Raw genomic sequence first — 57148 nt, forward strand, 5'->3', positions numbered from 1 at the left:
GGCGTTATCTCCATCAGCTTGTTCCAGAAGCCGAAGTCAACGCAGATATAGGCAAGAACTGCCCATGCAAGGGCCGCGGTGGCCGGAAACAGTGAGGTTCCCTTGACGACGAAGAGAATGGTCAGGAACAGGGCCAGAAGACCCGAAATGCCAAGTAGAATGCCGCGATAAAGCGTGTAGGAGTTAACCGCATCCTTGTAGGCTTCTGGCTCCCACAGATAGAGCTGTGGCAGATTATGCGAGGAAAGCTCTGCAACGAAGGTGACAACCGTACCCGGATTGAGCGTGATGCGGAAAACGTCGGCATCGGCACTTGGCTGACGATCAAGCGCAAAGCCTTCACTGGGCGTAATCGATGAAATGCGCGGCGAACCAAGATCCGGCCAGATGACGCCAGAGCCGACCAGACGGAAGTGTGGTGCAACAATCAGGCGGTCGATCTGCTCGTCTGTCGGGTTGGCAATGGAAAACGCGGCCCAGTCACCGGATGCGTTGGAATTTGGATCAGCCTGCACCTCAATGCGGCGAACAATGCCATCAGCACCGGGAGCTGTAGAGACCTGAACGCTTTCGCCCTGATTACGCAGCAGCTCAACAGCGCGCGAAAGATCAAGGGCAGTATCTTCCTTCGAGATTTTTATAGGTTCAACAGCAGATGCCTGAACGACTGAAAAGGTCACAAAGACGATAAGCGCGAGAAACCGCGCAAGAGTTGAAAATAACTTGTCTGTAAGACCGTTCACGAGCGTTCAACCTTGCCATTGATCATGCGTTTGTCGCTTTCTATCAGAGCAAACAGCAGGTGATCCTGCCAGAAGCCGTTTATCTTGAGATAGGAGCGCAACAGTCCTTCTCTCTGAAATCCGGCTTTTTCGAGAAGCCGTATCGAACGAACATTATGGGGAATACAGGCAGCTTCAATTCGGTGCAACCTCAGTTGACCGAATGCAAAGGGGATAACCAGATTGAGTGCCTCGGTCATATAGCCTTTTCCGGCAAATGAAGCGCCGCTCCAATAGCCGACCATGCCATTCTGACCCACGCCGCGCTTGATGTTGCCGAGCGTTATACCGCCGACAATCTGGTGGTCGTTGTTGCGAAAAATAAAAAACGGATAGCCGGTTCCGTCAGACATTTCGTCCTGAACGCGGCGTATCCGATAGCGAAAAGCACTTTTTGTAAGTTCGTCGTCGGCCCAGGTGGGTTCCCATGGGGTGAGAAAAGCCCGGCTTTGCGCCCGCAGGCTGGTCCAGGCGGCAAAATCGCTCATCATCGGTTCGCGTATGTAAACGCGTGGACCGCGAAGAACTGTCGGATTGCTGCGCCGGAATGGCAGGCCGATCATGCGGGTTCCTGTATTGTTATGAGAACAGGGGGTAGGGGAGTGAGGGCGTGCGTTTTAAAAAATGAACAAACAGTATCGCTCTGTTGATTCAAGCAAGCCCACCCTGGTTCCCCCTATTTCCCTTAGACAGCAATCTTCCTTGTATGCGCGCTCGTCGAAAGCGCATCAGTCAGCCGATCAAAGCTCATCAAGCGTCCGACCGGACCAACACCGGCAATTGTCGGCTTGGTGTCGAGGAACAGTCGGCCTGCAAGATCACTCAGACGTTCAGGGGTGATCTGCGACAGGCGGTCCATCAGCTCACTGTTTGCAACCGGACGGCCATAAAGCAGGAACTGACGCGCAAGCTGACCTGCACGGCTGGCAGCACTTTCCTGTGACATCAGCAGGCTAGCACTATACTGCGCACGAGCACGGTTCACTTCTTCGAGCTGAATGGAGTCTGCAGCCTTATGCAGCTCATCAATGATGACGGGCAGAAGCTCGACAAGCTCATCACGACCGGTTGCTGCATGAATGCCGAACAGGCCGGTGTCAGAGAAGCCCCAATGGAACGCATAGACCGAATAACAAAGGCCACGCTTCTCGCGCACTTCCTGGAACAGGCGTGAGGACATGCCGCCGCCCAGAATCATCGACAGAAGCTGAGAGGCGTAGAAGTCGCGTACATGATAGGCGCGACCTTCAAAGCCGATCAGAACTTGCGCATCCATCAGATCACGATCTTCACGGAAGTCGCCGCCAACATAGGTTGCGAGGTCAAGCGTAGGGGCCGTGTTATGGGCACGGAAACCACCCAGGCGCTGTTCCACTTCTTTCACGAACTGATCGTGATCGATGCCGCCAGCTGCGGTCACAACCATGCGGTCGGCGCTGTATTGCTCGTCCATATACTGACGAAGATCAGCGGACGTAAACGACATCACCGTATCCGGCTCGCCCAGAATGGCGCGGCCGATAGGCTGATGACGATAGGCCGTTTCCGTAAACCGGTCGAAAACGATATCGTCAGGCGTATCATGCGCCGCACCGATCTCCTGCATGATAACCTGCTTCTCGCGTTCAAGCTCGGCTTCATCGAACTTCGAGGCGGTCAGGATATCAGCGAGAATATCGATTGCCAGCGGCACGTCATTGCGCAAGACACGCGCGTAATAGGACGTGGTTTCGACGCTCGTAGCTGCGTTTATCTCGCCACCCACATTTTCAATGTCGGAGGCAATTTGCCAGGCCGTGCGCTTTTCCGTCCCTTTGAACGCCATATGTTCAAGGAGGTGGGCTATGCCATGCCGGTCAGGCGCTTCATTTCGAGCACCAGCTTTGACCCAGATACCCAACGCAACACTTTCCACATGCGGCATGTTATCGGTGGCAATTGTCAGGCCGTTGGAAAGACGCGTTACTTCAACACCCATCAGAAAAATGCTCCCATAGTCCCATTCGGGTTCCCGTTCTTATTCTCGCAAAAGGTTTGAATTCATGCCCGAGAATGACGGCGAACGTATTCTTCCACGATTTTCAGGTCGTTGTGAAGAACCGTGAAACTTTCTTTTCGTTCCATAAGGTCCGAAAGCCATGCCGGAAGCGCTGGAGTAACACCGCTTGCAGCCTTTACAGCATCGGGGAATTTGGCCGGATGTGCGGTTGCCAGAACCACCATTGGAGCTGCTTCAGACACATTTTCGCGAGCGACCTTAACCGCAATCGCCGAGTGTGGGTCCAGCAGATAACCGTCGGTTTCCAGAACAGATTGAATGGTTTGCGCCGTTTCTTCAACCGAAGAGCGACCAGCCGAAAACTCGCTGCGGATAGCAGCAAGCGGCTTTTCGGAAATGGTGAAGCCTCCCGATTGCTTCAGGCCTTCCATCAAACCGCGCACCGCCGCCGCATCACGATCATGTGCTTCAAACAGCAGGCGCTCAAAGTTGGACGAAATTTGAATGTCCATCGATGGCGACGTGGTCTGTTCGACGCCGCGCATTTCATAAGCGCCGGTTTGAAGCGTGCGCGAAAGAATGTCGTTGTCATTGGTCGCAATAATGAGGCGCTCGATTGGCAAGCCCATTTTTTTGGCGACATAACCCGCAAAAATATCGCCGAAATTGCCGGTTGGCACGGTAAACGAGATTGCGCGATCTGGCGCGCCAAGGCTCAATGCTGCGGAGAAATAGTAAACCACCTGGGACATGATGCGTCCCCAGTTGATCGAATTTACGCCGGATAGCGAAATGCTGTCGCGGAATTGAAGGTCGTTGAACATGCCTTTGACGAGGTTCTGGCAGTCGTCGAAATTGCCTTCGATGGAAAGGGCATGAACATTCGAGAAGCCCGAGCTGGTCATCTGGCGCTGCTGCACCGGAGACACACGGCCATTCGGGAAGAGAATGAAGATATCGGTGTTATCGCGACCGCCAAAGGCTTCGATAGCCGCACCACCCGTATCGCCGGATGTCGCGCCAACAATGGTCGCGCGCTCGCCGCGTTGGGCAAGAACGTAGTCCATCATGCGCGCAAGGAGCTGCATGGCGACGTCTTTAAAGGCGAGTGTCGGGCCATGAAACAGCTCAAGTACATATTCGTTCGCGCCGGTCTGAACCAATGGGCAGACAGCATCGTGGCGGAAGGAGCTATAAGCTTCGCGTACCATGCGTTCGAAATCGGCCTGAGGAATCTCGCCGCCAGTGAAGGGTGTCAGCACGGCCAATGCGATATCCACATAGGATTTTCCACGAAGATCGCGGATCTGATCGGCGCTGAACTGCGGATATTCCTGTGGGAGATAAAGACCGCCGTCGCGGGCAAGTCCGGCGAGCAAAGCGTCGCTGAACCCCAGAACAGGTGCTTCGCCGCGGGTACTGATATATTTCATCTCAAAGGCCTTCATTTCGGGTCGAGGCAGATTTTTAGCCGTCAATGCAATAGAGCGTCCCTAAAAAAGCCGCAAGAATTAAAGCAACCTTTGAGGGATGGGGTTGCTCTTGGCGACAAAAAACAGGAAAACACCCTCACGCTATGCATTGCGTAGTGGTATAGAACAGGTCGATCAGTGCAGGGAAGCCCGGTTTATGCAGAAAGCATTACAGAATCGTTCATCGTTGTTTCCAGTCTTTGCAACGGTTTTGCTCGCAGCGCTTGCAGGCTGCACCACAAGCGGCACGCAGAAGTCTGCGGATGGCGCGCTTACGGACGCAAGCCAGCCTCGTGTGAAGGAATCGGAGCTTCGCGCCTTTTGCCCATCCGTCACGTTGCGTGACGGTACAGCCTATTTCAACACTTATGAAAAAGGCGGCGATAAAGATGCAAGCCGGGTGATTTATCAGGCTGCTTTGACCGACACCACTCGCAGCTGCCAATATGGCGAAGGGACTATCACCCTTGATGTAGCAGCGGCTGGTAAGGTCGTACCGGGTCCGAAGTACAAGAGCGGAAATGTCACTATGCCGGTGCGCGTTGCCGTGGTTCAGGGCGACAAGGTGATCTACTCCAAGCTCCACAAACAGGCTGTTAGTGTTACCAGCGGTGGCGGTGCTACGCAGTTCGTCTTTAACGACAAGGGAATTACGGTGCCGTCTGAAAGTGCTCGCAGCGTTCAGATTTTTGTGGGCTTCGACGAAGGTCCGTACAACACCAAATAATTTCTCAATTTAGAACGCCGATCTGATCCAGTCACATGGGCGTTCTAAGAATATGCATCGACATTACTGATGCAGCTGGAAACTGATAATCAAAAGAGGCGTTCACCGTGATTGTGAGCGCCTTTTTTAGACTTGAACTTTGAATTAATTGCTAATTATAGTGCTCCGAAAGTTTTAGTACTGTATTATATATTGCTTTTTTGAAAGTTTGATTTTGATCTTTAGCAAGAATATTTGAGCATTATTCATTTACATTATTTGTTTTTATGCGCCATATAAGTATGGCGGCGCAGTTTTAAACTGGATTGTCGATTGTCGATATTGAAACGGCAGGTTTTCTGATGGGACTTCAACGCAGGTCTGTTATTTTGCCTGTTTATATCCTGGTCGTCGTCATGCTGCTGCTTGGCGCAATAATAGGCAAATGGACCGGAGAACGTTTCCAGCTTCTTGAAGAAGAACGCGACATGGACGCGTATATGACCGTGCTCATGTCTCAGGCAAACCGCATTGTTACTTCCGCCCGGAAAACTCTGGAACAAACGAACCGCTCACCTTACCTGGTCTGCTCAGACGACGATAAACGTTATTTGAGAGAACTGCTGTTCAGTGCCTATCATATCAAAGACATCGGTCGTCTTATCAATGATCGCCTTCAGTGCTCGACCTTGTTAAACGACATTGACACCGATGAGGTACGCTCGACTGAAGATGTGCTTTTGGGAGACGGAACTTATGTTTATGGCGACCATCAGCTGCTCACGCCCGGTAGTCATGGGCCTGTCATGGGGCGGGCTGAAGCCAATGTCGTATTAAGTTCGGTTGCTTTTGATGCTCTGCATGTCTCGCAGTATCATTTCGCAGTTTTTCTCGTGAATTCCGATAAAACAAAATCTGCTCGTCTCTACAGCTTTCCGGATGAATTTCCCGGCAATGTCCAGAATAGTTTTGTACCGACGAGGAATAGTCGATTTTTCGGTGTTGGAGACGATATCCTGCGGGAAAACACCTGCGATCCCGTCACGGGTGTTTGTATTGCTCTGGCGACGTCGGAAAGCTGGCATACGCAGTCGGATGGCATTTTGCCTGTCCTGTTCACAGTTCTTGGCACATGCGTAGGAGCAGGGCTCGGTGTCGGTTGGAATTACTATCGCAATCGCGACCGATCATTGGTTTCACTTTTGAAGAAGGCTCTGGCGGCGAATAGTCTGACACTGGTTTATCAACCCGTTGTCTGCATCGGCAGTGGTAGAATTACCGGTTTTGAGGCGCTAATTCGCTGGGAAATAACGAAAGGCGATTTTGTCCCGCCCGATTTGTTTATAGCGCGTGCGGAAACTGCGGGGATTGCTGACAGGATCACTATCTACGTCGTCGATCATATGCTTGCAGAAATGGGTGAACTGCTTCGTGAGCAGCGCGATTTATGTATCAATATCAATATGACGGCAGGCGATGTGCAGAATCCAACCTTCAGGGCAGCACTTGAACAGCGCTTGCTTGCTGCCGACATTGATCCCCATCAGATTGGGCTGGAGCTGACTGAACGCACTGCTGTTGATTTTTCTAAGGCTTCCGAAGGTATCAAGGACCTGCGTGAGCGGGGCCACCGCATCTATATCGACGACTTCGGTACTGGCTATTCCAGTCTTGCCTATCTGGGAGAGTTGCAGGTCGACGCGATCAAGATCGATAAGACTTTCACCCGAACCGTGGGTGACGAGGATGGCAAGGTTTCGATCGTTCCGCAGATCATTTCCATGGCGCATGGACATAATCTCGATATCGTCGTTGAAGGTATCGAAACCGCTGCTCAGGCGGAATATTTTCGCAGCATTAGTGGCGATATTTCAGGGCAGGGATGGTTTTTCGGAAAGCCGGTTGATGCCAAGTTCGCTCAAGCGCTTGTCGTTGGTTCTAAGATCTCCAAAAAACGCGGACAGGCAAAGACGCCTACTTCGAAATAGATATTTAACTATAGGACAAATCTATAAGATTCTAATTAAATTAAACCGCTTGTGTGAAGTGAATAGCAAGAGGTTTGCGCTAGAACAGTATCAACAGAGATGACTGCATCTGGAGTTCGGGCGCAATCATCTTCGACTGAAACTGCAACGAAACAAGAGGATGGGGCGGCTCACAGAAACCGCTCTGGTCTATGCCCATGAAACAGAAATATGAACGCGTGCTTGAACCGACGGATACCTGGGCTATCTTCGATACGATCTCAGGCGAACCTGCTTCACTGGGTGAACGCGTGCTGATCGGATTGAGCGAAAGCGAATCTGAAGAGCTGCTTGCGACACTAAATGCCGCGTCGAAGGGCAAGAGCAAGCGTAGCGCTGCCTGAGCGCTCTAATCATCTGTTTTAACGCGCATCTTGTTCCGAGAACCGTTTCACACTTTTCGGGATGCGCTTTAAGCGGACAGAATTGCTTCATTTCCATGAACTGATGCAGCGAGAATATGCTGCATCAATTGCACCAGCGGCTATAATTCTCCCGAAAATCCATTCCGGAGAAATGGACGAAAATCAGGCATCCGTCCAAATTGACAGTGCTTCGATCACGCCCGGAAGATCCTTGTGGCGGTGAATAACTGTTTCCGCTCCTGCATCAGTCAGCTTGTCTGCATGTCCGGGATAGGTGTGAGCGCCTCCGGTGAAGCCGATGACGCGCATACCCGCAGCGCGCGCGCCATGAATGCCGTGGGCTGAATCTTCAATAACAATTACATCAGCCGGATCGACGCCGAAGTGCTTCGCTGCATGAAGGAAGACGTCTGGTGCAGGCTTTGGCTTCTTGGAGCCAACTTCACGAGACGAGAAGATGTTCGGTTCAAAAAGATCGTAGAGGCCGACGCGCTTCAGCATGAGTTCAAGGCGAGCGCTGGTCGAGTTCGAGCAGATGCACTTTGGAAGGCCAAGAGCTGAAACGACTTCGACGATATCTTCAATCGCTTGAACTTCGTTCTTAAGGCGTTCATCCAGCAGCTTGTCGGCTTTATCGAGCAGGGACGCCGAAAGCGGAATTCCAGCTTCACGCTCAACGGTGAGAAGGATGTCCTGCCATGTAAGGCCTGCGAAACGCTCACCCACTTCTTCCGCTTCAATTGGATAACCGGCTTCAGTGAGAAGGGCGGCATCCACTTGTGCGGCGATGAATTCCGAGTCCACCAATACGCCATCACAGTCAAAAATAATCAGGGACGGAGCCGCCATTTCAAAAAGCCTTTGTGTGGGAGGTGTGGGGGTAATAGCACCCACCGAACTATCGCCGATGAGCTACACCTTTATGACTTAGGCGTCAAACTCGGCGTCTTCAAGGATGAAGGGATATCAGGAACGATATCAATTGCTGACCGTTTTCTCTTGGTCGGAGCGTGATGCGATCTGACAAACATACTTGGCGTGTATCACCGTGAAGCTTGCTTAGGCTCTCCCTGATGCGCTCTCAAAGGAGAATTCGATGCGTAAATCCGTTGTACTGTTTGTTCTGGCAGTTATCGTCGTTCTAACTTTTATTTTTGCTACCCCGTATTATTACCGTGCAACGCCGGAAAACAACGGAAGCGAACCCACTTCCCAAACAAGCCAGTAAACTTAGACCTCGCCTGAAACCTCACGGCGGCGGCGATCTAGTTCTTCACTATAGCGACGCAATGTATGTGCTTCACTCAAAAGCCCCAGCACTTTGCGGTCCTGTGCATTGTTGATGACTGCGAGTGCTTCAGCTTCCGCACGGTCAAAACGCGCAACAGCTTCTTTGGCATTCATCTGTGGAAGCAGGAACTCATCCTGATAGCGCAACAATTCGGAGATACTGCGTGTCTCATCCGTTGTGTCGAAACTCTCGGAATAGGCAGCAGGAACGGGAATCATGCCGACATATCGGCCATCACTATCGACGGCGATGACGCGCTGTGTCGAACCAAGCGGAAAGTCGTGGCGGAATGTTTCGATATCTGTGTCGATCTGCACCGTACGCACGTCATGACGCATCATCCGGGTGACAGTCAGGTTACGTATCCAGCCAATATCGTGTGCGGAACGTATAGCTTCACCGCGCAAGTGGAAACGCCAGGTTGCGAAGGAGTAGCCGAAGGTTTTGCGAACCATCAGAGATGAAGACACGACGGCACCTAGCACAAGCATCGCAATTGGGAAATCGCCAGTCAATTCGAGAGCCAGAAACGTCATCGTCAATGGGCCGCCAACGATGGCGACGGCCATCGAACTCATGCCGATCACAGCGTAGACCTCTGGTTCAAGCGTAAGTGGTAAGACATAGCCGGTCACGGCTGCAAAGAGCTTTCCAGTAAGCGCGCCAAGAAACAGGGACGCGAAGAACAAGCCGCCGCGAAATCCTGAACCGATTGAGATGGCTGAAGCCAGTGACTTGCTGAAAATTAGCAGCAGCAAAACCGGAATGGTTAGATTGGCATTCAGGTCGAGATGCAGGGCGCCATGGCCGGAAGCCAGAACTTGTGGCGAGACGAAAGCGATCATGCCGACAATTGCGCCACCAATGGCTGGAGCGAGAACTGTTGGGACCACGCTTTTGCGTGCGACACGCTCAACTGTTGTCACACCACGCATGATGAGAATGGCGATGCCAGCAGCAAGAAAGCCGAGAACCAGTGCAGGCACATAGTCGCGTGCCGCAATGCTATCCAAAGGTCCGATGTGAATGACAAAAGGCGGACCACCGATGGCTTGTGTGACCAACATGCCGACGATTGCGGCGACCACCACAGGTGCAAGAGTGGCAATCGAGTAAACGCCGATAATGAGTTCAAACGCGTAGAAAGCGCCGGTCAGCGGTGCGTTAAAGGCGCTTGCAATCGCGGCTGCTGCACCACATCCAACTAAAGTACGCAAATCGGCGCGGCGCAATTTCAGTGCACGTCCGATACGCGATGCGAAACCACTGGCGAGCTGCGTATAAGCTGCTTCAAGCCCGACGGACGCACCAAACCCGTTGGAAATAAGGTTCTGCCCGACGAGGATAAAACTGTCCGTCAGCGAAAGATGGCCGCCGTGCAAAGCATTGGCTTCAATGGGGTCAACGATGGGACGTTTACGCCAGCGCGCCAGTACCCATATGACAATGCCCATGAGGATGCCGCCCGCGAGTGGAGCAATGTAAGCGCTGGAACTCAGTTCCGAGGCGGAGCTGAGCCGCTCCCCTTCCGCAAGACCGAACAGAGCTTGGTGCATCCACTGAGAAATTCCGCCAATTGCTGCAACAGCAAGCGCGGAAATCACGCCGATAACCACGCCCGCGATAGCGAGACCAATTTCACTGCCGCGCACAAGCGCGCGCATACGGAAGGGTACGAAAAGAACCCGCAAATACCGGTTGTGGCGCAGCTCGTTGATATTCATGTCAGACACATAGAACAGGTACGCTTATCAGTCTCGGGTTGCAGTCCAAAATATGAAACGGTTTTCGGACAAGCAGCACGTTGAAGCAAATCACTTGAAGGCAATTATAGGCGCAAAACGAATAACCAAGCCTTATTGATTGCGTCATATTGCATTTCTGCACTGCAATTTGTTGACGGCTTTAATATGGCTGGAAGAAAACTGTTTAAGCCATATCGCTCGCAAAAGTGCCGGAAACGCGGGCCTTTACCGTTCAATTAAGAAAAGGTTTACGATTTCAATCACTTGGCGTTAACCGCATATTTACCCTACTCAGTAACCATAAGGACAAGTTTTTAGCGTTCACAGGTAATCGAGTATCCCATGTCCCTAGTACGTCTTGCACATGAGTTGCCTATTGAGGCCCCACGTACCGCTTGGCTCGACTCTATCATCAAGGGTGATTGCGTTGCCGCTCTGGAACGCCTTCCTGATCACTCGGTGGACGTCATTTTCGCCGATCCTCCATACAATCTTCAGCTTGGTGGTGATCTCCATCGCCCTGATCAGACGATGGTCAGCGCCGTTGATGATCATTGGGACCAGTTTGAAAGCTTTCAGGCCTATGATGCTTTCACTCGCGCATGGCTTCTGGCCTGCCGCCGCGTTCTGAAGCCAAATGGCACTATCTGGGTCATCGGTTCTTACCACAACATCTTCCGCGTCGGCACGCAGTTGCAGGATATCGGTTTCTGGCTGCTCAACGATATCGTCTGGCGCAAGACCAATCCGATGCCGAACTTCCGCGGTCGTCGTTTCCAGAACGCGCATGAAACGCTGATCTGGGCTTCGCGAGATGCAAAGGGCAAAGGTTACACCTTCAATTACGACGCCATGAAGGCTGCTAATGACGACGTACAGATGCGCTCTGATTGGCTGTTCCCAATCTGCACGGGCTCAGAACGCCTGAAAGATGAAAACGGCGACAAAGTTCATCCGACGCAAAAGCCGGAAGCACTGCTTGCCCGTATCATGATGGCCTCGAGCAAGCCGGGCGACGTTATTCTTGATCCGTTCTTCGGTTCCGGCACCACGGGTGCTGTTGCAAAGCGCCTCGGTCGCCACTTCGTTGGTATCGAACGGGAGCAGACCTATATCGATGCGGCAACCGCTCGCATTGATGCGGTCGAACCGCTGGGCAAGGCCGAACTGACGGTTATGACCGGCAAGCGTGCAGAGCCGCGGGTGGCCTTCACCTCGATCATGGAAGCAGGTCTCCTACGTCCGGGCACAGTTCTTTCTGATGCACGCCGTCGTCATGCGGCCATCGTTCGTGCTGATGGCACACTGGCTGCGAATGGTGAAGCGGGTTCGATCCATCGCATTGGGGCCAAGGTACAGGGATTTGATGCCTGCAATGGCTGGACATTCTGGCACTATGAAGAGGCAGGTATGCTGAAGCCTATCGATGATCTGCGCAAGGTGATCCGCGATCAGATGGCTGTCGCAGGCGCTTAATCTTGATCCATTTGTTTTTGCGCACATCTTGTTCCGAAAACCGCATCGCACTTTTCGGAATGCGCTCTAACACTCTATATTTGCAGCATATTTAAGGAATTATGCTGTAGAGCTTACTATCGGACGACCTCCAACAAAGTCTGATGAAAAGACCCCCGAAGTGTTTCGCTTCGGGGGTCTTTTTCTGTTTAGGTGTTTTTTGGATCAGAATGAGAGACCGAGGCTTCTCAGATCGTCTGCCAATTTAGGTGCGCCGGTGAAATGCACAGCCTGCCAACCGGCTGCTTTAGCACCTTCCACATTGGCCGGACTGTCATCGATAAAAAGCGTTGCAGCAGGATCAAGATCGAAGCTTGCAACGTGATGCTCGTAAATTTCGCGGTCTGGTTTCAACATACGGATATCGCCTGAGACCGTGACGCCGCGGCTCTCCGTCAGAAACGGAAACCGTCCTTGCGCTTCACGTAATGTGTCGGAAGCGAAGTTCGTGAGCATGGTTACGTCATTGCCCTCAGCAATAAGTCCGCGCAGTATTGCAACACTGTCATCGTAGGAATGGGGCACCATCAGATTCCAGTTTTGGCGAAATGCGCGAATGTGACTGCTCTTTTTTGGGTGCGCTTCAATCAGCAGCGCTTCAGCATCCTGCCAGCTGCGGCCACGATCCTGTTCGATATTCCAAGCGCCTGTGCAGATATTCTCCAGAAACCAGCGGCGCTCTGCCTCGTCAGGGATCACATCGAGATAGGCAAGCTCTGGGTCATAATGCAACAGCACTTTTCCAATATCGAAAACGACGTGTTTGACTTGATTGGTCAACGGTTTTTCCTCCCCCGTTTGAATGCGTCTGGAATAGCGGCAGTAATTGCCTTTTTCATGACAGTTGGCAGTGCTTCGCCTTCAAGTTCGGAAGGCGAAGACCACCAGCCTTCTGTAATATCGTGCTTGGTGACGTTGGCGGCTGAATAGACGGAAAGGCGCAATTCGAAATGTGTGAAGACATGCGTGATGCTCCCTGAAGCGACCCAGTCGCCAGCAAAAGGAGCGGCATCTACCGTTGCGTCGCCATCAATACGTGCCGTCCAGTGACTGCCCGGCACTTCTGTCATGCCAGCAAGCAGACCTTCACCTTTGCGTTTGCGCAACAAAACGGAACCATCATCGGCGATTGCAACGAAAGCAGCGCCCATTCGGATTGGCTTCGACGCTTTAGGGGCTTTGACGGGAAATTCTTCCGGGTCGCGCTTTGTAAGAGCTTCGCAGCCGTCATTGACAGGACAGATCGCGCAAGCTGGGCGACGCGGTGTGCAGATGGTTGCGCCTAAATCCATGACTGCTTGCGCAAAATCACCAGGCCTGTCTGCAGGTGTCAACTCTCCCATAAGGAGGCGGATTTCTGCTTTAGCTGCAGGAAGAGGAGTGTCGATAGCATAGAGACGTGAAATAACACGCTCGACATTGCCGTCCACTACGGCTGCTGGCTGACCAAACGCAATTGCTGCGATCGCCGCAGACGTATAATCGCCAATGCCCGGTAGCTCTTTTAACTCGGCAGCGGTTGTGGGGAAGCTTCCGGCATACTGAGCTGCAACCAGATCTGCGCATTTTTTGAGATTGCGCGCGCGCGAATAATAGCCAAGTCCTGCCCAGGCTCGCAAAATGTCGTCTTCGCTCGCAGCGGCCATAGCCATGACATCCGGCCAGCGTTCGACAAATTTGGTGAAGTAGGATTTGACCGCTTCAACCGTTGTTTGTTGAAGCATGATCTCCGAAAGCCATATCCGGTAAGGGTCAGCCTTGATGCCGCGCGATTGCTCTGATGGTGATACACGCCATGGTAGAATACGATGGTGCCGATCATACCAGTCAAGAATTCGTCCAGTTCTGTGGCTAACGCAGGTATTAAGCATTTTTCCGGTATGATTTAAGTGTCGGGAGAGGTACTCATCTCTGATTAGAGACCTTTGTTTAGAATTGATAGAAATTAATGCGTGGCATCGCCTCACTGAGCTGCCAAGAGAATAGAAATTAAGGAGAGCCCGTGGTTGGTTCTGTCCCGGTTTACGCCATCAATCTTGCTCGCTCTCAGGACAGATGGGACGCCCTGCGAGCAAGCGCTGATGCATTCTCCATTGATATTCGTCGCGTAGAAGCAGTCGAGGGTAAACTCCTTGCTCCAGAAGAGCTTACCGATTTGGACGAGACTAACTTCCGCCGATGGCATGGAAAAATTCCACTCCCTGCTGAAATCGGATGTTATTTCAGCCATATACGTGCGCTTGAAACAATAATCGCTGAAAACGAGCCTTTTGCAGTCATCGTTGAAGATGACGTGGAATTCACACCGGAGTTTCTTCCGTTTTTAGCCGCAGCCCGTAAGTTGGCAGGCTGGGATATTATAAAACTCGTCAATCATCGCACAAATAGCTACCGCAATTTTCACACTTTAGGTGCGGGATTTACGATTGGTCGGTGTATGCATGGACCTTTGGGCAGCTCTGCTGCCTACATCGTTACACTTGAGGGGGCCAAGCGGCTACTTACGGCGATAAAGCCTATGTATCTTCCATATGATGTTGCATTGGAGCGTGGATGGGCGGGCAGTTATGAAATCTTCACGACCAATAAGCCCGTTGTCGCTCTGTCAGAAATACTAATATCTACTATAGCACAAGGTAGACAAGGCTACGCCAAAACGCGTTTACCTGCATACAAACGGCTGACAACGTTGTTGTTTAGAGCAACTGACTATATCAGGCGAATCGCATACGCTCTAAGGCGAAATAGCCTGAAAGAGGTTTAAGTGGCATTTCTAAAAAAATCTTTTCTTCTTCGCCGGCGGGTGGACCATTGGGTTCTAGGCCTTGCATCTGCAGCGATACCCATCCGATTAGGATTGGGCCCAATCATTCTTTTTGTATTTTCATGCATTGGTATCTATCTCAGTTTTGCTCGTCACGCAGCGACCCGTCTATTTGCTAAGAAATTCTACATATTCGTTCTACTTTATGCTGGTTGGTCTTTAGGCCTCATTCTGTTCCGTGGAGAGCCGTTCGCTAACAACCGACAAATTGGCTACACGCTTTTGATCACGGTATTCGCCTTTGCAGGTCCCGGAATGCTGCTGGTTCGGAACCCCCTTCGGGCCTATGTGCTAGGATCGCGTGTCGGTGTCATTATGGCCGTCCTTGCGGTTATTTACCTTGTATTCGCTGAGGGTGGGCGGATTGGTGTTGGTGGCAATGAGGCGGTCTTTGCCTTTGTCGCAGGCGTGGCAGCTATTTCAGCCGCTATTCCAATTGGTAAAACTCATCGCTATCTTCCAAACGGCCCTCATTGGCTGATTTTGGGTTTGGTTTCTGTTCTGGCGTCGGAAACGCGGGCAGTTATTGTTGTGCTGCCGGTTTTTGCCGCGATCGAAGTCATATTATTCCTCAAACGCTTTAGTATTCGACAACAGGGAGCTGCTTATGCAGCCATGGTGGCCGCTCTCGCGGCTCTTGTCGTTGTAGGACCTGTTGGAGATATCATCTCCAAACGTTTTGCGGGAATGGTTGAATACTACGACAGTGGTGATAGCTCGCAATGGAAAGATAAAATTTCGGCAGATATCCGCGAAGTCATGTGGACGAGTGCTGCAAAGGTTATCGAGCAAAATCCGATAGCGGGGGTTGGTGCTTATACGAAAATGGACGTAGTCCGGGCGCAAGCTGGAGAGCAAGCTGCTCTGTTGGAGGGATTTCGCCACGTCCATAACACTGTGCTCGATGAATTGCTGAACGATGGCATCATCGGATTGTTTTTTATGTTTGCGGCGTTCCTGGCGATTTTTGTGCATCTTTGGCGCAACTCCGATAGTTGGGCTATGCGCCGAGCCTTGATTTACTTTGCGGTGGTTTGTGGCAGCTACGGCATGTTGCATAATCCATTGCTGCATGAGGTTACGATCTCGTCGGTGATGTTCTTCCTCGCAGCGCTGAATGCAGCAGCATCACGCCGCATTATGGCTTTGCGCCGCGCTGGCCTTACAAACTACATTTGCAGGAAATGACATCCATGAAAGCAATCGTGACGGGCGCCGCTGGTTTCATCGGCTTTCACACCGCAGCGCGCCTTCTGGATGAGGGATGGCAGGTCATCGGTATCGATAATCTTAATGATTATTATCAGGTTGACCTCAAGGAAACGCGTCTTGCCAAGCTGAATCCACGCGACGGCTTTCGTTTTGCGCAAGCGGATGTTTCCGATGCGGAAGCTTTCAATACAGCAATTGGTGCTGATCGTGATGTCGATGTCATCGTGCATCTCGCAGCCCAGGCTGGTGTTCGCTATTCTATCGAGAACCCGGCAGCCTATGTGTCGGCCAATGTCATGGGGCAGGTGAGCGTTTTTGAAACGGCTCTTAAGCTCGAAAAGCGTCCGCCAGTCGTTTATGCCAGCTCGTCGTCAGTCTATGGTGCTAACGAAAAAATTCCGTTTTCTGAGAGCGATGCGGTTGACCATCCGGTTTCGGTCTATGCCGCTACAAAGCGCTCAGGCGAACTTTTGGCCGTGTCTTACAAGCATGTTCACGGCCTTCATTCGACGGGTTTGCGCTTCTTTACGGTCTATGGCCCGTTCGGACGCCCGGACATGGCGCCATGGCTGTTCACCTCGGCGATCCTCAAGGGCGAGCCGATCCGTGTTTTCAACAATGGTGAAATGCAGCGAGATTTCACATTTGTTGATGACATCGTGAGTGGCGTTTTAGGCGCCGTGAAACGCATCATTGAACAGCCCGAACAAACTGCGCCTGTCTATAACCTCGGCAATAATCGCCCGGTCATGCTCAGCGATTTCATCTCGGAGATTGAAAAAGCATGTGGCAAGCAAGCGATCCGCAAACTTGAACCGATGCCAGCTGCCGACGTTCCGCGCACCTATGCTGATATTACACTTGCTGCGCGCGATCTTGGTTTCAGCCCTAAAACCACGCTCGATGAAGGTATTCCTTTGTTTGTTGAGTGGTTTCGCGGCTATAATGGAACGCGATGAGCGAACGTAAACCCAAAAGAGGCTTCCGCCCTCTGGCAGATATGGCATCTGGTTTGATGGACCCGATGTTGCAGAAGCGTGCGGGTATCAATCTCTCATTGCTGCAATCCTGGGAAGATATTGTCGGCCCGGCAATAGGTGCTTCATCACGCCCGCTGCGCATTATATGGCCGCGGCGCCTGCATGAAGACGATCCATTCAGTCCCGCTACGCTGATTATCGCCTGCGAAGGTTTTTCTGCTTTGCAGATCCAGCACGAAACGGGTGAAATTATCAGTCGTGTGAATGGCTTCCTTGGCTTCTCGGCTATAGGTCGCATAAAGATTGAGCAGAAGCCGCCTGCGCTTGATTTCAGGCGGAAGCCAAAGCGAATGGCTCCTCTGGCGCCTTCAGAAGAACGGCGTATCGATAAGGCAACGGACGGTATTGAGGACGATGCTCTGCGCGCCGCGCTTGCCCGCCTTGGCAAAAATATACTCGCTGAGAAACGCGCCACGAAGAAGTGAGCGGCTTGCCTTAAATTTGATCCAACAGTCGTGCTGAACTTCATTTGATCAAGTGAGGGCTGGTGATTAGTCATCCGCCACCCTAAATTGCTTCTAAACGTCAACATTTAAACAGGACTGGATGATTCGTATGCCTGCAACGCTTAACCGCAGACATGTTATTTCTCTTGCAGGCGCAGCTGCCGCAGGGTTGGCTCTTGCTGGCAATGCAAGCGCTCAGTCCCGCAGCGCCGAAGCCACCATCGATGCCGCCAAAGTCGCAGAGCCTGGCAAGCTCAAGGACATGGTCTATGGTAAGGCCGATGCTCCAGTCACGATCGTCGAATATGCATCGCTGACCTGTTCGCATTGCGCTGATTTTGCAATCAACACTTTCCCGACCATCAAGGAAAAATACATCGATACCGGCAAGGCAAAGCTGATTTTCCGCGAGTTCCCGTTCGATCCACGCGCAACCGCTGCTTTCATGCTCGCTCGCTGCGCACCGGAAGATCGTTACTTCCCGATGGTTGAAGTCTTCTTCAAGCAGCAGCAGCAATGGGCTGGCGCCGCTGATGGCGAAGCTGCACTGCTCCAGATCGCAAAACTTGCAGGTTTTACACAGGAGTCATTCAAGGCTTGCTTGACGAACCAGCAAGTTCTCGATGATGTGAGAGCAACGATGGAACGCGGTTCGACGGAATTTGGTGTGAACGCCACGCCAACTTTCTTCATCAATGGACAGAAATACGCTGGAGCCCTTTCGGTTGACGAGATGTCGGCAATCATTGACAAGCTGCTCTAAGCCGCCTTTCGGCAAGAAAAGCGGACGCTTCGTTGCGTCCGCTTTTTGTGTTTATACGCAAGCGCCGGGCGAAAAAGTGGAAGCCGGTTTTTCGCATAACCGGCGCATTGAAACAGTTTCGGGGAGGGCTCACTGATGCGCTTCTCCAAGCTGCGTCTTGTTGGTTTTAAGTCCTTTGTCGAACCGATGGAGTTCGTCATTGAAGGTGGGCTGACCGGTGTTGTCGGGCCAAATGGTTGCGGCAAGTCCAATCTCGTTGAAGCTCTGCGCTGGGTGATGGGTGAAAACTCATACAAAAACATGCGCGCTTCCGGCATGGACGATGTGATCTTTTCCGGCTCCGCTACGCGACCCGCGCGTAATACGGCGGAAGTGACGCTTTTCCTCGATAATTCTGACCGTACAGCACCTGCTGCCTATAATGATCAGGACGAGTTGCAGGTTTCGCGCCGTATTGAGCGCGAAGCTGGCTCGGTTTATCGCATCAACGGCAAGGAAGCGCGCGCCAAGGATGTGCAGCTGCTCTTTGCCGATCAATCAACTGGCGCCCGCTCGCCATCCATGGTGGGGCAGGGACGGATTGGCGAACTTATTCAGGCTAAACCCCAGGCGCGTCGCGCGCTTCTGGAAGAAGCCGCAGGCATTTCCGGATTGCATACCCGTCGCCACGAGGCGGAATTGCGCCTTCGAGCAGCCGAAGGCAATCTTGAACGCCTCGAAGATGTCGTTGGCGAGCTTGGCAGCCAGATTGAAAGTCTGAAACGTCAGGCGCGTCAGGCCAATCGCTTTAAAGCGCTTTCGGCTGATATTCGTCGCGCCGAAGCGGCCCTGCTTCATTTGCGCTGGTCGCAAGCCAAAACGCAGGAAGGCGAGGCACAAAGCGCACTGGCACAGGCAACCTCTGTTGTCGGCGATATGGCGCAGGCACAGATGAATGCCGCGCGCGAACAGGGCGTTGGCGCGCATAAATTGCCTGAAATGCGTGAGGCAGAAGCCAAAGCCGCTGCCGCTTTGCAGCGTCTTTCAATCGCTCGCACACAGCTCGACGAAGAAGACGGTCGTATTCGTGCCCGCCGTGCCGAGCTTATGAAGCGGCTCGAACAGTTGACTGCCGACATTGCACGCGAAGAGCAAATGGTGCGCGAGAATGCCGACATTCTGGCACGGCTTGACGAGGAAGAGCAGGAGCTGCTCGCATCCAATGAAGCATCTGGCGAACGCGATGAAGAGTTGCGTGCGATTTTCGAGGAATCGGAAATCCGGCTGCAGGATAGCGAAAACGCGCTTGCTCGCGTGACCGCGGAACGCGCAGAGGCCGCTGCCGAACGAACGCAGATCGAGCGGGCCTTGCAGGAAACGCAAAGCCGTCGTGACCGTCTGGCGAACCAGATGGAAACAATCGAGCGCGATATTGCGGCGGTCACTGAGCAGATCGGTGGACTGTTTGATCCGGCTGAGAAGCGCATTGCAGTTGAAGCTGCAACTGACGCACTGGCAGCATCCGAAGACGCGGTGACTGCCGCTGAAGAACTCGTGGGTGCTGCGCGTGAGCAGGAGGCAGCAGGCCGTCAGCCGCTCAGCGAAGCGCGCACTGAGCTTAATCGGATCGATACCGAAGCGCAGACATTGGCGCGCATTCTCAATGCTGGGGAGACAGGACAGTTTCCGCCGGTCGTCGAAGAGTTACGAGTCGAAAAGGGCTATGAAATTGCCTTGGGTGCCGCTCTGGGTGAAGACCTTGATGCAGCAAGCGACACCGATGCGCCGGTCTTTTGGGCCTATAATCCGGCAGTTGAAACCGATCCGGCTCTGCCTGAAGGCAGTGTATCGCTTGATCGTCTGGTGCAAGGCCCACAGCAATTGCGCCGCAGACTGGCGCAGGTCGGCGTGGTTTCCGACAATGATGGTCCGCGTTTGCAGGCTTCTCTGCGTCCCGGCCAGCGACTGGTCAGCAAGGCTGGTGCTCTGTGGCGCTGGGATGGCTATACTGCAAGCGCCGATGCGCCGACACCAGCTGCTCAGCGGCTTGCGCAAAAGAACCGTCTGGCGGAGCTTGAGCAGGAAGCAATCAGTGCTGACGCCCGCGTAAAGAGTGCCGAACAGGCAGTGCAACGTTTTGAAATGGCTGTTCGCGAAGCGGTGGAACAGGAACGCGTTGCCCGCGATGCCTGGCGTGCCAATCAGCGCAAGCTAGATGATGCGCGTGAGGCTCTGGCTGCTGTTGAACGTGCTGCGGGTCAGCTGGCGACCAAACGTGCAGGTCTCGAAGAAGCCAAATCGCGCCTTGAGGAAAACCTTGAGGAAGCACAGATCCGCGTTGTTGAAGCCGAAGACCGTCTCAACGAAATGCCCGATATGGATTCTATCGGCGAACGCCATTCGGCCATGACTACCGAAGTGCAAGCTGACCGCGTTCAGCTTGCGGAAGCTCGCGCTGCCTATGAAGGTCAGCGTCGCGAAGCCGACAACCGTTCGCGCCGTTTGGCGATGATTGGGCTTGAACGCCGCAACTGGGCGTCTCGTGCAGAAAACGCCGCGCAGCAGATTGCTGCACTAAATGATCGTCGTTCTGAGACTGCTGATGAAGCTGAAGCCCTGGCGGAGGCACCTGAAGAGATCGAAAGCCGCCGCCGCGCTCTGCTTAATGAGCTTTCGGGAGCTGATGAGCGTCGCAAGCAGGCTGCCGACATTCTTGCTGAAGCAGAGGCTGCACAGGCAGAGCTCGACAAGGCCGCAACGCTTGCCATTCAGCAGCTTGCGACCAGCCGCGAACAGCGTGCGCGTGCGGAAGAGCGCCTGACAGCTGCCGAGGAACGTCGCAAGGATACGGAAGCGCGTATTGTCGATGCACTTAATTGTGCGCCGCACGAAGCGATCCGCCACACAGGTTTGAAGCCTGAAGACCGTATGCCTGATCCTGATCAGCTCGAGCGCCAGCTTGAACGTTTGCGGATCGAACGCGAGCGTCTTGGTGCAGTCAACTTGCGCGCGGAAGAGGAAAGTCAGGAGCTTTCGGCGCGTCTTGAGGCGATTATCTCCGAGCGCGAAGACGTCATTGAAGCGATCAAGAAACTGCGTCAGGCGATTCAGAGCCTCAACCGCGAGGGCCGTGAACGCTTGCTGGCCGCATTTGATGTTGTGAATGCGCAATTCCAGCGTCTGTTCACGCATCTTTTTGGTGGTGGTACTGCGGAATTGCAGCTCATTGAGAGCGATGATCCACTGGATGCAGGGCTGGAAATTCTGGCACGCCCACCCGGCAAGAAGCCGCAGACCATGACGCTGCTTTCAGGTGGCGAACAGGCACTGACTGCAATGGCGCTGATCTTTGCCGTGTTCCTGACGAACCCGGCACCGATCTGCGTACTGGACGAAGTGGACGCGCCGCTCGACGACCATAATGTCGAGCGCTATTGCAATCTGATGGACGAAATGGCGGCTTCAACCGAAACGCGTTTCGTAGTCATCACGCATAATCCGATCACCATGGCGCGCATGAACCGCCTGTTTGGCGTGACCATGGGTGAGCAAGGCGTGAGCCAGCTTGTCTCGGTTGATCTTCAAACCGCAGAGCAGCTGCGCGAAGCAAGCTGATTTTAGAGCGCGTCTCGAGAAGTGTTAAATGGCTCTGCGTCGGATGATGCGCAAAAGCAAATATTCAGATCGACGCGCTCATTTCTGAGTCAGAGTTCACTCTTCATTCCCGCTTTCGTTTTCGTCATCATCATCGGCTTCAATGACTTGCCAAATAAACGCATGAAGACGTTCTTCAATGCTTGCTCTGGATGCACCTGATGCTTCCATTTCACGCTTGATTTTGAAAAACTGATCTTTGTCGGATTGCGACAGATATTTAGCGGCGGTTTCAAGTGATGATAGAGATGTGGACATGGCGGTTGATACTGCTTTGTTTCGCAAGATGCGCTTAGAGCACGTTTCGAGCTGATTGTATCAGATCGGCACCCTAAGCCTTTTTATTTGAAGCATAATCTTATCGATCCTCGTTTCACTACGATAGGACTTATGCTCTAAAACAGATAGACAGAGCATTTCCAACAGTTACAGCGGTTCCAGTTAAGAATGAATCGTTGGAACCGCTGTAACTGTTTGTTTTTACGCATTATCCGACGCAAAACCGCTTCGCACTTTTGCTGGAAATGCTATAAATCGAAATTGGAAAAGCTCTGGCTTCAGGTTTTATCTGATTAGCGAGCTTTATAGGTTACGCTGATCTTTGCGCCTGTCAGAGCGTGTTGTGCAAGTTTGCCCGGCTCCAGATCCTTGAGACCGATTGGCAACGGCTTGTCGAAATGCACATCCATTGTGAAAAAGCCCGTCGGATTTGGCATGTCCTGAACAAAACGAGCCAGCGCTTTTCTGGAAGCTGCATCGATCTCGCTGTCGGGCATAGCTTCAATGCCTTTGCTTGCAATATCGCGTAGACGCGCAATGTCGACTTCCGGGTCGCTTTCGCCGGTCTCAGATGGCAGTGCAGCGAAATTGACGAGTGTCGGCAAAGCGACACTTTCCAACAGGCCCTGATTATCGAGGCGCAAACGCAGATGCGAAAGTGTGGCGGTCGGATTAACGGTCAGGGAAGCAACCGATGAATCGATCGGCAGGTTGATTTCCGCAGAAATTGAAGCTTTGCCCAGCTTTATGCTGCTGATTTCTGCGTTCTGAATGTGCAGATAACCACTCTCCGGATTGAAGCGGTAGGAGGCCGTAAAATCCATCGGCCATTGCTGAATTGAGGTGATGTAATCCGAGATTTTGCTGCCGCTTTGCAGCGTGAAGCGCACACCATCGACCGCAATGCGTCCCCATTGCGGTGCAGTTTTGCTCAAATCAGGCGCTTCGGACAGATAGTCCTGCAAGCGATCCACTTCGATGATGGCCCTGTCTACTGTCCAGCCCATCATGCTCGTGGCTTGATACAAACCGTTCAAAACAACGCAGCCATCGGGGATGTCTCTGACTGCATAATCCTTACCGGGCTTGAGAACGCTCATACCTTTGAGAAACTCTTCGCACCGGCTGAGCGGTGCGTTTTCGGACGCAGGTGCCGCTGTCTGAGCGGATGCTGACGAGGCGGCGAGAGAAAGCAGAACGGCTGGGAGAATGAAGCGCATGTCACCAATTCTATGTTGAACTAAATAAGACATGGCGCATCATTTCCATGTGGTCGCTGCTGTCAACTAGCAACTATGATGCTGTTACTTCTCGCTCCAGACAGCAAGCTCATTGCCGGCAGGGTCGGTGAAGTGAAAACGACGACCGCCGGGAAATGCAAAAATCGGTTTCACAACCGTTCCACCAGCTTCTGTCACAGCCTTCAAGGTTTCTTCGAGCTGCGCGGAATAAAGCACAGGCAACGGCTTGCGCGTCGCTTCCGGATCGGCATCAAAACCGCCATCCAGGCCTTCCGCGAAGGCGGAATAGGTCGGCCCATAATCGACGAACGACCAACCAAAAGCGCGCGAATAGAAACTCTTCGCAGCGTCCAGTGATCCATTGCCCGCTGGCATTTCAAGATAATCAAGCTTGCCGGTGATACGCATAATCAACTCCAAATGTTCTATGTTTGTTCTTATATTGGGAGTTAATCTGCATCTTTGTCAAGAGTCATCAAGTTTCGTTCACAGGGCATTCAATCAGCTAGAATCGCAGGCGTGCCATCATGAGTGAGTCCACATAGTGCCCGTCTCTGAATGAATCTGATCGCAAAACGCCTTCGCGTTCAAAGCCGAACTTTTCATAAAGCTGGATGGCAGGAACATTGTCCGCGTAAACAAGCAAATCCAGCCGCTTCAGATTAAGCCAGTTGTCTGCCACATCAATAATCTGGCCCATCATGCCCGTGCCGATGCCTTGGCCCTGATAGTCGTCATGTACACCAATACCGATTGTTCCTGCGTGGGATCGTCGACCTTCTGCACAACGGACATCGCAACTACCAACGATCTTGTCATTAAGTAATGCCAGTATGACGATGTGCCGATCTTTGAGGGACGATAACCACTTTCGTGTATTTTCAACGCGCGTGAATGGCAGGCGTGCGGTACCGGCTCGAAATTTCGGCATGTTTGTAATTGCACATATTTCTTCGGCATCTTCGATGCGTGGAGCGCGAAATGTGATCGAATTCAATTTCTCAGTCATCAGTCCTCCGAGTAATAGCAATTGTCAAAGCTTAGCTCTTCGAAACCCTGCTCACCATCACAACAAACAGTTGCTTCTTTCTCAAGCCGCCATTCGGCTTGAAGGACGGTTCGGGGTCTAATCGATTCTATTACGGTGCTTTGTCTTTTTTGATTGGCAGACAACGACTTGATCGCATAAGCACGAAGATAGTTTCTGCAGTTCTGTGGAAAAGCACAGACATTGCGGACCGTTACCTGCGCAAGGGAGGCCGGCATGGCGAAGTGGGTGTACGCATTCGGTGATGGTAAGGCAGAGGGCGCTGCGAGCGATCGCAACCTTCTCGGCGGTAAAGGCGCGAATCTGGCTGAAATGAGCAGCCTTGGTCTGCCAGTGCCGCCCGGTTTTACGATCACGACGGAAGTGTGCACTTCCTATTACGACCATGAGCGGTCCTATCCCGATGAACTTGATCAGCAGGTGCAGAAAGCGCTTGATCAGGTGGCCGAGCGGACTGGACGCGTGTTCGGTGGTGCTGAAAAGCCATTGCTCGTGTCGGTGCGATCGGGTGCGCGTGCATCCATGCCGGGCATGATGGATACGGTTCTGAACCTCGGTCTCAATGATGAGACAGTGCAGGCAATTGCGCGTGAGGCTGGCGACGAGCGTTTCGCCTATGACAGCTATCGCCGATTCATCCAGATGTATTCCGACGTCGTGCTGGGTGTTGACCATGGTTTCTTTGAAGAAATCCTCGAAGACAAGAAGGCCGATCTGGGCGTTGAAGTCGATACGGCTCTAAGTGCGGACGATTGGAAAGATGTGATCGCGCTCTACAAGGCGAAGGTCGAGGAAGAGCTCGGCGAGCCTTTTCCGCAAGATCCGCGCGAACAGCTTTGGGGAGCAATCAGTGCTGTTTTCTCCAGCTGGATGAACGCCCGTGCCATCACTTATCGCCGTCTGCATAACATTCCGGCTCAATGGGGTACGGCGGTGAATGTTCAGGCCATGGTGTTCGGCAATATGGGCGAAACGTCTGCGACCGGCGTTGCCTTCACCCGCAATCCATCGACCGGCGAAAAGAAGCTTTATGGCGAGTTTCTCGTCAATGCGCAGGGTGAAGATGTCGTGGCAGGCATTCGCACACCACAGAACATCACCGAAGAAGCGCGTATTGCTGCAGGTTCTGATAAGCCTTCGCTTGAAAAGGTCATGCCGGAAGCTTTTGCCGACTTTCTGAAAGTGGCAGATCGGCTTGAGCAGCATTACCGCGATATGCAGGATCTGGAATTCACCATCGAACGCGGCAAGCTCTGGATGCTGCAAACCCGCTCCGGCAAGCGCACGGCAAAGGCCGCACTCAAGATGGCTGTTGAAATGGCCGCAGAAGGGCTGATTACTGAGGAAGAAGCCGTGCTGCGCATTGATCCGGCCGCACTCGACCAGCTTCTGCATCCGACCATCGATCCGCGAGCCGAGCGCATTGTTATAGGCCAAGGCTTACCTGCTTCTCCCGGCGCTGCGACAGGCGAAATCGTGTTCTCGTCTGAAGATGCAGAACAGGCAAAAGCCGAAGGCCGCAATGTCATTCTGGTGCGTGTTGAGACGAGCCCTGAAGACATTCACGGTATGCACGCGGCTGAGGGCATTTTGACCACGCGCGGTGGCATGACCAGTCACGCGGCGGTGGTCGCACGCGGCATGGGCAAGCCCTGCGTGTCGGGTGCAGGTTCTCTCCGTGTTGATTATCGCAATGGAATTATGCTGGCCGCGGGTCAGACCTTCAAAAAAGGCGATGTAATCACTGTTGATGGCGGCAACGGGCAAGTGCTGAAAGGCAAGGTTGCCATGCTGCAGCCCGAACTGTCGGGTGATTTCGGTAAACTCATGGAGTGGGCAGATAAGACGCGCCGCATGAAGGTTCGTGCCAATGCCGAAACGCCTGCCGATGCCCGCACTGCACGCTCGTTCGGGGCAGAAGGCATCGGCCTTTGCCGCACCGAGCATATGTTCTTTGAAGGCGAACGCATTATCGCGATGCGCGAGATGATCCTTGCCGACAAGGAGGATGGTCGCCGTGCGGCTCTAGCAAAGCTTCTGCCGATGCAGCGCTCGGATTTTGTCGAGCTGTTCGAGATCATGAAAGGCTTGCCTGTCACAATCCGGTTGCTCGATCCGCCTTTGCACGAATTCCTGCCACGCACTGATGAAGAAGTAGCAGAAGTGGCAAGCGCCATGGGCGTTGACGCCGATAGACTGCGCGAGCGTGCCGATAGTCTTCATGAGTTCAATCCGATGCTCGGCCATCGCGGTTGCCGTCTGGCGGTATCCTATCCAGAAATCGCCGAAATGCAGGCGCGTGCGATCTTTGAAGCTGCGATTGAAGCAGGCAAGAAGACCGGTGAGCATGTCGTGCCGGAAGTCATGGTGCCGCTGGTCGGCCTCAAGGCAGAACTTGATTTTGTCAAAGCGCGCATCGATGCGGTGGCAAAAGAAGTGATCGGCGAGTCCGGTGTCCAGATCGACTACATGGTCGGCACGATGATCGAATTGCCGCGTGCCGCTCTTCGTGCTGCTGAAATCGCTGAAACGGCAGAGTTCTTCTCTTTTGGCACGAACGACCTCACGCAGACCACTTTCGGTATTTCGCGTGATGATGCAGCGCCATTCCTTTCGACCTATCAGAGCCGTGGTGTAATCGAACAGGACCCGTTCGTTTCATTGGATTTTGATGGCGTGGGAGAGCTGATCCAGATCGCAGCCGAGCGTGGACGCAAAACACGCGACAAGCTCAAACTGGGTATTTGTGGCGAGCATGGCGGCGATCCGGCATCGATCAGCTTCTGCGAGCAAACAGGTCTTGATTACGTGTCCTGCTCGCCATTCCGGGTGCCGATTGCCCGACTGGCGGCAGCCCAAGCTGCAGCCCGCAATGGTAAAGCATCCTGAAAAGTGTAAAACGGTTTTAGGGTAATATGCGCCTGAAACGAAAATTTAGAGCGGTGATCTCAATCAATCGGATCGCTGCTCTAAATCATTGCCATAATTCGGCTTTGGTTCAGGCGCTGTAAACAGTAAATTTCAAAGCCAGAACTTTAATTAATCGGGGCAGCTATGTTTCGTCAGTTGTTAGCGGCGGGGGCCGCGCTTGTTTGCTTGAGCTCTGTGGCCAGCGCCTATGACGCGCTGCCACAGCCGGAAAAGCACGAAAAAATCAGCATTGTTGAACCGCAATTGCGCATCGCCAAAGGTGGTCCTGCTTCGCCACAGGTCGCGCTGACGCTTGATGCCTGCATGGGCAAAACGGATCACCGTATTCTCGATGTGCTGGTAGAAAACCGCATTCCGGCGACAATTTTTGTCACCGCGCGCTGGTTGAAACAGAATGCCGAAGCTTTCGCGGTGATGAAGGCCCATCCCGACCTTTTCGATATCGAGAACCACGGCAATATGCATGTGCCAGCCATTACCAATGCGCCGACCATGTATAATATCAAAACGGCAGGTTCGCTTGATGCGGTCCGCTCCGAAATCGATGGTGGCGCTGATGCGATCGCTAAATCCGGCGCATCAAAGCCGCAATGGTATCGGGATGCCACGGCCCGTTATTCGACTGACGCTATTAAACTTGCGCAGAGCATGGGCTATGAGATCGGCGGCTACTCGCTCAATGGCGATCAGGGCGCATCCCTCCTTGCACCTGTCGTGGCCCGCCGTATTTCAGCGGCGCGCGATGGCGATGTCATCATTTCCCATATCAACCAGCCGACACGTTCGGCAGGTGAAGGTGTTGCCAAAGGCATTCTTGCGCTTCAGGCAAAAGGCATGAAATTCGTGAAGCTACGCGATGTTCAGACGACGATGACGCTCAATCCGGTGCCAGCACACAATCTTCATGCAATAGCACCAGCTGCAGCTGTGAAGCCGCAGGCCGAGAAATAGTGCTTTAGAGAGCATCCCGAAAAGTGCGAAGCGATCTTTGTGCGCCCAGGAGGGCGCACGGCGCTCTAGGTTCCGTTGGTTGTCTTACCATTCGGTGTCAGGCTTTTCATGACAGCGGCATAATTGCGGCCAAGGCTTTCAAACAGCGCATTGTTGCCGGTTGGCGGAGCGACTGAAAGTGTTGTACCATCGTGTCCAAGCGTAACGAAGACGACCTGATCTTGCGGCTGTCCGGGAATGGCAATTGCACCGATACGTTGTGCCTCGGTGGTGTCCAGCGCTGGCATATTGAAAAGTACTTCGCCGCCCACACGCTCAGCTGCCTTGGCAAGAGCCGTGTCAAATCCTTCGATGAGAACGTCTATGGCACCGAGCGCAAATTCGAGCTCGACTGCTTCCAGCGTCATGACATCCTGCTCCGCTTCAGCGGTGCTGGATGTGGCTGGCATTTGGCCATTATGAAGGGTTCGATCCATGTCGTCCTCTCCGACGAATCCGAAAAAAGCCCCCATATACGCGATCATGCCCTTCGTTAGAAGTTGCTGCAATAGCTTTTATATTGATTTCACTCTATTTTTCCCGCTGTTTTTTCATAGCTGGTTAAATTGCCAGCGAGTGTTGAGCGTTTTTCTTTTGCGCCAGAGCAGTCTCTGTTATGCATGATTGCGCTCTAAAGGCAGTTGGGACCCCGCATGAGAAAACTTCGCTATCAGCGCCGACAGTCGCGCTCCGCAATCTGGGCATTGCGGTTTGGCGTTTTTGCGGCTGTCCTGTCGGCGCTTGGTCTTGTCCTGCACAGGTTCGGTAAAATCGAGACACCCGATTTTGTTCTGGTTGCAACTGCGGGTGGGATATACGCGATTTTAGCACTGCTTTGTGCCGCAAAGGGGCTACGCAATCTATGGGTGAATGGTGACAAAGGCGGTGCGCGTTCGTTCTGGGCCAGCTTTCTGGCATGTGCTGTTCTGCTGCCCCTCTGTTTCGTCGCCTCGCTTTGGTATGGCTCGCCTCCGCTCTATGATCTGACGACCGACTTTGAGACGCCGCCGCAGTTTCCCTCGACCATGCCTGCACGCTTAACGCGTATGAATTCGCTGCCTGTTGAGGTCCAGAGCGATATGCTGAGGCAGATGTCCGCCTATCCTGATGTGATGGGGCGCCGCTATGAAGCTGCACCCGACCGGGTTGCACAAGGCGTGGAAAACACGTTGAAAGCATTTGGCTGGAAACAAATCAGCCGTGATACGCCGCTGCCAACGCAGAATGCGACACGCTTTGCAGCAACTGCGCACAGCACCATTCTTGGTTTGAAAAGCGATGTGGTCATCCGCCTGCTTGATGAAGGCGAAACAACCTATGTCGATATGCGATCCGTTTCGCGTTACGGCAATCGGGATATGGGCCTGAACGCTGCCTTTATCACCGAGTTTCTGTCCGCGCTTGAAGGCGAAGTGAACAAGGCTCCTGCTGATGTGGAGTAATCACCGCGGCTGATAAATGCCGTTGAGCGACGGGTTGCCATCCGTAATGACTTCACCGCGCCCGACAAGATCTTCAAGGTGGGCGAGAACTGAGAGAGCTGCAGCACCATGCAGGCGCGGGTCGGTATCGCGGTAGATAGTCTTGACCATGTCGGGAATGGTGCGGTCGCCTTGCACGATCCGCTCCAATATCGCACGCTCCCGCATTTTCCGATGTGCGCGTAAACCACGCACAAATGCAGCTGGCTTGGTGACGGCTCCACCATGACCGGGCAGATAGATGCGATCATCGCGCTCCAGCAGCTTTTCAAGCGAAGTCATGTAATCGCTCATCGATCCATCGGGCGGTGCGACGATGGATGTGGCCCATGCCATCACATGATCGGCTGAAAAAAGAATGCCGGTGCCTTCAAGGCCAAAAGCCATATGATTGGCGGCGTGTCCGGGTGTGTGTATTCCGCGAAGGCTCCAGCCATCGCCATCGATTTTCGCACCATCGGCGAGGGCCAGATCGGGCGCAAAATCAATATCGGCGCTCGCCTCCAGCATATTGATCTCGCCGCTGTAATAGGGGCGGGCAGGGCGATGTGGACCTTCGGCGACAACGAGTGCGCCCGTCTGTTCTTTCAATCGCTGTGCGAGAGGGGAGTGGTCGCGATGCGTGTGGCTCACGAAGATATGACTGACAGGGCGACCGGCAATTGCTGCAAGCAGCGTCTGATAATGCGCTTCATCTTCCGGTCCAGGATCGATTACCGCCAGTGTATCGGTGCCTACAATGTAACTATTGGTGCCATGAAAGGTAAAAGCGCTGGGATTATTCGCGGTCAGCCGCAGCAGGCCTTTATTCAGGGCAACCGGAGTCCCATATTCAGGGGCAAAGCTGCCGTCAAAATCAAGCGCCATGGACTAACCCGTTCTTCTTTGGTTTTATTGATTAAGCGGCTTATGACGAATATAGTCCGGTTTCAAATGATAATCTGGTGGAACGGTACTCACAGCGCCCAAATTGGGTCGATATAAGGAGTGCGATGAACATGCGTCAGAGAAACAAATCAAAGGTTGCCGTTGCTTCTCTTCCTGCTGGCTACTTGCAAACCAGGCAATTGGCTCGTGCTTTCCGGTTTGTTTTGCTCGCGCTTATCGGTACCGCTGTTCTTACCATTTCCGCCAATATCAAAGTCGATCTTCTCTACGTCAACGTGACAATGCAGACAGCAGCGCTGTTTGCAATCTCTGCGTTTTATGGCTCGCGTCTGGCGGTTGCCACGGTTGCCCTCTATTTGCTTGAAGGCGCACTCGGCTTGCCGGTTTTTACCGGGACGCCGGAAAAGGGGCTTGGCCTTGCTTACATGGTTGGTCCGACAGGGGGCTATCTGCTGTCCTATCTCATTGCGGCCTGGATGGTCGGTCGCGCTGCCGATAAGGGGCTGGCGCGCAAACCGCTTGTTCTCGGCGGTGTCATGCTTGCTGCAGAGGTTGTCATCCTTGTGATGGGAGCAGGTTGGATGGCCTACCTGTTCGGTTTAGAAAAAGGTTTCGCATTCGGCTTTGGCGTGTTCATCATTGGTGATCTCGTCAAGCTCGCACTTGCTGCTTGTGGGGTTCCCGCAATCATGTCGCTTCTCAAGCGATAAACAGCGCAAGTCTTTGATAATTTAGACAGGCCGGGCGACGACCCCGGCTTTTTTCATGTGTTTGTTGAAACTGCTTCGCGATTGACAATTTGCTGGCGGCAAAGCTTTGTTAGGTGTCATAAAATCAGGTTTGTGGGGAGGACAGTGTGAAATTTGAAGTGCTTGAAGTTGAGCCGCTGACAAAGGCGGCTTTTGCGCCATTTGGGGATGTAATCGAGATTGAAGGCGCCGAACGTCGCCTTATCAACAATGGCACGACGGAGCGCTTCCACGATCTGGCCCATGTTGAAGCAGCAGGCACCGACGCCCGCGTCCTCATCAATATTTTTAGAGGCCAGTCCTTCACAGCGCCTGTCGATGTCGTCATGCTGGAGCGGCATCCGTTCGGCTCGCAGGCTTTTGTGCCGCTGAATGGCAGGCCGTTTCTTGTTGTTGTTGCAGAAGATGCGGATGGCAAACCCGGCAGACCGAGAGCGTTTCTGGCGCGGGGCGACCAGGGCGTCAATTACTGGTGCAATATCTGGCATCATCCGCTTGTGTCGCTGGAGCAGACATCGGATTTTCTTATTGTTGACCGGGCGGGAAGTGAGAATAATCTGGAGGAATATTTCCTGCCGGATGTCACTTATCGCATTGAGACAATTCCGGCTCTCAAAACACAAATCTGAGGTGAACCATGGGCAAGCTATCAACACATGTTCTCGACACTGCACATGGTAGTCCAGCCGCAGCAATGCGGATTGAACTCTATCGGCTTGGCGCTTTAGGCAAAACCGAACTGATCAAGCGTACCGTAACCAATCTCGATGGTCGCACCGACGAACCATTGCTCAGCGGAAGTGAAATGCAGGAAGGCACCTATGAGCTTCAGTTTCATGTTGCTGAATATTTCGAAGGTCGTAGCGCCGATGTTGCCAATCCGCCGTTCCTTGATTTGATCCCGATCCGTTTTGCGATTGCAGATGAAGACGGCAATTATCATGTGCCGTTGCTGGTCAGCCCCTGGTCCTACTCGACCTATCGCGGCAGCTGACTTATCCCCACCAGCATAAGTGCGGTTAAGCTCCTCGCATTATCACAGCGAGGAGCTATTTATGGACCAGACACCCAATCTCAAACTTCCCTATATCATGCCCAGTCAGGCGCAGAAGCACGTCACACACAATGAGGCTTTGCGCTATCTCGATGCAGTTGTGCATCTGAGTGTAAAATCCAGAACGCAAACGGGCGCTCCGGAAACACCCGCTGCAGGTGATCGTTATATCGTTGCTGCACCTGCTACCGGCCAATGGGCTGGAAAAGAGGGCAAGGTTGCCTTCTTTATCGATGGGGGATGGTCATTCGCGACCATCGCAAAAGGCTGGCTGGCCTACGTCGAAGAAGAGACCAAGCTATTTGTTTACAATGGCACAGAATGGCAGGTGACAGGCTCGGTGCCGGATAGTCTTTCGTTGTCCATGCTGGGCGTTCAGGCGACGGCTGATGCGAGCAACCGTTTCGCCATTTCTTCGGAAGCGAGCCTTTTCAACAATGCCGGTGCCGGGCATCAGGTGAAGATAAATAAACAGGCTGCAACCAATACGGCCAGCCTTCTGTTTCAGTCGGGCTGGACCGGATATGCTGAAATGGGCCTGAACGGGGACAATAATTTCAGCATTAAAGTCGGCGACGATAGCGGAAACTGGCGAGAGGCCATGAAGGTCGATCGAGCAACCGGCAATGTGGCCGTTGGTCAGATTTGGCCGGAAACACGGCTGCATGTCGATGGCCCGATACGCCCGGCCGCCTATGCGGTTGCCGCTTTGCCATCGCCGTCCCAGCACGGGGCTGGCGCAATGGCTTTTGTGAGTAACGCCAGCGGCGGCGCGCAAATGGCCTATTCGGACGGATCGGTCTGGCGAAGCGTGCGCACGGGCGCTGTTATTGTCTGATACGCTTTTGATGGAATGCAGCGGTGTTGCAGCATTCTCAATGATTGTATGTTCTCGCCAATTCAGATGACAACGACCTTTTTTGCCTGTGACGATAGATGTTCGTGAATAACCAGCGTGCCGCCTTCCGATTGTAACGGCAGCGGGGCTTTGGCTTCTCGTGCTTCCTTCGGCGTAATACCGAAGCGCCCTTTGAAAGCCTTGGTCAGTTGTGTGCTGTCATTAAAACCGCAGCGATAGGCGATTTCTTTAAGTGAAACAGGCTTGCCTTTTTGTTCGATCAGAATCCGGTAAGCCATATCGAGCCTCTTGTCGCGGATAACCTTTGCCACGCCGCCGTCCGGTTCAAATGCGCGATAAATATGTGAGCGCGACATGCGGAAATATTGTTGTATCGAATGGGGACCAAGAAGCGGGTTCGTTATGTTCTTGTCGATATAGGCAAGAATGCGATTGCGTATCGGCAGATTGATTGTTGCACTCTCAGCAGCGCCTGTGTCCACCCTCTTAATACATGCAGCAAGTAGCGCCATCATTGCATCTTTGGCGGCGATGGCCTCCACGGCGGAGAGTTCCTGAACCACATCATTGAGCCCGCGCAGAAACTCGAAGAGGAGCTGGGTTGTCGCAGCTTCCGTTTTGAACACCATGCCATGAAGATTTCGCCATCCGATAAGCTTTTCCAGCTCTTGCCGCGGCATGATAACCGTCAGACGTGCGCCCGCTTCTGCATGACTGGTTATGACCTGTGACATGTCGAGGATGAAAATGTCGCCGGGTTTCGCAGCAACAGAGACTCCGTTGAAATCTCCACTCAGGGTGCCGGAAAGTAGGGCTTGAAGAACATAGTGATCGAGACCAGTCTGAGCGATCAGGTTCTTTGTGCGCTCATAATGCTGGGTGTTAAAGGTGGTGGATCCAACCAGCATGTTGCCGAATGGATAAGAGCGCAAAGTACCGATAAAGCCTTCTTCGTTTTCTTCATCGAGGGCAGATACTTCGTAAAATAGCTTGATAGCGTCGCGCCAAAAATCGTCGCGCGCTTTGGCATCGACCATATCTGTCGATAAAAACAGCTCTTTTGTCATTCCAACCCCATTGTGGGAGGTAATTATTATTTCCCGCAAAAGGTTATTGCGACAAAAGCAATCAATTAGACGTTAAAATTCAATATAATAAGAAAGATGTGATCAATCTTTTGGGAAGTCGAAGTTTACTGGTCGCTTTTATGACGTAAATATTGTGCTTTACCATAAATGACAAAGCCCCAATCAATATTAGTAGTTTCTAATATTGATTGGGGCTTTGTGTTGTTTGTTAAGTGGGATTAGTAGGGGCTGTCGACCTTGCCCATTTCCACATAGACAGTCTTGATCTGGCTATAGTGCGTCAGCGCGGCAATACCGTTTTCTCGGCCAATGCCGGACTGTTTATAGCCGCCAAATGGCACTTCAACAGGCGTCAGGTTATAGGCATTGATCCAGCAGGTTCCTGCCTTGATCTGTCCGATGACGCGATGGCCGCGGGCGATGTCGGCGGTGAATACACCGGCAGCCAGACCGAACTCGGTATCGTTGGCGCGCGCAATCACTTCATCCTCGTCCGAGAATTCGAGAATGCTCATGACCGGGCCGAAGATTTCCTCGCGGGCAATCGTCATGTCGTCAGTCACATCGCTAAAGACGGTTGGCTCGATGAAATAGCCTTTGTCGAAACCCTGCAACTTTGGAATGCCGCCGCCGCATACAAGCTTCGCGCCTTCTTGCTTGCCCTTTTCAATATAGGACAAAACCTTGTCGCGCTGCGCGCTGTTGACGAGCGGTCCCATCTGGGTGGCTTCATCCAGGGGATCACCAATGCGGATTTTGCGGGTGCGTTCAACCAGACGCTCGACAAATGTTTCGCGAACATCCTTATGAACGAAAACGCGCGTACCGTTGGAGCAGACCTGACCGGTCGAATAGAAGTTGCCGAGCATCGCACCGCCAATAGCGCTGTCGAGATCTGCATCATCAAAAACGATGATCGGAGATTTGCCACCAAGTTCCATCGTGACATGCTTCAGATGCTCACCAGCCTGTGACATGATCCGCTTGCCGGTTGGAACTGAACCGGTGAGCGAAACCTTCGCTGTCATGCGGTGATTGACGAGTGCCGCACCAACATCGCCAAAGCCTTGTACAACATTGAACAGACCGTCAGGAAGACCAGCTTCCTTATAGGCCTCTGCCAGCGCGAGTGCCGAAAGAGGGGTGTTCTCGGACGGCTTGAAGATGAAAGCGTTGCCCATAGCCAGTGCTGGCGCAGATTTCCATGCGGCGATCTGGATCGGGTAATTCCACGCACCGATGCCGACACAGATGCCGAGTGCTTCGCGGCGCGTGTAAGCAAACGACCCGCCAAGCTCTACGAACTCACCATTAAAGCCGGAAATGATGCCGCCGAAAAACTCGAGCGCATCGGCAGCCGATGCCGCATCCGCTACCAGTGTCTCCTGCAATGCCTTGCCGGTATCAAGCGTTTCGAGCTTGGAGAGCTTCTTGTTTTTCTCGCGTAGGATTTCCGCCGTGCGGCGCAGAATACGGCCGCGTTCCACCGGCTTGAGCGCTGCCCATTCACCTTGTGCTTTCAATGCAGCAGCATAGGCGCTCTCGATCACATCCGGTGTTGCTGAATAAAGCTTGGCGATTTCTTCGCTTGTCGCCGGATAGATGACGGGAAGCGGCTTGCCAGCTTTGTCTTCCACGAATGCGCCGCCGATGAAATGCGAGGCTTTGGGTTGAGCTTTCATTTTATTCTCCTCGAGTTTCATTAGCGATCAGATACTTCCCAGCGTGGGTTGATCCATGGTTCCTGATTGGATCGCGCCAGCGGAGTACGACCCAGAATATGATCCGATGCCTTTTCGCCAGTCATGATCGACGGGCCGTTGAGGTTGCCGTTGGTGATGCGCGGGAAGATGGATGAATCCGCAACCCGCAACCCCTCAACGCCAATAACCCGGCATTCTGGATCAACCACTGCCATTGGATCGTCAACTGATCCCATTTTGCAAGTTCCGCAAGGGTGGAATGCACTTTCCACATGCTCGCGAATGAAATTGTCGATCTCGTCATCAGACTGCACATTCGCGCCGGGCTGGATTTCCGCGCCGCGATAAGGGGCAAATGCGTCCTGTCCGAAAACTTCGCGTGTCAGTCGCACGCAATGACGGAAATCGGCCCAATCATCCTCATGCGACATATAGTTGAACTTTATGACAGGCTTTTCGCGTGGATTAGCCGAGCGCAGTGTAACACTGCCGCGCGACTTGGAGCGCATCGGTCCGACATGCGCCTGAAAGCCGTGCGATTCTGCAGCCGCTTTGCCGTCATAGCGGATCGCGACCGGCAGGAAGTGGTATTGGATATCCGGATATTCCACGCCCGCTTTAGAACGCACAAAGGCTGCGGATTCGAAATGGTTTGTCGCGCCGTCGCCGGTTTTGAAGAACAGCCATTCCGCACCAATCTTGGCTTTGGAAAACAGGTTGAGCTTGGAATAAAGCGTGATCGGCTGCGTGCATTCCTGTTGGATATAGACTTCCAGATGATCCTGCAGATTTTGCCCAACGCCGGGGCGATCAGCCACGACCTCAATGCCGTGCTCTTTAAGCTGCACAGCAGGGCCAATGCCTGAAAGCATAAGCAGCTTTGGCGAATTGATGGACGATGCAGCGATGATAACTTCGCGGCGTGCGCGGATAGTCGAGAAAGTACGGCCCGCTTCGATTTCAACCCCGACCGCGCGCTTTCCTTCCATCACGATTTTTCGCGCTAAGCCTTTGACGAGCTTCACATTGGGGCGCTTGAGGGCAGGTTTCAGATAGGCATTGGCCGCAGACCAGCGACGTCCATTATGGATCGTCTGCTCCATCGGGCCAAAGCCTTCCTGCTTCTCGCCATTATAATCGTCAGTGACTTCAAAGCCCGCCTGATGCCCTGCATCCACGAAGGCCTTGAATAGCGGGTTATCGCGACGACCGCGCTGAACATGCAGCGGACCATTGGTGCCGCGCCAGCCTTCCTGTCCGCCGTGGGAATTTTCCATCCGCTTGAAGTAGGGCAATACATCGGCATAGGACCAGCCGCGCGCGCCACTTTCCGACCAGTGATCGTAATCGCGTGCGTGCCCGCGCACATAGACCATGCCGTTGATGGATGATGATCCACCGACCACCTTGCCGCGTGGGGTAACGAGGCTGCGCCCGCCGATATGAGGCTCTGGTTCGGTGGAAAAGCCCCAGTCATAGGTTTCCATATTCATGGGGAAGGAAAGGGCGGCTGGCATCTGAATCAGCGGGCCAATGTCCGGGCCGCCAAATTCAATGACAATAACCGAGTGCCTGCCATCTTCCGACAACCGGTAGGCCATAGCCGAACCGGCAGAGCCGGAGCCAATAATAACGAAATCCGCTTCCATCTTATTTCTCCGCCGAAAGCTGAACAGCGATGTAATCTTCAACAAGGGCAATTGCCGATGCCGCATTTGGCGCGTCGGCACCAAGGGCATGGCGGATATAAAGCCCATCGATCAGCGCACCTGCGCCTTCGGCAATACGGTTGGCGCGCTCGTGGCTGGTCAATTGTTCCAGCGCGAAGACGAAGTTTGAATGCAGGCGGCGCGCATAGATGCGCAAAAGCCGCTTTGTGTCTTCGGATTGCTGCGCATGAACATAGAAGGTCAGCCAGGCTGCAATCGTCTCCTGCGCAAACTGCGAGGCGGAGAAGTTAACCGCGATGATGGCCGCAATACGCTCACGCGGAGTTTCTGCAAGCTTCACGGCGGCGTTCAAATCGCTTCCGAGCTCACGCAAGAGATGGCGCATGGTGGCCAGGATCAGCTTGTCTTTGCCGCCAAAATAGTGATGCGCAAGCGCGGGCGATACGCCTGCTTCATGGGCGATCTGCGCAACAGTGACGTCCAACGAACCACGCTGGCCGATAGTACGGATGGCGGCATCGATCAGTTCGCGCCGCCGTAGGGGTTCCATCCCGATCTTAGGCATAATCGTCATCCGGGTTGAGGGCTGTTAATCCCTATTTTAACTTTGATTGATTGGTCAATCAATAAAAACTCGGCGTGCACTAAAATACGGATTTCTATCCGGTTGCACGCGTGTTCAGACTGTGGGCTTGCGGGGCGCGAGCGCTCTGCATACATTCAGATGATGAGCAGAGCTTTCACCAAAGAACAGGACGACGCCCCCATCGATCTCGGCGAGCGGCCCATCAGTCCGCACCGCAATCTCGTCACGCCGAATGGTTTGAAGATGATTGACGACGAGCTTGCACGGCTTCACCGCGAACTGGCCGAAGCGAATGTTGCAGGCGAGCGCTCAGCGATTGCCCGCGTTTCGCGTGATTTGCGCTACTGGACTTCGCGACGTGAAACCGCAGAACTATCCGTGCCCGAACCGGACAGTGACGTTGTACGCTTTGGCATGACGGTGGAGCTGGAAAACCTCGACGAAGGCGGCGTGCGGGTCTGGACCATTGTTGGCGAGGACGAGGCCGACCCCGCCAATGGCAAAATCTCCCACGTCTCGCCCGTGGCCATAATGCTTTTTGGCAAGCCGGTGGGCGATGTGCTGAAAATCAACGGCAGAGACTGGGAGATTGTGGCTGCATCGGTGTGATTTACAGCCACCCCTTCCTTCGGAAATAAAACAGTGGCAGCAAAGCTGAGGCCACCATCAAGCCAAGCGCCATCGGATAGCCCCAGGGCGAGTTCAGCTCCGGCATGAATGAGAAGTTCATACCATAGATGGATGCGACGAGAGTTGGAGGCATGAAGCCCACCGCCGCAACCGAGAAAATCTTGATGATCGCGTTCTGCTCGACAGAGATAAGCCCGACAATCGTATCAAGCAGGAACGTGACCTTGTTGGACAGAAAATCCACATAGGCGACCAGCGACTGCGCATCGCGTTCCAGTGATTTGACCCATGAGCGCGTGTCTTTCTTGGTCGCAACCGGGCTGTTGATCGCAGAGAGATAAACCAGCATTCTGCTGATGCCTGCCAGACTTTCGCGCATTCGCGATAGAAACGTACCCTGTCCACCGATCTGCGTGAGGATGTGCCGGAAATCCTCAGTCGTCATTGGCCGTGCCTTGGGCTGGCGACGATAGATCGAATGCGATGCCGCATCAATCTTGCCTGCAACGCCTTCCAGAATATCTGCCAGACGATTGGTGGTGGCCTCGATTATGCCGAGCATGATTGAAAGGCCGGAGCATTTTGCATTCGGGATCAGGCCGTTGCCCGGCTTTGTCGCGCGCGTGATGTAAATGCTGACTGATTTCGGATCGGCATAGCGAACCGTTACCAGCCGCTGTCCATGCAGAATGAAAGTGACAGGTGCGAGTTCACGATGATCGAGATCCACCGCATGAAGGATCGGTACAGTCAGATATTGCGCGCCGTTCTCCATATAGAATCGGCTCGATTCCTCGATTTCCGTCATGTCTTCACGGGTCGGGATCGAGATGCCGGTCCACGCCTCAACGATATGATCTTCATTGACGCCGGGTGCGAGAAGGTCAATCCAGATAACGTTTTCAGGAAGGGGATTGCCCGGCTCAACCTCGACGCGGTCGAGATGGTCTCCGTTAAGGCAGTAAAGAGTAATCATGCGGCACCCGGTTGCGAAGGCTTCATTCTAGCGTGCCACATTGCGCGATAATTGTTAACGGAATGCGGCAGATAAGGTTAAAGCAGATTGCGCGTCGCATGTAATCCACATTGACACGCGAGATTATGACATATAATTCATCAAGTCATCCGATGACTTTGGTGATCTATGGAAACACTCTCAAGAAAAAGCCTTGCCGATGCTGCGGAACAGTCCATCCGGGCTGAGATCACGGCCGGCAATTGGCGCGTGGGTGAGCAATTGCCCAATGAAGCAAGCCTTTCCGCGAAACTTGGGGTCAGTCGTGGCACTGTGCGCGAAGCCGTGCGTGCGCTGGTCGCCCAAGGGATGCTGGAAACGCGGCAGGGTTCCGGAACCTATGTCCTGTCGGCGGCAGACATGCGCCGCAGCCTTGACCGCATTCGCCATACAAGTTTGCGTGACCGCTTTGAAACGCGGGCAGCGCTTGAGGCGGAAGCTGCACGACTTGTTGCTCAACGAGCGACACCGGCAATGATCCGCCATCTTGAAGCGATGCTGGAGCAGCGCAACAAGCGTGCGGAAACAAGCCGAACCGATTTTGTTTCGCGAGATTTTGCCTTCCATGAAGCAATCGTCGCGGCATCGGGCAATAATGCGCTTATCGAGGTCTATGCCTTCTTTTCCCAATCCATCCGGGAATCAATAGAGGCGACGCTCGATGGAGAGCTGCCGGAACCCGATCACGAAGAACACAGCGCCCTAATTGAAGCTATCGCCACTGGTAATCCCGACCTGGCAAGCGAAGCAGTGCGTCGATTTATGGCGCCCCTAATCAAAGAACTTGAAAGGCTGTTGGCATCATGAGCCACACAAACAATGTTTCGTTGCAGGCAGCAACGGAAGAAAATCCGGCACACAATGCGGAGCCTTTTGTTGATGCCGAGGCCGACAGCGTGCCGCAACCCGCTGCACAACGCCTGCCGAGCCAAGCTTTGCGCGTGTTGCTGGGCTTAAGTCTGGTGTTGATTGCTGCCAATCTGCGTCCGGTATTTTCAAGCGTTTCGGTCCTCCTTCCAGAAATCATCGACGCAACCGGCATGTCCGGTTTTGCTGCTGGCTTACTAACGACATTGCCCGTGGTCTGTTTGGGCGTATTCGCACCTTTCGCGCCGAGACTGGCCCAGCGCTACGGTGCCGAGCGCGTCTTATTGTTTGTTCTGATTGTCTTGACCATCGGTACGGCAATCCGCGGCATTGGAAGCCAGGCGTCACTGTATATTGGTGCGATACTGGCTGGTGCGGCCATCGCTACCGGCAATGTGTTACTGCCGGGGGTCGTAAAGCGGGATTTCCCTAAAACCGCTGCGATTATGACCGGCTTTTATACGATGGCACTTTGTGGCGGAGCAGCCGCTGCTGCCGGGTTCACAATTCCGATTGAGCATATGCTCGGCGGTTCATGGAACCTTGCACTGGCTTTCTGGGCAATTCCAGCAGCGCTGGTTCTCGCACTTTGGCTGCCGCAGGCGCTGCGTGCGAAGCACAATGTCGCGCATTCTGGTTTTAAGGTTGTCGGGCTTTGGAAAGACAAGCTCGCCTGGCAGGTCACGCTGTTTATGGGCCTTCAATCCTCGATGGCTTATGTCGTTTTTGGCTGGCTTGCGCCAATTCTGCGAGAGCAGGGGCTGAGTGCTACGGCAGCTGGCGGCTTGGTTTCATTTTCGATCATGGTGCAGGTCGTGACCTGTCTCGCGATCCCATCGATTGCGATACGCCAAAAGAGCCAGAGCCTGCTTAATGTGGTGCTTTGCATCAGCGCGGCGTTGCCTTTGATGGGCTTCCTTTATCTTCCGCAATGGAGCTTCTGGATTCTGGCCATTGTGCAGGGCTTTGGGCAGGGCGGTTTGATCGCTGCCGCTATGATGGTGATCGTGTTGCGCTCACCGGATTCACATACGGCAGCTCACCTGTCCGGCATGGCGCAATGCGTCGGCTATACATTAGCGGCTATTGGTCCGCTCGTTGTTGGCATGATCCATGGTGCGACAGGAAGCTTTGCCGCCTGCGGTATATTCTTTGCAGCTCTTGGCTTGGGAGCAGCCATCAATGGCTGGGGTGCCGGGCGTACCCGTCATGTCGGCGTGACGGTCATAAAAGAAGCATAAAAAAAGCCCCGGAAAACCGGGGCTTTTTCTTTGGTGCGTCAAATTTATACGAACTGGCCGAGGCCTGGGATCGAGCCGACAACGGCGTCGACTGGTTCAGCACCAGCCTTTTCCTTGGCAAAACGGATGGTTTCCTTGGCAACGCCGGAGATTTCACCCATACCGAGGCCAGCGCCCATCAGCTGCGAGCCGAGACCCATCACGCCGCCCATCAGGCCGGAAAGCAGACCGCCACCCTTGACCTGCGAAATGGCTTCTTCAGCGCCTGGGAAAGCTGCCAAAAGCTGCTGTACTTTATCAGCCGGGCCTTCCTTCTGCAGAAATGCCAAAATCATGCCAACAGCCTTTTCAGCAGTTGCTGCATCGATGCCAACATTGGAGGTGATGCGCGCGATCAGTTCGTCCATGAGAGTCTCCCAAATTTCTTACGTTTACGTAATATGCATTCTCATTGGCGCTTTGCAAGCTTTCCTGATTTAAAATATTCGCATTTTTCTGTGACCGCATGACGCCAAAATTGCACATCAATGGATAAAATGGCTTAATCATTGTTGCAGGGCGGTAGTGCTAGTATATCGTAAGGGAGCAAACCTTTTACGGAGCGACCTGCCTGATGACTGCTGATGATGCCATTTTCCTTGGTGCAAGCCGCAAACCAGATGATTCCTACCAGCAGCCTGAATATCTGGCGCTGAAATATGGTAACAGGCATGGCCTCGTTACCGGTGCGACAGGTACTGGTAAAACGGTCACGCTGCAGGTTCTCGCCGAGAGCTTTTCGGCGGCTGGCGTTCCAGTCTTCTGTGCCGATATCAAGGGCGATCTTTCCGGCATCGCCGCCAAAGGTGTCGTCAATGACAATCTGACCAAGCGCGCAGAGGAAATTCAACTCAACCCATATGAGATGCGCGCATCTCCCGTTATTTTCTGGGATATTTTTGGCGAGCAGGGCCATCCGGTCCGTGCCACGATCTCCGAAATGGGGCCGCTGCTGCTCTCGCGCCTGATGAACCTGACCGATGCTCAGGAAGGCGTTCTTAACGTTGCTTTCCGTTTGGCCGATGAAGAAGGCCTGCTACTGCTTGATCTCAAAGATTTGCAGGCGATTCTCGCGGAAATGGCCGAACGTTCTGCTGAGCTTTCTGCAAAATACGGTAACGTCAACAAGGCGTCGGTTGGTGCGATCCAGCGCTCGTTGCTCGTGCTTGATCAGCAGGGCGGCTCCAAATTTTTTGGCGAACCCGCCCTTCGTATCGCTGATCTGATGCGGACGACGACCGACGGTCGCGGTGTTATCAGCGTGCTCGCAGCCGACAAGCTGATGATGAGCCCGCGCCTTTATTCCACTTTCCTTCTCTGGCTCATGTCGGAACTCTTCGAAGAACTTCCCGAAGTGGGCGATCCTGACAAGCCGCGTCTGGTCTTCTTCTTTGATGAAGCGCATTTGCTGTTCGATGAAGCGCCGAAGGCGCTGGTCGACCGCGTCGAGCAGGTGGTTCGTCTGATCCGTTCCAAGGGCGTGGGCGTTTATTTTGTGACGCAGAATCCGCTTGATGTGCCAGAAACTGTGCTCGCACAGCTCGGCAATCGTGTTCAGCACGCGCTCCGTGCTTATACGCCACGCGAAACAAATGCGGTGAAGACCGCTGCCGATACGTTCCGTCCAAACCCGGATTTCAAGACGTTTGAGGCGATCACCAGTCTTTCAACCGGTGAAGCACTGATTTCGACCTTGCAGGCCAAGGGCGTGCCTTCGATGGTGCAGCGCACATTGATCCGCCCGCCATCGTCGCAGATTGGCCCACTGACGCCTGAAGAACGGGCGAAAATCATTGCCGCAAGCCCTGTCTCCGGCCAATATGATCAGACAATCGACCGCGATTCAGCGTTCGAAATGCTGGCGCGCAAAGCGCAGGCAGCAGTCGACGCCCAGCAGAAGACGAAGCAGGAAGAGACCGGTGAAGGCGGCGGTATTTTTGGCGATCTGTTGGGAACTGCGCTTGGAACTGGTCGTCGATCTGGCCGTCAGACAGTTGCAGAAACGGCCATGAAATCAGTGGTTCGTTCTGTCAGTACGTCACTTGGACGTGCGCTTGTGCGCGGCATTCTTGGCAGCTTCAAGCGCTGATAGATAATGGTCTAAAATGAAAAAAAGCCCCGGTTTTCCGGGGCTTTTTTTGTATCTCGTAAATTCTGGATTACATAACCAGAATAGGCGATTTCGGTGGAACACGGTTGTAAAGATCGATGATATCCTGGTTCATCAGGCGTACGCAGCCCGAAGAAACGGCCTTGCCGATCGACCACCATTCAGGATTGCCGTGCAGACGATAGATCGTGTCCTTGCCATCCTTGAAGATGTAAAGAGCGCGGGCGCCGAGCGGATTCTTGAGACCTGGAGCCATGCCGCCGTTGCGCGAGCTGTATGGTTCGAGTTCTGGCTGGCGGGCAACCATTTCATCCGGTGGCGTCCAGCGTGGCCATTCGCGCTTGTACTGGATGACTGCGCGGCCCGACCATGCAAAGCCGTCGCGGCCGATGCCGACGCCGTAGCGCATTGCCTGTCCATTGCCCAGCACCAGATAAAGGAAACGGTTTGCCGTATCCACGACGATTGTGCCTGGCATTTCGCCAGTTGGATCCTGAACGACCTGGCGAAGATAGCGCTTGTCCATCTTCTGGATCGGAATGGCCGGTAGCTGAAAGCCATTGTCTTCTACAGCGGCATACATGGATGCCCAGCTTCCATAAGAAGCATCGACATTGGCCTGAGGGGTCCTGTTGATAGGATTGCCATTGGCATCAACATCAATGATTGGAACATTCTGCCCCAACTGAGCGCAACCGGCGAGGCCGGCCGCCGCTGTTGCTGTCATGGCCGTCAGAAAGGAACGGCGGGTAAGGGTCGTTTGCATATGAAAACCATTTTAGTGGCGGGAGGATTTTTAGATACAACGGTTAGGGTTAATGAAGTGCGACCAACTGGTTGTGATAATCGCAGATTCTGCGGCTATAACGGCGTTAGACGCGTTTTGTTGCGGGCAAAACGCCCGATAATTGTGGCTCTCAGCCGTTCGTAATAAGGCCTAAAAGTGGCTGAAGCGCTGCAACGGGCCTCGTGTTGCCGTTGCGACACAATTTTAGCCGCAACAGGCGGTTGTCACCCAATTTGCGTTGTTCAAGTTTTAGTGAGATTCAGTCGAGCAGTTGCAGGCTCGGCAGAATGAGGGCAGGCGGATATTGCTTATACTCGTCGGGTTGGTTGGACCGGTTGATCCAGACCGCGCGCATTCCGAATCGTGCGGCCCCAGCCACATCCCACCGATTGGACGATTGAAACGAAATCGCCGACGGATAAAGCCGCCATTGCATCGTGATGAGTTCATAGACTGACGGTGACGTCTTATAACGCCTGACGCTATCGGCAGAAATGACATCATCAAGCAGGACATCGAGTGCAGAGGATTTGACTGCCGCTTCAAGCATAGCGGGCGAGCCATTGGACAAAATAGCCAGCCGCGCTCCCCGGCTTTTCAGGCTTTTGAGGGCCGCTGGCACTTCTGGATAACAGTCTAGCTTCCAGTATGCTTCAAGCAAATCGTTGCGAAGTGCCGGATCGACAGATGGATAACGTGCAAAGGCGAAATCCAGTGCTTCTTCCGTGAGCTTCCAGAAATCGCGATATTCGCCCATCAGACTGAGCGTCCACGAATATTCGAGTTGCTTGGTGCGCCAGAGCAGGGAGAAGGCCGCGCCATCCGGTCCCGCTTTATCTTCATGCCTACGCACGGCGGAATGCACATCGAACAATGTGCCATACGCGTCGAAAACATAGGAACTATGGGACACCGATTTTCTCCGTTCGTGCATCAATCTCAAAAAAAGTAAAGTGAACCCTATCCTCATGCAATTTCAATAATAATTCATTGTGATGGGCGCTAAATTTAGAACATCCGGCATTGCCGCCTGCGGCATTGCGGCCTATGTAGATTGCGCACGCAAGTTTCCGGGTATGTGTTCGCACTGCCCCACAGTAGCTGCCTATTGTAAGCTGAAAGACAGAGGAGAGTTCCAATGGCCTTTGAACTGCCCGCCCTTCCGTACGATTATGACGCACTTGCTCCGTTCATGTCGCGCGAAACCCTCGAATTCCACCACGACAAGCACCATCAGGCTTATGTTACCAATGGTAACAAGCTGCTCGAAGGTTCCGGCCTTGAAGGCAAAAGCCTCGAAGAAATCGTCAAGGAAAGCTTCGGCAAGAATCAGGCGCTCTTCAACAATGCTGGTCAGCACTACAACCATCTCCATTTCTGGAACTGGATGAAGAAAGACGGCGGCGGCAAGAAGCTGCCAGGCAAGCTTGAAAAGGCTGTTGAATCCGATCTCGGCGGCTACGACAAGTTCCGCGAAGACTTCATCGCTGCTGGCGCTGGTCAGTTCGGTTCGGGCTGGGCATGGCTGTCGGTTAAGAACGGCAAGCTCGAAATCTCGAAGACCGCAAACGGTGAAAGCCCGCTGGTTCACGGCGCAACGCCAATCCTTGGCGTCGACGTATGGGAACATTCCTACTACATCGATTACCGCAACGCGCGTCCGAAGTACCTCGAAGCTTTCGTTGATAGCCTCGTAAACTGGGATTACGTCCTGGAGCTTTACGAAAAGGCATAATTTGCCTTTCGGTAATGACAATGAAGAGCCCCGCGAAAGCGGGGTTTTTCTTTGCTTAGAAAAAGTTCAATCGCCATTCGGGCTTAACCCAAACCCATGAGTCATACGCATGGTTTTGGGTGCAAGGGACCGGTGGGTCAGGAAATGCTTGAATTTAAAAGATGAGTATTAATATCAAGTAATATCCTTTTTATATAGTGATAATCTTGAATGCCTCCATGATTAAACAATAGTATTTATATCAAGTTTTTCACGTTGTCGTGAATGCGCTGTAATAATCGATATAAACTCGGAGTGTTACTTCTGAGAGGTGGGATTTATTCGGCGTCTTTGTTGCAAAGACTGAGATTGTATCGGATATTTTTACCAAGGGACGATCGTTGTTCAATTTTTAGATGCGGAGGATCGCATGCGTTCATTTTTTCTCGCCGTCAGTTCAGTGGCTCTTTTGACTGCCGGTGTGGCACATGCCGATGCTATTGCAGATCGTCAGGCAATCATGAAAGACATGGGCCGTTCAGTTGGACAGCTCGCGCCAATGGTGAAGGGTGATAAGCCTTTCGATGCGGCAGCCGCTCTGGCAGCCCTTGAAAAGATCGATGCGGACGCAAAGAAGTTCGACGTTGATACCCTGTTTCCTGCAGGTTCCGATCAGGGCGACACGGAAGCTTCTCCAAAAATTTGGGAAAACAAGGAAGACTTCGTCAAGCACGTCGAAAAATTCCGCTCTGATGCAGCCGCAGCGCTCGCGGCCAAGCCTGCTGATCTCGATGCGCTGAAGCCAGCCTTTCAGCAGGTTGCCGCCAATTGTGGTTCCTGCCACCAGGCTTATCGCGTGAAAAAGAACTGACAAGAGCATCTGAGCCAATAGCGCGAAGCCTCTACGGGCAGATAAGTCTACTGACTGATTTCTGATCCCGGTTCGATGCATCGGATAATGCGCAAACAAAGGGATAGGGCGGTTTCAACAATTCTACCTAAATAGAAACCGCTCTAGCAGAACAATGGTCCGTAAACTCGCATATGCTGCCGGCGCGATAGTCATCGTTGGTGCCGCCACCTTTTGGGTGCTGACGACGCCTCAGACGGTGGATCAGTCGGTGATTGCAGCTTTGCAGCCAGGTGATGCGACAAAGGGCGAGCATGTGTTCTGGGCAGGGGGCTGTGCTTCCTGTCACGCTGCTCCCGGCGCGTCGGGTGACGACCGCAAGGTTCTTACCGGTGGACATGAACTGGTTTCAGATTTTGGCACATTCATTGCGCCTAACATCTCTCCGTCAGCGCAGGGCATCGGTAACTGGACCCTGCATGACTTTGCAAATGCAATGCTGAAAGGTGTCGGGCGGGCAGGGGAACACCTTTACCCTTCTTTCCCTTACACATCCTATGAAAAGATGCAGCCGCAGGATGTTGCAGACCTTTTCGCCTATATGAAAACCCTGCCTGCGTCGGATAATGTGGCACCACCCCATAAGCTGAGCTTCCCATTCAATATCCGCCGTGGATTGGGTCTTTGGAAGCAGCTTTACCTTTCCGATAAGCCGGTCGTTGAACTGGCAAATGCATCCGATCAGGTGAAGCGCGGTCAATATTTAACGGAAGCGCTTGGCCATTGTGGCGAGTGCCATACGCCGCGTAATGTCATTGGCGGGCTTGATGATAAGCAATGGATGGCCGGTGCGCTTTCACCCGAAACGGGAAGCGATGGTCGCAAGGGTGTCGTTCCCAATATTACCTCTGGTGAAGGCGGTATTGGCGAATGGGGCGAGAACGATATCGCCTATGCGCTGCAAAGTGGCTTCACACCGGATTTCGACTCACTCGGCGGATCGATGGCCGATGTCGTTGCCAATATGGCGCATCTGACAGACGCAGATCGCGACGCGATTGCTGCATATCTCAAAGCCATTCCGGCGCATTCAAACGGCTATCCGTCCAATCGCTAGAGCATAATTCCTTAAACTTGAGTCAGTTTAAGATGAAATTATGCTCTAGTTTAAAGTGTTAGAGCGACCTTTGCGCGCCTGTTCAGGCGCAAGGCGCTCTAATTACCGCTTCGTACAGCGAACAACTGTTGCGGCACCGGCATTGGTGTATTTGCTCTGCATTGTGTAGAGCCAACCTTTACACTCAGCCATTGTCTTGAAGCAGCGGAAGCGATCAATCGGCACCAGCCCATCGCCATCGCTGACAAATGGTGAATCGTCTACACCGCTGAACTGACCGACAATAACGCCGCTACCGCGTGGTGGCGTATTGCAACGTTGACCCGCAAATTCGCTGACGTTTTTGCGGACTTGTGCGTTGGCGGCCGATACTGACGGTAGTGCTACAAAAGCGGAAACCAGTAAACCCAATGCGGCCGTTGAAACGGTGAAGCCCTGACGCAACATGGAACACTCCCACTATTTGAAGTTATTCAACTAGAGCGGTTTTAGCGAATGCTGAGTCATTGAAACCGCTCTATCTATTTGTTCTTACGCATTTCCAGACGCAAAATCGGTTCCCACTTTTGCTGGAACGCTCTAAGAAGATTATACGCCATTTGGTAAAGTTTTCTAATCTCAAATTTTCTTACAAGTTCCGATATTTGTTCACTAAATTAGGCTTAAGAACGAAAGTACGTTCACTTCTTAAGTATTAATCTTGTTGACGAAAGGCATCGTTATTTATAGACAGCAGCACGGTTCCGGCACCTGCCGCCTGCAGACGAATGTCTCGGTGAAGCCCGGCTTTTGATATCTTCACCCTCGAAGCATTTCGTTGGTGGTAATGCAGGCACCCATCGCAATTGAAATGTGATTTGAGGAGTCTGTGATGTCTTCGGGACAATCACTCGATAATCGTTTTCTGCACGCTTCTCCGGGGCGTGTGTTTCTGACCAATGTGCTGCCCATGACGCTCATCATGGTGATGAACGGCTTGCTGAGCGTGGTCGATGCAATCTTCCTGGGCCATTTTGTTGGTGCCAGAGCCATGGCTGCAGTCAGTCTGGTCTTCCCGGCAATTATGCTCACAATTGCCATGTCAACGCTGGTCAGCGGCGGCATGTCGAGCCAGATGGCAAGGCAGCTTGGTGGCCGCAGGATTTCAGAGGCGGAAGCAACCTTTGCACGCGCTCATGGTCTGGCACTCATCATCGCGTTGGGCTTGATTGCGCTATTTTTTCTGGTTGGACGCCCGCTTATCAATGGTATGGCGGACGGCGATATGGCGCTTGCAGAAATGGCATATCTCTTTCTGTTCATCACCATTCTAGCGTTGCCGCTTCAATTTGTCCTTGGCCTTCATGCCGATGCATGGCGCAATGAGGGGCGAGCTGGCCTGATCGCGATAATGTCGGTCTGCGTGACGCTCGCCAATATTGCACTGAACTACATTTTCATTGCGAATATGGAGCTTGGCATTGCTGGATCGGCTTTGGGTACGGTTTTTGCTCAAACTCTTGGCTTGTTGTTGCTACTTGGATTCAGGCAATTCAAGCAGGGTACGATTTCGCTCAATGCTTTGTGGCACAACTCCTGGGTCGGCGGTTGGGGACGTATCGCGGGTCTTGGGGCTCCGCTGAGTTTGAGCTTTATTGGCATTGCGTTGAGCACTGCCTTTGTGATCAGCGCGCTTCGTTTTTCCGAAGGCTCGGACTATGCGTTGAACGTTGCGGCTTATGGCATTGTAATGCGGATATTCGGCTTCACATATCTGCCTTTGATGGCTGTAGCGCTCGCAATGCAGAGCATCGTCGGCAACAATGTGGGTGCGGGTCTTTATCAGCGCTCGGACACTGTTTTGCGCATCGCGCTAACAACAGTGTTCGTCTATTGCCTCATCATCGAGATCATTGTCCTGATGGTCAGTAATTCCATCGGCTTGATCTTTGTGGACGACCTTGCAGTGAGTGAAGCGGTGGCACAGATCATCCGCCCAATGACCTATGCTTATCTTTTCACCGGGCCCGTTTTGGTTTTTGCGCTTTATTTTCAGGCCATTGGGCAGCCCGCACGCGCAGGACTTCTGACATTGAGCAAGCCGTTTGTGCTTCTGCCTGCTTTCGTAACAGTGCTTACAGCATTCTGGGGCGTTAATGCGATCTGGTTTGCATTCACGCTCGCAGATACGGTGATTGCGCTCATAGCTTTCGCAGTTCTGATTGCTGCTTTGAAGAAGCGGACATCGACAGGCGGGCTAGGGCTGTCACCTGCAGCGAAGCTCGCAACGGAACGTTACAGCGGTTCCAGTTAAAAATGAATCGTTGGAACCGCTGTAACTGTTTGTTTTTACGCATTATCCGACGCAAAACCGCTTCGCACTTTTGCTGAAAATGCTATAAAAACGAAAACTCCCGCCGGATTTTCATCCGGCGGGAGTTCCAATTTTCTTGCATTTATCGATAAGCCGTCAGGCTTTTCCGACCGCTTTCAACGCAAAAGCATAAGTGTAGGCAACTTCTTCCAGTCGGGAGAAGCGACCCGAGGCACCGGCATGTCCGGCATCCATATTGATGCGGAAAAGAACCGAATGATCGTCCGTCTTAAGCTCACGCAGTTTTGCAACCCACTTGGCAGGTTCCCAATAGGTCACACGCGGGTCGGTCAGACCAGCCACAGCCAGAATGCGCGGATAGGCTTGCGCGCTGACATTATCGTAAGGCGAATAGGCTGCGATGTTGCGATAATCGGTTTCCGAGGTGATCGGATTGCCCCATTCCGGCCATTCAGGCGGCGTCAGCGGCAAGGTATCATCAAGCATGGTGTTGAGCACATCCACGAACGGAACTTCCGCAATGATACCACCAAAGGCTTCCGGTGCCATGTTGGCGATAGCGCCCATCAGCATGCCGCCTGCCGAGCCGCCATGGGCGACAATGCGATCATGGCTGGTGAAACCATGCGTGACGAGGTGTTTTGCTGCCGCGATGAAATCCGTAAACGTGTTGGTCTTTTTTTCACGTTTGCCGTTTTCGTACCATGCAAAACCCTTGTCCTTGCCACCACGAATATGCGCGATGGCATAGACGAAGCCGCGATCCACGAGCGACAGACGCGAGGTGCTGAAGCTTGCCGGGATGGTGATGCCGTACGAACCATAGCCATAAAGCAGGCAAGGGGCCGAGCCGTCGAGCTTTGTATCCTTATGATAGATCAGTGAAACGGGCACCAGTTCACCATCCGTTGCGGGAGCGAGAACGCGCCGTGTGATGTAGTCAGCAATATTATGGCCTGATGGAACTTCCTGCGTTTTGAGCAGTGCGCGTTCACGCGTGCGCATGTTGTAATCGAACAGCTGCTCAGGCGTGGTCATCGAAGAATAGGAGAAACGAATAACATCCGTATCGTATTCCGCGCTGCCATGCAGGCCGAGCGAATAGGCTTCTTCGTCGAATGCGATGGCGTGCTGCTCGCCTGTTTCGCGATCGCGAATAACGATGCGCGGCAAGCCATTGTCACGCTCCATCCAGACCAGATGCCGCTTATAGGCGGAGTGCGACAGGATCAGGCGTCCCGGCACTTCCGGAACCAGCTCTTCCCAGTTTTCAGGCTGCGGTGCCGAAGCCGGTGCACGCATAATCTTGAAGTCTTTGGCGCCATCAACATTGGTCAGAATGAAGAACTCATCGCCACCGGGCGCGATATCGTATTCAACGCCTGTTTTACGAGCCATGATCAGCTGCGGTTTTGCAGATGGATCATTTGCAGGCAACAACCAGCATTCCGAAGTCTCGTGATCATGAATATCGATGAAGATGAAGTCATCGAGTGCCGAGCCACCAACGCCAAGGAAGAAACCAGCATCCTTTTCTTCAAAGATCAGCTTGTCCTGCGTCTGCGCTGTGCCGATCTCATGGTAGAAGACCTTGGATGGTCGGTGATTTTCATCCAGCAAAGTATAGAAGAAACCTTTGCTGTCAGCATCCCAGCTGCCACCGCCATTGGTATCTGTCAGAATATCTTCGAGATCCGACATGCTGTCGAGGTCACGTACCTTGAGCTTGTAGAACTCTGATCCCTTGTCATCATACCCCCAGATCAAACGATTGTGATCGGGCGAATGATCGGCAGATGCGAGGCGGAAATAGGCTTTGTCTTTCGCTTCCTTGTCGCCGTCGAGCAGAATGGTTTCATCACCGCCATCGCGCGGGGTGCGAATGAAGTAAGGCTGCTCGCCGCCGGTCCGGAAGGACATGCCGTAAGCATAGGGGCCATCCTTTGAAGGAATGGATGAATCGTCTTCCTTGATGCGACCGCGCATCTCGGCAAAAAGCTGCTTCTGCAGTGCATCTGTGTCCTGCATCAACGCAGTCTGATAGGCATTTTCTGCCTCCAGATGCTCGCGGATTTCGGACGCCAGAACGGATGGGTCTTTGAAAACTTCCTGCCAGTTGTCAGCGCGGAGCCAGGCATAATCATCGGTGCGGGTGATGCCGTGGCGTGTGTCGCTCGCGGGGTGCTTTGGTGCTTTTGGTGGCTGAGGAAAATTGGTGTCGTGTGGCATGTAAAATCCAGTAAAAAGCAAATGAAATCAGTCCGAACCGTTGTGCCGGTCCGGACTGTGAAGCACAGGAATTAATCCTGATCGAAGATCAGTGCATTGCCGTTCATGCAATAGCGCAGGCCGGTTGGCGGAGGGCCGTCCGGGAAAACGTGACCCAGATGTGCATCGCAATCCGAGCAACGAATTTCCGTGCGGTTCATACCGTAGGAGTGATCTTCAAATGCTGAGACGGCATCTGGTTCGATCGGCTGAAAGAAGCTCGGCCAGCCAGTGCCGGACTCGTATTTCGCTTCCGACTTGTAGAGTGGCCGGTCACAGCAAACACAACGATAGGTGCCGTGTAAGGAGCTGTCGAAGTTCGGGCTTGAAAAAGCGCGTTCCGTGCCGTGCTGACGGGTGATCTGATACTGGATCGGCGTAAGCTGTTCGCGCCATTCCGCATCGGTCTTCACAACCTTCAATGGGCGGGTTTGATCGGTAGAGCTAGACATCTATATCTCCTCTCTTGAGCGAAGCCGTATGGATTTGAATGCGGCACAGTGCAAACGGACATAAACTCTTCAATATATTGTTGAATTGCTTGTGCGCTTAGATGCCTGCATGTGCTCTGCGTTTCGTAGCGATTATATAGTTGGTGGATAAGCCAAATGCGAGCTGATCTGAATGAAATATATTTTAATTATGCCTTTTTGCTGCCCGACTCCCTGTTCATGGTCGCAATCAATAAATTGTGTTTGTAGTGGCTTGGGTAAATAGACTTGGCAGAAAAAAACTATTGCTTATGTGTGAGCTACAAATTAATGAAGCTGCGGAAAAGAGATGCAAATCCCCCCATCTTTAAGAATATATGGCTGAGCTGAAAATAGCGTCAAACGCGTTTGGCTACAGCATAATTCCTTAAACTTGAATCAGTTTAAGGTAAAGTTATGCTGTAAATATAGATTGTTAGAGCGACCTTTGTGTGCCCAAGAGGGCGCACGACGCTCTAGTCTGAACGGTAATTGGTTTTTTGTGTTTAAGTACATTGTATTTGCACAACCAAGAAGAAATCAATTCCATTAATGTAATGTGGTTTGACAATTCTATTGCAAATGGCACTATTCATTGGTATTCGCATCGCGAAATGAGTTGGGCAGGGCATAAGAATTCGCGTAGACGGCAATCGGTTTTGAGAGTCGCAGTCTGCTTGATAAAAAGCAAAGACAAAAAAAGGAAATACAATGGAAAACCCTGAAATTTACGACGAAAGCGCAGAACTGCTTCTCAGCCTTACTGCTGATGTTGTTGCTGCTTACGTCGGAAACAACTCCATTCGTGCGAGCGAACTGCCTCTCCTGATTTCGGAAGTGCATTCTGCTTTCAAGCGTCACGTTGAGCGTGAAGAAGCTCCGGTCGTTGTTGAAAAGCCGAAGCCAGCCGTCAACCCAAAGAAGTCGGTTACTGACGATTACATCATCTGCCTGGAAGATGGTAAGAAGTTCAAGTCGCTGAAGCGTCACCTGATGACTCATTACAGCATGACGCCAGAACAGTACCGTGAAAAGTGGGATCTCGATCCTAACTACCCAATGGTTGCTCCAAATTATGCTGCAGCACGTTCGCGTCTTGCAAAGAAAATGGGTCTGGGCCGCAAGCCTAAGGACGCATAATTATAGCATTTCCAGCAAGAGTGCGAAGCAGTTTTGCTTTGGATAATGCGTAAAACCAAACAGTTACAGTGGTTCCAACGATTCAGTCTGAACTGGAGCCGCTGTAATCAAATCCTGGTATCGGAAGCTTGTGTTTCGATACTGACATGCCATTTGTTTGATGATGGCTCGGAACGCATGAGGTAACCGTCATGCTCTCCGGGCCATTATTCATTTGAATTTATAGCATCGACTTTTGCTTTGCTTTTATCCCGCATAGCCGGTCCAAAGCCTGTTTTAATGCAATATGTCGATTAAGATCATAGCTCCAGTGTCCGCGCATACCACGAAGGCGTTCGCGTTCGATAAGGCGGTTTAGGCGGCCTTTTGCCTGCAGCTGCTCCTCAACTGGGGCGCGGAGAAGCTTATCCATATCAATCCCTGCTATGATTTGCAGCGCTGCGCGTTGTATCGCGCTCATGCGCTCTTCGTTGCGCGCGTTCAAAAAGGTTTGGGTTGCTTCTCTTAGGACTAATTCCATTATCATACTCCTCGTCGGCTTAATTTTGTGCCGAAAGGATCGCGCATTTCGTAGTTTGATGGATAAATTCCTATTATTTTTAATTTTATTAGACGTGGTATCAAATTTCTGTTGTAAAAAACTTATCCACGCTTGCAAATTCCTCACTATAAGAAGATATTCCTATTACGGTGAGGAAAGATGAATGTCTTTGGAACTAACAGATATCATCCATACCCGGGCTGAAGCTCTTGAGGCTTTGAAGGTGATTGCGGCGCGACACGGTCGAGCCCTCAGGATAGATAATTCTGGTCGTGCGTTAGGTCGCAGGCGCCAGGAAAAAAGCGTGGAACTCTGTGACGCGTTGATCGATTTGTTGTCGGCACATTTTTCTGTAAGCGGCGCTGAATTGCGTTCACCGCTAAGATGCAGAAGAGAAGTAGCACAGGTCAGACAGATCGGAATGTATTTGGCGCACACATCGTTTGGAATGGTGATGAGCGAGGTTGCGTGTGGGTTTTCGAGAGACAGGAGCACCGTTGTTTATGCGTGCCATCTTGTTGAAGACAGACGTGATGACGAAGATTTTGATGCAGTGGTTTCCACACTTGAAAAGGTTGTGAATTCAGGGTTCTCGGCTTGGAGGATGGCAGCATGAGTGTGGGGTTATCAGCTTCTGAAACAAGATTGGTCCGCTTTTTAAAGCAGGGCGGCTGCGAAATGCAGGATTCCGTTCGCGAAACGCATGTATTGCTGGTTGGCGAGCAGGGAACTATTGCCGCAACGCGTTTCGAGATCGGTGAAATGCAGAAGCGCGGCGTCATCATCTGTGATGGCCAGCGCCTGGCTCTCTCTGGGCCAATCCGCAAGGTCGCTGCAAAATGTGTCAAACCAGCAAAGACAGCACGGGTCAGTCAGACAATTGAAACGGAGCAGGGGGAGACTGTTGAAATTAATCCAGCCGAATCTCCGCTCGCAAAGCTTTATCGCCTTAGAAGTGCCGATGGTTGCAGCTTCATTTCTGAGGACGAGTTTCGGGCAGGCGAGCGCTTAAGGGCTGATTTCACGCGCGGTTCTTTAATGCCTTCGATTTCTGCGCGATGGGATGCAAGTGTGGGCAATTCGGGTCGTTCCGGTCCCGGCGGGATGGCCGAGCTGACTGATATTGCACTGGCGAGCAGAATCCGTGTGGAGCGTGCGCTGGAAGCGGTTGGCCCCGAACTTAGCGGGGTCTTGATTGATATCTGTTGCTTCCTGAAGGGATTGGAAACAGTCGAGCGTGAGCGTCAATGGCCGGTGCGTTCAGGGAAGATGTTGCTAAAAATGGGGCTGGCAATGCTGAATAGGCACTATAATCCGCCGCGCGCAGTCGAACATAGGTCGCCGACAGTGCTGCATTGGGGTGCGGACGATTATCGTCCGACTGCTCGTCCCAACCAGGGTTGAATTGGGGGTGCTCATTTTGACCGCATTGACCCTTTGAAGACTTTGAACAACAAAGCATTAGCAGCGGGGGTGAAAATGCAAAGCAATCGGCAGAGTCTTGAACGAGTTCTTGCAAAGCTTGAAGCTCGAGCGAAAACCGAACGTGTCTTCGTTAAAATTTATGCTGAAACCGCGCGTAATGAAGCCGATGCCGCTGATCAGCGCATCAAAGAAGGACGTTCCCGCGGACCTCTGGACGGTCGGATTGTATCGAT

At 52.9% G+C, this 57148-nt stretch carries 56 protein-coding genes (2 of these 56 only partly in view); 30 read left to right on the forward strand and 26 right to left on the reverse strand.

The genetic code is table 11. The annotated features are described in order from the left end of the window. The 4 genes from CEV34_RS09895 to thrC all read right to left on the reverse strand — a co-directional run. Nucleotides 1–743: the 5' portion of an EAL domain-containing protein gene (locus tag CEV34_RS09895; protein ID WP_007874040.1), read on the reverse strand. The gene continues 2155 nt to the left of window position 1, outside the view; 743 of the gene's 2898 nt are visible here — the first part of the coding sequence; the start codon lies at nucleotides 741–743; its stop codon lies beyond the left edge, outside the window. After that, the gene (locus tag CEV34_RS09900; protein WP_007874042.1) at nucleotides 740–1345 is read right to left on the reverse strand and encodes a GNAT family N-acetyltransferase; all 606 of its coding nucleotides are present in this window, start codon (nucleotides 1343–1345) and stop codon (nucleotides 740–742) included. Before CEV34_RS09900 ends, CEV34_RS09895 begins: the two co-directional genes overlap by 4 nt. A gap of 122 nt (nucleotides 1346–1467) precedes the next feature. After that, complete coding sequence (locus tag CEV34_RS09905; protein WP_007874043.1) at nucleotides 1468–2760, reverse strand: M16 family metallopeptidase; 1293 nt, start codon at nucleotides 2758–2760, stop codon at nucleotides 1468–1470. A 62-nt stretch (nucleotides 2761–2822) separates the two neighbouring features. Beyond that, nucleotides 2823–4214, reverse strand: a complete 1392-nt coding sequence (gene thrC, locus CEV34_RS09910; RefSeq protein ID WP_007874044.1) for a threonine synthase — start codon at nucleotides 4212–4214, stop codon at nucleotides 2823–2825. 196 nt (nucleotides 4215–4410) lie between these two features. On the opposite strand from thrC, the gene CEV34_RS09915 reads away from it, so the two are divergent. The 3 genes from CEV34_RS09915 (at nucleotide 4411) to CEV34_RS09925 (ending at nucleotide 7330) form a co-directional block, all read left to right on the forward strand. Beyond that, nucleotides 4411–4980, forward strand: a complete 570-nt coding sequence (locus CEV34_RS09915; RefSeq protein ID WP_007874049.1) for a hypothetical protein — start codon at nucleotides 4411–4413, stop codon at nucleotides 4978–4980. 341 nt (nucleotides 4981–5321) lie between these two features. Beyond that, the gene (locus CEV34_RS09920) at nucleotides 5322–6947 is read left to right on the forward strand and encodes an EAL domain-containing protein (RefSeq protein WP_039859570.1); all 1626 of its coding nucleotides are present in this window, start codon (nucleotides 5322–5324) and stop codon (nucleotides 6945–6947) included. A 197-nt stretch (nucleotides 6948–7144) separates the two neighbouring features. Beyond that, nucleotides 7145–7330 (forward strand): hypothetical protein, encoded by a 186-nt coding sequence (locus CEV34_RS09925; protein ID WP_007874053.1) that lies wholly within the window; start codon nucleotides 7145–7147, stop codon nucleotides 7328–7330. Nucleotides 7331–7513: 183 nt separating this feature from the next. Here CEV34_RS09925 and CEV34_RS09930 read toward each other — a convergent pair whose 3' ends face one another. Then, on the reverse strand, nucleotides 7514–8200 hold the full coding sequence (locus tag CEV34_RS09930) for an HAD family hydrolase (protein ID WP_007874055.1): 687 nt from the start codon (nucleotides 8198–8200) through the stop codon (nucleotides 7514–7516). A 247-nt stretch (nucleotides 8201–8447) separates the two neighbouring features. Here CEV34_RS09930 and CEV34_RS27535 point away from each other — a divergent pair, with 247 nt between their 5' ends. Beyond that, nucleotides 8448–8579 (forward strand): hypothetical protein, encoded by a 132-nt coding sequence (locus CEV34_RS27535; protein ID WP_256443839.1) that lies wholly within the window; start codon nucleotides 8448–8450, stop codon nucleotides 8577–8579. Nucleotides 8580–8581: 2 nt separating this feature from the next. On the opposite strand, the gene CEV34_RS09935 is transcribed toward CEV34_RS27535, so the two are convergent. Continuing rightward, entirely contained in the window at nucleotides 8582–10366 is a 1785-nt protein-coding gene (locus CEV34_RS09935) for a chloride channel protein (protein ID WP_007874057.1), read from the reverse strand. 363 nt (nucleotides 10367–10729) lie between these two features. On the opposite strand from CEV34_RS09935, the gene CEV34_RS09940 reads away from it, so the two are divergent. Then, nucleotides 10730–11863 (forward strand): site-specific DNA-methyltransferase, encoded by a 1134-nt coding sequence (locus CEV34_RS09940; RefSeq protein WP_007874058.1) that lies wholly within the window; start codon nucleotides 10730–10732, stop codon nucleotides 11861–11863. 204 nt (nucleotides 11864–12067) lie between these two features. On the opposite strand, the gene CEV34_RS09945 is transcribed toward CEV34_RS09940, so the two are convergent. Continuing rightward, nucleotides 12068–12682 carry an HAD family hydrolase gene (locus tag CEV34_RS09945; RefSeq protein ID WP_007874059.1) on the reverse strand — a complete coding sequence of 205 codons (615 nt, stop codon included), beginning with the start codon at nucleotides 12680–12682 and terminating at the stop codon, nucleotides 12068–12070. Next, nucleotides 12679–13773: an A/G-specific adenine glycosylase gene (gene mutY, locus CEV34_RS09950; protein ID WP_051063903.1), complete on the reverse strand. Its 1095-nt coding sequence runs from the start codon at nucleotides 13771–13773 to the stop codon at nucleotides 12679–12681. The genes CEV34_RS09945 and mutY overlap by 4 nt, the downstream gene beginning before the upstream one ends. 131 nt (nucleotides 13774–13904) lie before the next feature. Here mutY and CEV34_RS09955 point away from each other — a divergent pair, with 131 nt between their 5' ends. From CEV34_RS09955 to smc, 6 genes are all read left to right on the forward strand, one after another. Further along, nucleotides 13905–14666 carry a glycosyltransferase family 25 protein gene (locus CEV34_RS09955; protein ID WP_007874067.1) on the forward strand — a complete coding sequence of 254 codons (762 nt, stop codon included), beginning with the start codon at nucleotides 13905–13907 and terminating at the stop codon, nucleotides 14664–14666. After that, on the forward strand, nucleotides 14667–15914 hold the full coding sequence (locus CEV34_RS09960; RefSeq protein WP_094543538.1) for an O-antigen ligase family protein: 1248 nt from the start codon (nucleotides 14667–14669) through the stop codon (nucleotides 15912–15914). It abuts the gene before it with no gap. Nucleotides 15915–15919: 5 nt separating this feature from the next. Further along, on the forward strand, nucleotides 15920–16897 hold the full coding sequence (locus tag CEV34_RS09965) for an SDR family NAD(P)-dependent oxidoreductase (RefSeq protein ID WP_007874072.1): 978 nt from the start codon (nucleotides 15920–15922) through the stop codon (nucleotides 16895–16897). Continuing rightward, nucleotides 16894–17403, forward strand: a complete 510-nt coding sequence (locus tag CEV34_RS09970) for a DUF721 domain-containing protein (RefSeq protein WP_007874074.1) — start codon at nucleotides 16894–16896, stop codon at nucleotides 17401–17403. Before CEV34_RS09965 ends, CEV34_RS09970 begins: the two co-directional genes overlap by 4 nt. Before the next feature lie 130 nt (nucleotides 17404–17533). Further along, nucleotides 17534–18187, forward strand: coding sequence for a DsbA family protein (locus CEV34_RS09975; RefSeq protein WP_007874076.1), 654 nt, complete (start codon nucleotides 17534–17536; stop codon nucleotides 18185–18187). 135 nt (nucleotides 18188–18322) lie between these two features. Continuing rightward, on the forward strand, nucleotides 18323–21781 hold the full coding sequence (smc, locus tag CEV34_RS09980; RefSeq protein ID WP_007874077.1) for a chromosome segregation protein SMC: 3459 nt from the start codon (nucleotides 18323–18325) through the stop codon (nucleotides 21779–21781). Between the two features lie 96 nt (nucleotides 21782–21877). On the opposite strand, the gene CEV34_RS09985 is transcribed toward smc, so the two are convergent. From CEV34_RS09985 to CEV34_RS10000, 4 genes are all read right to left on the reverse strand, one after another. After that, a complete protein-coding gene (locus CEV34_RS09985; RefSeq protein WP_235819028.1) occupies nucleotides 21878–22105 on the reverse strand; it encodes a hypothetical protein in 228 nt (75 codons plus the stop codon). Nucleotides 22106–22392: 287 nt separating this feature from the next. Next, entirely contained in the window at nucleotides 22393–23319 is a 927-nt protein-coding gene (locus tag CEV34_RS09990) for a hypothetical protein (RefSeq protein ID WP_007874081.1), read from the reverse strand. Nucleotides 23320–23403: 84 nt separating this feature from the next. Then, entirely contained in the window at nucleotides 23404–23748 is a 345-nt protein-coding gene (locus CEV34_RS09995) for a VOC family protein (protein WP_007874082.1), read from the reverse strand. 97 nt (nucleotides 23749–23845) lie between these two features. Beyond that, nucleotides 23846–24349 (reverse strand): GNAT family N-acetyltransferase, encoded by a 504-nt coding sequence (locus CEV34_RS10000; RefSeq protein WP_007874083.1) that lies wholly within the window; start codon nucleotides 24347–24349, stop codon nucleotides 23846–23848. A 255-nt stretch (nucleotides 24350–24604) separates the two neighbouring features. Between CEV34_RS10000 and ppdK the strand changes: the two genes are divergently transcribed. Both ppdK and CEV34_RS10010 read left to right on the forward strand, forming a co-directional pair. Continuing rightward, nucleotides 24605–27277 (forward strand): pyruvate, phosphate dikinase, encoded by a 2673-nt coding sequence (gene ppdK, locus CEV34_RS10005; RefSeq protein ID WP_007874084.1) that lies wholly within the window; start codon nucleotides 24605–24607, stop codon nucleotides 27275–27277. 165 nt (nucleotides 27278–27442) lie between these two features. Further along, nucleotides 27443–28270: a polysaccharide deacetylase family protein gene (locus tag CEV34_RS10010; protein ID WP_007874086.1), complete on the forward strand. Its 828-nt coding sequence runs from the start codon at nucleotides 27443–27445 to the stop codon at nucleotides 28268–28270. Nucleotides 28271–28335: 65 nt separating this feature from the next. On the opposite strand, the gene CEV34_RS10015 is transcribed toward CEV34_RS10010, so the two are convergent. Continuing rightward, on the reverse strand, nucleotides 28336–28746 hold the full coding sequence (locus CEV34_RS10015) for a hypothetical protein (RefSeq protein ID WP_007874087.1): 411 nt from the start codon (nucleotides 28744–28746) through the stop codon (nucleotides 28336–28338). Nucleotides 28747–28962: 216 nt separating this feature from the next. On the opposite strand from CEV34_RS10015, the gene CEV34_RS10020 reads away from it, so the two are divergent. After that, nucleotides 28963–29751 carry a DUF1499 domain-containing protein gene (locus tag CEV34_RS10020; RefSeq protein ID WP_094543539.1) on the forward strand — a complete coding sequence of 263 codons (789 nt, stop codon included), beginning with the start codon at nucleotides 28963–28965 and terminating at the stop codon, nucleotides 29749–29751. On the opposite strand, the gene CEV34_RS10025 is transcribed toward CEV34_RS10020, so the two are convergent. Further along, the gene (locus CEV34_RS10025; protein ID WP_007874089.1) at nucleotides 29752–30657 is read right to left on the reverse strand and encodes an MBL fold metallo-hydrolase; all 906 of its coding nucleotides are present in this window, start codon (nucleotides 30655–30657) and stop codon (nucleotides 29752–29754) included. It lies immediately after the preceding gene. Between the two features lie 131 nt (nucleotides 30658–30788). Here CEV34_RS10025 and CEV34_RS10030 point away from each other — a divergent pair, with 131 nt between their 5' ends. The 4 genes from CEV34_RS10030 to CEV34_RS10045 all read left to right on the forward strand — a co-directional run bounded on the left by CEV34_RS10030 (nucleotide 30789) and on the right by CEV34_RS10045 (nucleotide 33319). Next, complete coding sequence (locus CEV34_RS10030; protein WP_007874091.1) at nucleotides 30789–31388, forward strand: biotin transporter BioY; 600 nt, start codon at nucleotides 30789–30791, stop codon at nucleotides 31386–31388. 146 nt (nucleotides 31389–31534) lie between these two features. After that, a complete protein-coding gene (locus CEV34_RS10035; RefSeq protein ID WP_007874092.1) occupies nucleotides 31535–32056 on the forward strand; it encodes an ureidoglycolate lyase in 522 nt (173 codons plus the stop codon). An 8-nt stretch (nucleotides 32057–32064) separates the two neighbouring features. Beyond that, on the forward strand, nucleotides 32065–32421 hold the full coding sequence (gene uraH, locus CEV34_RS10040; protein WP_007874093.1) for a hydroxyisourate hydrolase: 357 nt from the start codon (nucleotides 32065–32067) through the stop codon (nucleotides 32419–32421). A gap of 61 nt (nucleotides 32422–32482) precedes the next feature. After that, the gene (locus CEV34_RS10045; protein ID WP_094543541.1) at nucleotides 32483–33319 is read left to right on the forward strand and encodes a DUF2793 domain-containing protein; all 837 of its coding nucleotides are present in this window, start codon (nucleotides 32483–32485) and stop codon (nucleotides 33317–33319) included. Nucleotides 33320–33381: 62 nt separating this feature from the next. On the opposite strand, the gene CEV34_RS10050 is transcribed toward CEV34_RS10045, so the two are convergent. The 4 genes from CEV34_RS10050 to betI form a co-directional block, all read right to left on the reverse strand. Further along, nucleotides 33382–34407, reverse strand: coding sequence for a helix-turn-helix domain-containing protein (locus tag CEV34_RS10050; RefSeq protein ID WP_007874096.1), 1026 nt, complete (start codon nucleotides 34405–34407; stop codon nucleotides 33382–33384). 239 nt (nucleotides 34408–34646) lie between these two features. Next, on the reverse strand, nucleotides 34647–36110 hold the full coding sequence (gene betB, locus CEV34_RS10055; protein ID WP_094543543.1) for a betaine-aldehyde dehydrogenase: 1464 nt from the start codon (nucleotides 36108–36110) through the stop codon (nucleotides 34647–34649). A 20-nt stretch (nucleotides 36111–36130) separates the two neighbouring features. Further along, the gene (gene betA / locus CEV34_RS10060) at nucleotides 36131–37780 is read right to left on the reverse strand and encodes a choline dehydrogenase (protein ID WP_007874104.1); all 1650 of its coding nucleotides are present in this window, start codon (nucleotides 37778–37780) and stop codon (nucleotides 36131–36133) included. A gap of 1 nt (nucleotide 37781) precedes the next feature. Then, a complete protein-coding gene (gene betI / locus CEV34_RS10065) occupies nucleotides 37782–38366 on the reverse strand; it encodes a transcriptional regulator BetI (RefSeq protein ID WP_007874105.1) in 585 nt (194 codons plus the stop codon). Between the two features lie 162 nt (nucleotides 38367–38528). Here betI and CEV34_RS10070 point away from each other — a divergent pair, with 162 nt between their 5' ends. Then, nucleotides 38529–38996: a GreA/GreB family elongation factor gene (locus tag CEV34_RS10070; protein ID WP_007874107.1), complete on the forward strand. Its 468-nt coding sequence runs from the start codon at nucleotides 38529–38531 to the stop codon at nucleotides 38994–38996. A 1-nt stretch (nucleotide 38997) separates the two neighbouring features. Here the strand turns inward: CEV34_RS10070 and CEV34_RS10075 are convergent, their stop codons facing one another. After that, nucleotides 38998–39993 (reverse strand): magnesium transporter CorA family protein, encoded by a 996-nt coding sequence (locus CEV34_RS10075; RefSeq protein ID WP_007874109.1) that lies wholly within the window; start codon nucleotides 39991–39993, stop codon nucleotides 38998–39000. Between the two features lie 168 nt (nucleotides 39994–40161). Between CEV34_RS10075 and CEV34_RS10080 the strand changes: the two genes are divergently transcribed. Continuing rightward, nucleotides 40162–40839, forward strand: coding sequence for a FadR/GntR family transcriptional regulator (locus CEV34_RS10080; protein WP_007874111.1), 678 nt, complete (start codon nucleotides 40162–40164; stop codon nucleotides 40837–40839). Further along, nucleotides 40836–42140, forward strand: coding sequence for a CynX/NimT family MFS transporter (locus CEV34_RS10085; protein WP_094543547.1), 1305 nt, complete (start codon nucleotides 40836–40838; stop codon nucleotides 42138–42140). Before CEV34_RS10080 ends, CEV34_RS10085 begins: the two co-directional genes overlap by 4 nt. 44 nt (nucleotides 42141–42184) lie before the next feature. On the opposite strand, the gene CEV34_RS10090 is transcribed toward CEV34_RS10085, so the two are convergent. Beyond that, nucleotides 42185–42547: a hypothetical protein gene (locus CEV34_RS10090; RefSeq protein WP_007874122.1), complete on the reverse strand. Its 363-nt coding sequence runs from the start codon at nucleotides 42545–42547 to the stop codon at nucleotides 42185–42187. A gap of 206 nt (nucleotides 42548–42753) precedes the next feature. On the opposite strand from CEV34_RS10090, the gene CEV34_RS10095 reads away from it, so the two are divergent. Further along, nucleotides 42754–44268, forward strand: coding sequence for a helicase HerA-like C-terminal domain-containing protein (locus CEV34_RS10095; protein ID WP_064320318.1), 1515 nt, complete (start codon nucleotides 42754–42756; stop codon nucleotides 44266–44268). Nucleotides 44269–44338: 70 nt separating this feature from the next. Here CEV34_RS10095 and CEV34_RS10100 read toward each other — a convergent pair whose 3' ends face one another. Continuing rightward, on the reverse strand, nucleotides 44339–45055 hold the full coding sequence (locus CEV34_RS10100) for a L,D-transpeptidase (RefSeq protein WP_007874129.1): 717 nt from the start codon (nucleotides 45053–45055) through the stop codon (nucleotides 44339–44341). 280 nt (nucleotides 45056–45335) lie between these two features. Beyond that, nucleotides 45336–45989 (reverse strand): haloacid dehalogenase type II, encoded by a 654-nt coding sequence (locus CEV34_RS10105; protein WP_007874130.1) that lies wholly within the window; start codon nucleotides 45987–45989, stop codon nucleotides 45336–45338. 225 nt (nucleotides 45990–46214) lie between these two features. Here CEV34_RS10105 and CEV34_RS10110 point away from each other — a divergent pair, with 225 nt between their 5' ends. From CEV34_RS10110 to CEV34_RS10120, 3 genes are all read left to right on the forward strand, one after another. After that, nucleotides 46215–46811 (forward strand): superoxide dismutase, encoded by a 597-nt coding sequence (locus CEV34_RS10110; protein ID WP_007874131.1) that lies wholly within the window; start codon nucleotides 46215–46217, stop codon nucleotides 46809–46811. A gap of 409 nt (nucleotides 46812–47220) precedes the next feature. Next, the gene (locus CEV34_RS10115) at nucleotides 47221–47661 is read left to right on the forward strand and encodes a c-type cytochrome (RefSeq protein ID WP_007874132.1); all 441 of its coding nucleotides are present in this window, start codon (nucleotides 47221–47223) and stop codon (nucleotides 47659–47661) included. A 154-nt stretch (nucleotides 47662–47815) separates the two neighbouring features. Continuing rightward, entirely contained in the window at nucleotides 47816–48757 is a 942-nt protein-coding gene (locus CEV34_RS10120) for a cytochrome c (RefSeq protein ID WP_094543549.1), read from the forward strand. A gap of 102 nt (nucleotides 48758–48859) precedes the next feature. On the opposite strand, the gene CEV34_RS10125 is transcribed toward CEV34_RS10120, so the two are convergent. Beyond that, nucleotides 48860–49204, reverse strand: a complete 345-nt coding sequence (locus CEV34_RS10125; protein WP_007874134.1) for a hypothetical protein — start codon at nucleotides 49202–49204, stop codon at nucleotides 48860–48862. Between the two features lie 424 nt (nucleotides 49205–49628). On the opposite strand from CEV34_RS10125, the gene CEV34_RS10130 reads away from it, so the two are divergent. Further along, nucleotides 49629–51050 (forward strand): MATE family efflux transporter, encoded by a 1422-nt coding sequence (locus CEV34_RS10130; protein ID WP_007874135.1) that lies wholly within the window; start codon nucleotides 49629–49631, stop codon nucleotides 51048–51050. Nucleotides 51051–51206: 156 nt separating this feature from the next. Here the strand turns inward: CEV34_RS10130 and CEV34_RS10135 are convergent, their stop codons facing one another. Both CEV34_RS10135 and msrB read right to left on the reverse strand, forming a co-directional pair. After that, entirely contained in the window at nucleotides 51207–53300 is a 2094-nt protein-coding gene (locus CEV34_RS10135; RefSeq protein WP_007874137.1) for a S9 family peptidase, read from the reverse strand. 71 nt (nucleotides 53301–53371) lie between these two features. Then, complete coding sequence (msrB, locus tag CEV34_RS10140; protein WP_007874139.1) at nucleotides 53372–53791, reverse strand: peptide-methionine (R)-S-oxide reductase MsrB; 420 nt, start codon at nucleotides 53789–53791, stop codon at nucleotides 53372–53374. Between the two features lie 729 nt (nucleotides 53792–54520). Here msrB and CEV34_RS10145 point away from each other — a divergent pair. Beyond that, on the forward strand, nucleotides 54521–54949 hold the full coding sequence (locus CEV34_RS10145) for a Ros/MucR family transcriptional regulator (protein ID WP_007874141.1): 429 nt from the start codon (nucleotides 54521–54523) through the stop codon (nucleotides 54947–54949). A 220-nt stretch (nucleotides 54950–55169) separates the two neighbouring features. Here the strand turns inward: CEV34_RS10145 and CEV34_RS10150 are convergent, their stop codons facing one another. Beyond that, nucleotides 55170–55472 carry a hypothetical protein gene (locus tag CEV34_RS10150; protein WP_039859592.1) on the reverse strand — a complete coding sequence of 101 codons (303 nt, stop codon included), beginning with the start codon at nucleotides 55470–55472 and terminating at the stop codon, nucleotides 55170–55172. 187 nt (nucleotides 55473–55659) lie between these two features. On the opposite strand from CEV34_RS10150, the gene CEV34_RS10155 reads away from it, so the two are divergent. The 3 genes from CEV34_RS10155 to CEV34_RS10165 all read left to right on the forward strand — a co-directional run. Beyond that, nucleotides 55660–56106, forward strand: coding sequence for a helix-turn-helix domain-containing protein (locus CEV34_RS10155; protein ID WP_007874145.1), 447 nt, complete (start codon nucleotides 55660–55662; stop codon nucleotides 56104–56106). Continuing rightward, nucleotides 56103–56894, forward strand: coding sequence for a DUF6456 domain-containing protein (locus CEV34_RS10160; protein WP_007874149.1), 792 nt, complete (start codon nucleotides 56103–56105; stop codon nucleotides 56892–56894). The genes CEV34_RS10155 and CEV34_RS10160 overlap by 4 nt, the downstream gene beginning before the upstream one ends. A 75-nt stretch (nucleotides 56895–56969) precedes the next feature. Continuing rightward, on the forward strand, nucleotides 56970–57148 hold the 5' portion of the coding sequence (locus CEV34_RS10165) for an amidase (protein ID WP_007874151.1). The gene runs 1147 nt beyond the window's last position; the window shows 179 of its 1326 coding nt (coding positions 1–179); its start codon is at nucleotides 56970–56972; its stop codon lies off the right edge, out of view.

This window comes from Brucella pseudogrignonensis (genome assembly GCF_002252525.1).
Taxonomy (GTDB): Bacteria; Pseudomonadota; Alphaproteobacteria; order Rhizobiales; family Rhizobiaceae; genus Brucella; species Brucella pseudogrignonensis.

Coding starts and splice junctions, on each gene's coding strand:
- CEV34_RS09900 (WP_007874042.1), bottom strand. CDS start 1,345: ATGATCGGCCTGCCATTCCGGCGCAGCAATCCGACAGTTCTTCGCGGT.
- CEV34_RS09905 (WP_007874043.1), bottom strand. CDS start 2,760: ATGGGTGTTGAAGTAACGCGTCTTTCCAACGGCCTGACAATTGCCACC.
- thrC (WP_007874044.1), bottom strand. CDS start 4,214: ATGAAATATATCAGTACCCGCGGCGAAGCACCTGTTCTGGGGTTCAGC.
- CEV34_RS09915 (WP_007874049.1), top strand. CDS start 4,411: ATGCAGAAAGCATTACAGAATCGTTCATCGTTGTTTCCAGTCTTTGCA.
- CEV34_RS09920 (WP_039859570.1), top strand. CDS start 5,322: ATGGGACTTCAACGCAGGTCTGTTATTTTGCCTGTTTATATCCTGGTC.
- CEV34_RS09925 (WP_007874053.1), top strand. CDS start 7,145: ATGAAACAGAAATATGAACGCGTGCTTGAACCGACGGATACCTGGGCT.
- CEV34_RS09930 (WP_007874055.1), bottom strand. CDS start 8,200: ATGGCGGCTCCGTCCCTGATTATTTTTGACTGTGATGGCGTATTGGTG.
- CEV34_RS27535 (WP_256443839.1), top strand. CDS start 8,448: ATGCGTAAATCCGTTGTACTGTTTGTTCTGGCAGTTATCGTCGTTCTA.
- CEV34_RS09935 (WP_007874057.1), bottom strand. CDS start 10,366: ATGAATATCAACGAGCTGCGCCACAACCGGTATTTGCGGGTTCTTTTC.
- CEV34_RS09940 (WP_007874058.1), top strand. CDS start 10,730: ATGTCCCTAGTACGTCTTGCACATGAGTTGCCTATTGAGGCCCCACGT.
- mutY (WP_051063903.1), bottom strand. CDS start 13,773: ATGCTTAATACCTGCGTTAGCCACAGAACTGGACGAATTCTTGACTGG.
- CEV34_RS09965 (WP_007874072.1), top strand. CDS start 15,920: ATGAAAGCAATCGTGACGGGCGCCGCTGGTTTCATCGGCTTTCACACC.
- CEV34_RS09970 (WP_007874074.1), top strand. CDS start 16,894: ATGAGCGAACGTAAACCCAAAAGAGGCTTCCGCCCTCTGGCAGATATG.
- CEV34_RS09975 (WP_007874076.1), top strand. CDS start 17,534: ATGCCTGCAACGCTTAACCGCAGACATGTTATTTCTCTTGCAGGCGCA.
- smc (WP_007874077.1), top strand. CDS start 18,323: ATGCGCTTCTCCAAGCTGCGTCTTGTTGGTTTTAAGTCCTTTGTCGAA.
- CEV34_RS09990 (WP_007874081.1), bottom strand. CDS start 23,319: ATGCGCTTCATTCTCCCAGCCGTTCTGCTTTCTCTCGCCGCCTCGTCA.
- CEV34_RS09995 (WP_007874082.1), bottom strand. CDS start 23,748: ATGCGTATCACCGGCAAGCTTGATTATCTTGAAATGCCAGCGGGCAAT.
- CEV34_RS10000 (WP_007874083.1), bottom strand. CDS start 24,349: ATGACTGAGAAATTGAATTCGATCACATTTCGCGCTCCACGCATCGAA.
- ppdK (WP_007874084.1), top strand. CDS start 24,605: ATGGCGAAGTGGGTGTACGCATTCGGTGATGGTAAGGCAGAGGGCGCT.
- CEV34_RS10010 (WP_007874086.1), top strand. CDS start 27,443: ATGTTTCGTCAGTTGTTAGCGGCGGGGGCCGCGCTTGTTTGCTTGAGC.
- CEV34_RS10015 (WP_007874087.1), bottom strand. CDS start 28,746: ATGGATCGAACCCTTCATAATGGCCAAATGCCAGCCACATCCAGCACC.
- CEV34_RS10020 (WP_094543539.1), top strand. CDS start 28,963: ATGAGAAAACTTCGCTATCAGCGCCGACAGTCGCGCTCCGCAATCTGG.
- CEV34_RS10025 (WP_007874089.1), bottom strand. CDS start 30,657: ATGGCGCTTGATTTTGACGGCAGCTTTGCCCCTGAATATGGGACTCCG.
- CEV34_RS10030 (WP_007874091.1), top strand. CDS start 30,789: ATGCGTCAGAGAAACAAATCAAAGGTTGCCGTTGCTTCTCTTCCTGCT.
- uraH (WP_007874093.1), top strand. CDS start 32,065: ATGGGCAAGCTATCAACACATGTTCTCGACACTGCACATGGTAGTCCA.
- CEV34_RS10045 (WP_094543541.1), top strand. CDS start 32,483: ATGGACCAGACACCCAATCTCAAACTTCCCTATATCATGCCCAGTCAG.
- CEV34_RS10050 (WP_007874096.1), bottom strand. CDS start 34,407: ATGACAAAAGAGCTGTTTTTATCGACAGATATGGTCGATGCCAAAGCG.
- betB (WP_094543543.1), bottom strand. CDS start 36,110: ATGAAAGCTCAACCCAAAGCCTCGCATTTCATCGGCGGCGCATTCGTG.
- betA (WP_007874104.1), bottom strand. CDS start 37,780: ATGGAAGCGGATTTCGTTATTATTGGCTCCGGCTCTGCCGGTTCGGCT.
- betI (WP_007874105.1), bottom strand. CDS start 38,366: ATGCCTAAGATCGGGATGGAACCCCTACGGCGGCGCGAACTGATCGAT.
- CEV34_RS10070 (WP_007874107.1), top strand. CDS start 38,529: ATGAGCAGAGCTTTCACCAAAGAACAGGACGACGCCCCCATCGATCTC.
- CEV34_RS10075 (WP_007874109.1), bottom strand. CDS start 39,993: ATGATTACTCTTTACTGCCTTAACGGAGACCATCTCGACCGCGTCGAG.
- CEV34_RS10080 (WP_007874111.1), top strand. CDS start 40,162: ATGGAAACACTCTCAAGAAAAAGCCTTGCCGATGCTGCGGAACAGTCC.
- CEV34_RS10085 (WP_094543547.1), top strand. CDS start 40,836: ATGAGCCACACAAACAATGTTTCGTTGCAGGCAGCAACGGAAGAAAAT.
- CEV34_RS10090 (WP_007874122.1), bottom strand. CDS start 42,547: ATGGACGAACTGATCGCGCGCATCACCTCCAATGTTGGCATCGATGCA.
- CEV34_RS10095 (WP_064320318.1), top strand. CDS start 42,754: ATGACTGCTGATGATGCCATTTTCCTTGGTGCAAGCCGCAAACCAGAT.
- CEV34_RS10100 (WP_007874129.1), bottom strand. CDS start 45,055: ATGCAAACGACCCTTACCCGCCGTTCCTTTCTGACGGCCATGACAGCA.
- CEV34_RS10110 (WP_007874131.1), top strand. CDS start 46,215: ATGGCCTTTGAACTGCCCGCCCTTCCGTACGATTATGACGCACTTGCT.
- CEV34_RS10115 (WP_007874132.1), top strand. CDS start 47,221: ATGCGTTCATTTTTTCTCGCCGTCAGTTCAGTGGCTCTTTTGACTGCC.
- CEV34_RS10120 (WP_094543549.1), top strand. CDS start 47,816: ATGGTCCGTAAACTCGCATATGCTGCCGGCGCGATAGTCATCGTTGGT.
- CEV34_RS10125 (WP_007874134.1), bottom strand. CDS start 49,204: ATGTTGCGTCAGGGCTTCACCGTTTCAACGGCCGCATTGGGTTTACTG.
- CEV34_RS10130 (WP_007874135.1), top strand. CDS start 49,629: ATGTCTTCGGGACAATCACTCGATAATCGTTTTCTGCACGCTTCTCCG.
- CEV34_RS10135 (WP_007874137.1), bottom strand. CDS start 53,300: ATGCCACACGACACCAATTTTCCTCAGCCACCAAAAGCACCAAAGCAC.
- msrB (WP_007874139.1), bottom strand. CDS start 53,791: ATGTCTAGCTCTACCGATCAAACCCGCCCATTGAAGGTTGTGAAGACC.
- CEV34_RS10145 (WP_007874141.1), top strand. CDS start 54,521: ATGGAAAACCCTGAAATTTACGACGAAAGCGCAGAACTGCTTCTCAGC.
- CEV34_RS10160 (WP_007874149.1), top strand. CDS start 56,103: ATGAGTGTGGGGTTATCAGCTTCTGAAACAAGATTGGTCCGCTTTTTA.